This is a genomic window from Stenotrophomonas maltophilia group sp. P373, assembly GCF_053295075.1.
Window position 1 is genome coordinate 1,217,132 of record NZ_CM129994.1, and the last position, 56,656, is coordinate 1,273,787.

The window sequence follows — 56,656 nt, forward strand, 5'->3', positions numbered from 1 at the left end:
ACAGCCAGGGCTTCTCACCCTTGGACAGGTATTCCTGCCAAAGGCGCAGTTCGTCGTGGTTGCGTGCCGCGTTGCGCTTTTCCGGGCCGTCGAACACCGGCGGCGTCGGATGCGAGACCAGCGCGTGGACCACGCCGCCCGGGGTCTTCACCGGCACGTCCCAATGCGACTTCGAGGACAGGCGCAGCTGCGACCACACGTGGTCGTTGTAGAAGCTCTGGCCGGTACGCGGATCGACCGGGCGGATGGCGCCGGGCATCGCGCTCCACTTCAACAGCTGGAAGCTGCGCACCTTGGTTTCATCGATCGGGTAGCGCGACAGCACCAGCATGCCGTATTGGCCCGGGTGCAGGCCGTAGCCCCACGCGTCATTGCCACGGCTGCGGCCTTCGCCGCCGACCACGCCGTTGTTGTCCAGATCCAGGCCGCTGGGCACACCGGTGTTGACCGGCGCCAGGTAGCGGTAGGCAAAGTGCAGCGGCTTGCCGCCGCCGGGCTGGGCGACTTCCAGGTAGCGCTTCTGGAACAGGTCGGCGGCGCGATGGGCATCGTCGAAATCGAATTCGTTCAGCAGTACCAGGTCCGGGCGCACCTGCTGCAGCACGGCGGCGATCTTGCGTGCGTGCTCGCTGTCGCCCTCCAGTTCCTTGATCAGGCCACCGGCATCATCGGAGTACAGCGAAGTGTTGTAGGTGGCCAGGCGCAGCGCAGTGGACGGCTTCTCAGTCATCGCGGGGGACGTGGCAAAGGCGGGGGCGGTGGCGCCGCAGAGCAGGGCCAGGGCGAGGATCAGGGGTTTGGCGTTCATCCCCCTATTCTGCACCCGGCCCGGTGTCAGCGGTTTGTCAGCGCCCGTCCAGTTCGTTGTCGAAATCGTGCCAGCAGCGGCCGTCGTAGGCCTCAAGGGGATGGAAGCGGCGCTTGTAGTCCATCTTCTGGTGCCCGCGGATCCAGTAGCCCAGGTACACGTGCGGCAACCCCTCGCGGCGCGCCCACTCGATCTGTTGGAGGATCGCGAAGGTACCCAGCCCGCGCGCGGCGTGGTCCGGGTCGAAGAACGTGTAGACCGCCGACAGGCCATGCTCGGTGACGTCGGTCACCGCCACCCCCAGCAACTGGCTGGGCTGGCCGTCGTGGCCGGGCAGGCGCATCTCCATGAAGCGGGTGTGCGACCAGCTGCCGATCAGGAACTGCTCGAACTCGTGCGGGCCATGGTCGTCCATGCCGCCATTGGCGTGGCGGTGGGTGAGGTAGCGGTGATACAGCGCGAACAGGTCGTCACGGGCGGTGGCGGCGGTGATCCGCACCTCCAGGTCGTCATTGCGGGCGGCACAGCGGCGCTGGCTGCGGTCCGGGGCGAAGCGGGCCACCGGGATGCGCACCGCCACGCAGGCCTGGCAGTGCGCGCAGTGCGGCCGGTAGACCAGATCACCGCTGCGGCGGAAGCCCCAGCTCAGTGCCAGCGGGTACAGGCCACCCAGCCGGCGATCGTGCGGATCCAGCACCAGGTCGCGCGCCACCCGGTCGGACCAGTACCCGCAGGGGTGCTCGCCGGTCTGGAAAAGCCGCAGTTCGTCGTCTCTATCGCCGTGTAGTGCCATGGGCACAGCATAGCCCCAGCCCGTCGCAGTGGCGGCGACTGTCCGGCGGATGAATGGAACCGGCCACGGCGTCAACCGATGTCGCGCCCGGGCGTTGTTGTCACTCGAGGGTGAAGTGATCACCCCGACGCAATTCCCATTCCCAGGAGTGACCCCATGATCCGTACCCCCCTGCTGCTGGCCCTGCTGCTCGGCACTTCCGCCTCCGGCATCGCGCTGGCGGCCGACACCCCGGCCACGTCGGCGCAGCGCCCGGCCAAGCTGGACACCAATGGCGACGGCGTGATCGACCGCAGCGAGGCGGCTGCCAACCCGCGCCTGGCCGCGAAGTTCGACGAGCTGGACAGGAACAAGGACGGCAAGCTCTCGCGCGATGAGATGCCGCGCTGGCAGCATGGCCGCCGTGGCCACGGCGGTGAGCGCTGGGCCAGGCTGGACGTCAACAAGGACGGCCGCATCAGCCGCGACGAGGCCAAGGCCGACCCGCGCCTGGCCGCGCGCTTCGACCAGCTCGACCTCAACAAGGACGGTTACCTGGACAAGGCTGACCGCGAGCTGCGCATGAAGCAGCATCGTGATGCCTGGTTTGCTGCCGCCGACACCAACAAGGATGGCCAGCTGAGCAAGGCCGAGTTCGACGCGGCCAAGGGCCCGATGCACGGTGGCCCGCGCCAAGGCGGTCCGCGCGACGGCGGTGCACCGAAGTCGCAGCGCTGATTCATCGCGCGCTGACCGACCACGACGCCGGCGTACTGCCGGCGTCGTGCGTTGAGGCCCTAGCGGCCGCTGGAATGGGCCATGGCATACAGCACGACGCCCAGCACCACGATGTTCATGGCGATGATCCCGGTACGCCCATACAGCGATTCATACACCCAGTTGGTGCCGGTGCGCCCACGCCGCGACGAATCGCGCGCGATCAGCGGCGCCATGATCTGCTGCAGCGGTCCCAGGCACTGGTAGTTCACCAGACCCATGCCGAGCACCAGCACCAGCAGATGCACCCACGTCGGGGTCTGCAGCAGTACCACCGCCAGCACTGCCAGGCAGCAGGCCATGGCTGTCCAGGTGTTCATGCGCACAAAGCGCCAGACCCGCGCGCGTTCGGCATCGGTCTTGGCATAGGACAGCAGGAATCGACCGCCCAGGTAGCTGCCGATCACGCCGCCGGCAACGCCACCAGCGAACGCGCCCCAAGTGCTGGCCGGAATCATGTGCAGGTAGCCCAGGGTGGCGGTGACCGAGCCCATGGCTGTACCCCCGGCCACGCTGGCCCCGCCCAGGCCCAGCTTGCTGCTGCCCACGCCGACGCCGGCGCTCAGCAGGATCGCGGCACTGGCGGTGCCGGGTGCGGCCACCAGCACCATCGACACCACGGCGGTGGCGAAGGCGGCGCTCGGCGCGCTGCTGCGCGCGAACTCACCGAAGCGCTGCAGCAGGCCGTCCCGCACCAGCGCGCGGGCGCGCGACAGGCGCTTGCGCACGGCGGCGTCGCTGAGCCCGAGCAGGTCGGCCACCTGCTGCGAGCGCTGGCCTTCGCGGTAGTACAGCAACAGGACTTCGCGGCTGTCGGCGGGCAGGGTGGAGATGATGTCCTCGGCGGCGATTTCTTCCTCCACCCGTTGCAGGCGATCGGCTGCGCCCGGGGACGGATCGGCGGCCATCCCCATCGCCACCTCGGCCGCCTCGCCGGTCAGTGGACGGCCACGCTGGGCGCGCAGCCAGTCGCGGGCGAGGTTGCGGGTGATCTGCCGCAGCCACGGCAGGAAGCTGGTCGCGCTGCGCAGCTGGTGCAGCTGCTGCCAGCCCTTCACAAAGGCCTCCTGGGCGATGTCCTCGCTGGCCTGGCGGTCTCGGGTGATGGCCAGCGCGATGGCGGTGACCGTGTTCTGGCAGGCCAGCACGATGCGGCCGTAGGCGTGCTGGCAACCGCTGGCGGCGGCGGGCAGTTCGCGTTCCAGGGTCTGGTCGATCGATGCGGTGAACGTCGTCATGGCGGCGGCTCTCCTGCGGGGATTGTGTCCCATGACGGAGCCGCGCGCGAAGTGTGACCAGCATTCTGTGCGGTAGTGCCGGCCGCTGGCCGGCATCCTCATGACAAAAAGGGGACGGAGGGGATTAAGTCGTTTGTGGCACAAACGACTTAATCCCCTCCGTCCCCTTTTTCACCCGCGAATCATTTCGAGGGCTGGATGCGGACCCGGACTGCTTCCTCTTCCGGCGCGGCCTGCGGGGCCGGTTGCGCCTGCTGCGGCTGGGCCTGCGGGGCGGGCACCGGGGCGCCGCGATGGCGCAGGCCGATCACCAGCGCCACGCCAGCGATCACCACCAGCAGCGCGATGCGGATGCGCCAGGCCCAGCTGCGGCCGCCGCTGCCCGGTTCCGGCGCGTCGCGGAAGGCGAATTCGGCGGTGGGGTGGTCACGGCGGGTAGTGTCGAGCAGGCGCGCTTCGCGCAGGATTTCGCGCGCGCGCGGCTGGTCGTCGGCACGCACGATCCATACCGCCGGATAGGCGTTGGCGTTGCCCAGGTCGGTATAACTGAACTGGCCGCGGCGACGGGTCTTGTACGAGCGCCCGTTGGTCACCTTGACGTCGATCCCATGCCCGCGCAGGAGCTCGGCCACGCCTTCGACGGTTTCCACGCGCTGGCTGCTGAAGATCTGGCGCATGGGTTACTCCTTGGCCGGCACGGCGGCGGCCGCAGCCTGGTCGGGAACCACGCGGATCAGGCCTTCCTGCGCAGTGCTGGCCACCAGCACGCCGTTGCGGGTGAAGAACTGGCCGCGGGCCAGGCCGCGCGAATCCTGCGCGCTGGGGCTGTCCAGCGAGTACAGCAGCCAGTCGTCGGCGCGGAACGGGCGGTGGAACCAGATTGCGTGGTCGAGCGAGGCCATCTGCACGTGCGGGTGGTAGTAGCTGATGCCGTGCGGGAAGGTCGCCGTGCCCAGCAGGTGGAAGTCGGAGGCATAGGCCAGCAGCGCCTGGTGCAGCTCCGGGGCATCGCCGACCGGCTCGCTCAGGCGCAGCCACACCTGATGGTAGGGCGGGCGCTTGGGCGGGTTCAACTCGTCGCGCGGGTAGACGTGGCGGAACTCGAACGGGCCGCCACGCGACAGCCAGCGCTGCACCTTGATCGGCAGCCGCTCCAGCACTTCGGCCGGCAGCGGCCGGTTCGGTTCGATGTCTTCCGGCTGCGGCACTTCAGGCATCTTGTGCTGGTGCTCGGCGCCGGTCTCGGCCTGCTGGAACGAGGCCGCGCAGAAGAAGATCACCTTGCCGTGCTGGATCGCGGTGACCCGTCGCACCGAGAAGCTGCCGCCATCGCGGGTGCGGTCCACGTCGTAGACGATCGGGTGGTCGATGTTGCCGGCGCGCAGGAAGTAGGCGTGCAGCGAGTGCACGTGGCGGCCGTTGTCGACCGCGGCCTGCGCCGCAGCCAGGGCCTGGCCCAGCACCTGCCCACCGAACACGTACTTGGTGCCGATGTCGCGGCTCTGCCCGCGGAACAGGTTGTCCTCCAGCCGCTCCAGCGTGAGCAGGTCGATCAGCTCGGAGACGACGGGTTCGGGCGTGTCGTTCAAGGGGGCGGCCACAGCAATGAGAAGGCCCCGATTATACCGGTCAGGGGTCAGATCCCTTTCGCCCGGCGAAAGGGATCTGACCCCGGGCGGGGCAACCGCTACTTGCCCAGGCGCGCCGCCAGGGCCTGCAGGGCGTTCTGCGCGTCCGGGGCGAACCAGGCCTCGACGAAACGGTCCAGCTGGATCAGGTCCGGGTGCAGCGCTTCGTGCAGGTCGGCGCGAGCGATGGCGCGGGTCAGCAGCATCGGCTGCCGAGGCTGCTTGAGCAGGTTCTGCAGCCAGGCCACGGCGCGGGCCACCACCAGGTCACCCTCAGCCAGCTCGTCGACCAGGCCGATCTGCAGCGCCTGTTCGGCCGGCACCAGCGAGCCGGTGGTCAGCAGCACGCCGGCGCGGTGCACGCCCACCGCACGGCGCAGCAGGCGCTGGATGCCCTCCGGCGCGATCAGGCCCACCTGCACCTCGTTCAGGCCGATGGCATACGGCCGCGACGGATCGGCGCTGCGCGCCATTACCCGGTAGTCGCAGCACAGGGCCAGCACGCAGCCGCCGGCCGGCGCGTGGCCGGTAATCGCTGCGACCACCGGGATGCGGCTCTCGGCCAGTGTGCGCACGGCGCCAAAGAAAGCGTTCCAGGTGTCCAGCAGCTTGTGCTTGTCATCGCCATGCGAGAGCAGGTGCGGCACGTCCATTCCACCGGTGAAGATGCGCTCGCTGCCCGACAGCACGATGCCGTGCGCGTCTTCGGCCATGGCCAGTTCGATGGCATGGATCAACTGCCGGCACAGATCGGTGTCCAGTGCATTGACCGGCGGCCGCGCCAGGCGCAGTTCGCGGATGGGGCCGTGGTTGATCACCTCGATGAGCGTCGTCATGCTGCGGTCTCGTTGCGAAGAAGGAACCTGGGCGATGATAACCAAACCATTCGTTGGCGTACTGTGGGTGCTGTGTGCGGCCGCAGCATCGGCTTCGGCTGCGGAATCACGCTGCGTCACGGTGGAGCAGGGCTGGGCGCGGTTGCCACCGAATCCGGCGATGCCGATGACTGCCGGCTATGGCGTGATACACAACGGCTGCAGCAGGGCGGTGGTGATCACCGGTGCGACCAGCAGTAGTTTCGGCGACGTGTCGCTGCACGAGACCACGATCGTCGATGGCGTCAGCCGGATGCGCGCGATCGAGCGCCTGCCGCTGGCAGCCGGCGCGCGTGCCGAACTCAAGCCTGGTGGCCTGCACCTGATGCTGATGCAGGGGCGGGGCGCGCTGAAGGAAGGCCAGGCGCTGCCGCTGCAGTTGCAGCTGGAAGGTGGTGGTGAAGCGAGCGCGACGTTGACCGTCCGCAAGGCCGCGCCGTAGCGGGATGGTAGTGCCGGCCGCTGGCCGGCAAAAACAGGAAATGCCGGCCAGCGGCCGGCACTGCCGCAGGGTCTTACGACCAGTCGTACGAGAACAGCACCGTGCGGCTCACCGGCTCATACAGCATCACGATCGCGTCGGCGCCGGTGGCGCACCAGTTGTAGCCGGCGACTTCGGCGACGGCGAAGAACTTGTGGCCATCGCGGCGGATGATCGCCAGTTCGGCATCATCTGGAGCATGCCGGTCGTTGGCGGCCTCGGTGAATTCCAGGGTGAAGGCGGCAGGAATATCGGCCGTTTCGATCCAGTTGCCACAGGAAATCTGTCCCCCCAGCGTATCCAGATAAGCGCGCTCGCTGGCCTCACCCTTGCCGTAGCGCGAGTAGCAGGCGAGGCGGCCATGCATGGCGTGGTAGTCGCGGGCCTTGGCGTAGCTGTCGCGCATCTGCGCAATGTGTTCCTGCGCGTCCTTGTCCTGTACTGCATCGCCGATGAAATAGCCCTCGTTGCCGAGGAAGCGCATCTGGTTGCCGGCGGTCAGCTCGAAGGCGATCCAGTTGGTGGCGGTGAAATCGTTGTGGTGTTCTTCGGTGGTTTCGCCGATGCAGCCGTCGTACGGCTCGATCGGGCACAGCATCGTCGCCACCTGGCCGGCCAGTTCCGGGCGCAGCACACCGAGGTCGATCTTCAGCAGCGGCAGCAGGTGCTGGCCGAGCCAGGCCTGGTCGGCGGGGAAGACGTCGGTGGGGAAGGGGACCATGCCGGGCAGCAGGTCGCTCAGTTCAGTCTGGTGGATCATGTCAGTCCTTTGAATTGGATCGGTAGTGCCGGCCGCTGGCCGGCATGCGCGAAGCGTCTGGAGGTTGCCGGCCAGCGGCCGGCACTACCTTCAGGTGGAAGCGTTGCGGATCGCCTCAGGCAGCGGCGCGCTCTTGCCGGTCTGCGTATCCATCCACACCACCACCACGTTGCCATCCGAGTACAGCTTCGATGCGTCCTGCTGGTCGACGATGCGGTGGCCGATGGTCACGCTGCTGTTGCCCAGGCGCTCGACGAACAATTCGACCACGATGTCGTTGGGCCACACGATCGGCAGCCGGTAATTGACGTTGGTCGCGGCCACGACCGGGGCGATGCGGTCGGTCATCGACACGCCGTCCACGCCCAGCATCCAGCGCACGCGCGCTTCTTCCAGGTAGGAAATGTACTTGGCGTTGTTGACGTGGCCCATGCTGTCCATGTCACGCCAGCGCACGCTGATCGGGATGCGGGCCAGGATCTTGTGTTCGCTGCTCATCAGGCGTCCTTCTTCTTCGACGTGCTCTTGCTGGCCTTGCCGGTGCTCTTGGCGGCCACGGCCTTCTTCGCCACCTTGGCCGGCTTCTCGGGCTTCATCTTGCGCGGGGGGCGGGCGTCGGGCTTGTTGGCCACGGCGGCCGGCTGCTCGGGGCGCGCGCTGGTGGAGGGCAGCATGCGGGCCAGGAACTGGCCGGTGTACGACTGCGGGCAGGCCGCCACGTCTTCCGGCGTGCCGGTGACCAGGATGGTGCCGCCGCGGTGGCCACCCTCCGGACCCAGATCGACGATCCAGTCGGCGGTCTTGATCACGTCCAGGTTGTGCTCGATCACCACCACCGTGTTGCCTTCGTCGCGCAGCTTGTGCAGCACGCCCAGCAGCGCTTCGATGTCGTGGAAGTGCAGGCCGGTGGTCGGCTCGTCGAGGATGTACAGGGTGCGGCCGGTATCGCGGCGCGACAGCTCCTTGGACAGCTTCACGCGCTGCGCTTCACCACCGGACAGCGTGGTCGCGCTCTGGCCCAGCTTGATGTAGCTCAGGCCGACGTCGACCAGTGTTTCCAGCTTGCGTGCGATCGACGGCACCGGCTCGAACAGCTTCAGCGCATCCTCGACGGTCATTTCCAGCACGTCGTTGATGTTGAAACCCTTGTACAGGATCTCCAGCGTCTCGCGGTTGTAGCGCTTGCCATGGCAGACATCGCACGGCACGTACACGTCCGGCAGGAAGTGCATCTCGACCTTGATCAGGCCATCGCCCTGGCAGGCCTCGCAGCGGCCACCACGCACGTTGAAGCTGAAGCGGCCCGGCGAGTAGCCGCGTGCACGCGCTTCGGGCACCTGTGCGAACAGTTCGCGCAGGGGAGTGAACAGGCCGGTGTAGGTGGCCGGGTTCGAACGTGGGGTGCGGCCGATCGGCGACTGGTCGATGTCCACCACCTTGTCGAACAGGTCCAGACCATCGATCTCCCTGTACGGGGCGATCGGGTGCGAGGAACCGTTGATCTCGTTGGCGGCCAGCGAGAACAGGGTGTCGTTGATCAGGGTCGACTTGCCGGAGCCGGACACGCCGGTCACGCAGGTCAGCAGGCCCGACGGAATCGCCAGGTCCACGCCCTTGAGGTTGTTGCCGCTGGCCCCGCGCAGGTGCAGGGTCATCTTCGGGTTCGGCTTGTGCCGGCGCGCCGGGATCTCGATCGCGCGCTTGCCCGACAGGTACTGGCCGGTCAGCGAGCGCGGTGCCTCCAGGATGTCCTGCAGGGTGCCCTGGCCGACGATCTCGCCGCCATGCACGCCTGCGCCCGGGCCGATGTCCAGCACGTAGTCGGCCAGGCGGATCGCGTCCTCGTCATGCTCGACCACGATCACCGTGTTGCCGAGGTCGCGCAGGCGGGTGAGGGTGCCCAGCAGGCGTTCGTTGTCGCGCTGGTGCAGGCCGATCGACGGTTCGTCGAGCACGTACATCACGCCGACCAGGCCGGCACCGATCTGGCTGGCCAGGCGGATGCGCTGCGCCTCGCCACCGGACAGGGTGTCGGCCTTGCGCTCCAGGGTCAGGTAATCCAGGCCCACGTCGACCAGGAAGCCGAGGCGTTCGCCGATTTCCTTGACGATCTTCGCCGCGATCTCGCCACGCCAGCCCGGCAGGCTCAGCTCGCTGAAGAACTTCAGCGCCTCGTCGATCGGAAGCACCACCAGCTCCGGCAGCGGGCGGTCGGCCACGAACACATTGCGTGCAGCCTTGTTCAGGCGCGCGCCATGGCATTCCGGGCAGGGTTGTTCGCTGATGTACTTGGACAGCTCTTCGCGCACCGCCGGCGATTCGGTTTCCTTGTAGCGGCGCTCGAGGTTGGGAATGATGCCCTCGAAGCGATGCTTGCGCTGGGTGCGGCCACCGGCTTCGGTGAAGTAGGTGAAGGTGATCGCTTCATCGCCGCTGCCGTACAGCACGGCCTGCTGCACCTTGTCCGGCAGCGAGTTCCAGGCCGCGTCGACGTCGAACCGGTAGTGCTTGGCCAGCGAAGCGATCAGCTGGAAGTAGTAGGCGTTGCGGCGATCCCAGCCGCGCACCGCGCCGGCGGCCAGCGACAGCTCGGGGTGCACCACCACGCGCGAGGGATCGAAGAACTCGGCCATGCCCAGGCCATCGCAGCCGGGGCAGGCGCCCATCGGTGCGTTGAACGAGAACAGGCGCGGCTCCAGCTCCGGCAGCGAGTAATCGCAGACCGGGCAGGAGTATTTGGAGGAGAACAGGGTCGGCGCGGTTTCCGTGTTGTCCAGGCTCTGCACCGAGGCCATGCCGTCGCCCAGCTTCAGCGCGGTCTCGAAGCTCTCGGCCAGGCGCTGCTTGATGTCCTCGCGCGGGCGGAAGCGGTCGATCACCGCCTCGATGGTGTGCTTCTGGCGCAGCGCCAGCGGCGGCACCGCGTCGATCTCATGCAGCTCGCCGTCCACGCGCACGCGCACGAAGCCCTGTGCGCGCAGCTGGTCGAACACCTGGGCATGCTCGCCCTTGCGGTCGCGGATGACCGGCGCCAGCAGCATGTAGCGCTGTTCCGGGTCCAGGGTCAGCACCTGGTCGACCATCTGGCTGACCGTCTGCGCTTCCAGCGGGTAGCCGTGGTCTGGGCAGCGCGGGGTGCCTACGCGGGCGTACAGCAGGCGCAGGTAGTCGTAGATCTCGGTGATCGTGCCGACCGTCGAACGCGGGTTGTGCGAGGTCGACTTCTGCTCGATCGAGATCGCCGGGGACAGGCCCTCGATGTGGTCCAGGTCCGGTTTTTCCATCACGCTCAGGAACTGGCGCGCATAGGCCGACAACGACTCGACATAGCGGCGCTGGCCTTCTGCATAGATGGTGTCGAACGCCAGCGAGGACTTGCCCGAGCCGGACAGGCCGGTGATCACGATCAGCTTGTCGCGGGGCAGGTCGAGGTCGAGGTTCTTCAGGTTGTGCGTCCGCGCGCCGCGGATGCGGATGAAATCCATCGCCATGGGGGATCCGGTTGTGGGGGCGTTGGCTGGGTGCCGGGCCAGCAGGGAACGGCAATCGGTCAGCCTACCGAGGTGACCAGATGGGGGCAATGGGCGACAATGCCAGCCCGGTGTCTCACCTTGTGAGACAGGCCGACAGGCAGGGGTCAGATCCCTTTTCACGGGGTGAAAAGGGATCTGACCCCGTTCCGACGCCGCCCCCTGCGGCGTTCAGGGGTTGACTTGACCCGCGCCCGATGATCTGCGTACAATCCCGCTCCTGTCCGCCCTCGATGGCGGCAGCTCAGACCACAATAACTACAGAGGAAGGCCTGGTCATGTACGCAGTACTGGTCACCGGCGGTAAGCAATACCGCGTGGCGCAGGGCGAAAAGCTCCGCATTGAAAAGCTCGAAGTCGAAGTCGGCAGCGAGATCAAGTTTGACAACATCCTGATGCTGGGTGACAGCGACGGCGTGAAGCTGGGCGATGCGCTGAAGGGCGCTGCCGTCACCGCCAAGGTCCTGTCCCAGGGTCGTGCTGACAAGGTCCGGATCATCAAGTTCCGTCGCCGCAAGCACCACATGAAGCGTCAGGGTCACCGTCAGTACTACACCGAAATCGAGATCACCGGCATCGCCGGCTAAGCATCAGGAGAAGCAGTCATGGCACATAAAAAGGGCGTAGGCTCCTCGCGCAACGGTCGCGACTCCAACCCGAAGTACCTGGGCGTCAAGATCTTCGGCGGCCAGGCCATCGAAGCCGGCAACATCATCGTGCGTCAGCGCGGCACCCAGTTCCACCCGGGTTCGGGCGTTGGCCTGGGCCGTGACCACACCCTGTTCGCCCTCGTGGACGGCAAGGTGGAGTTCTCGGTCAAGGGCGCCAAGAAGCGTCGCACCGTCAGCATCGTCTCGGCCGACGCCTGATCCAGGCATCGCCGGCACCCGTGCCCCGGCATGGGAGTGCTGCATGAAGAGCCCCGCTTCGGCGGGGCTTTTCGTTAGAGTTGAAGCAAGACCGGCCAGGCCGGGCTGCCGGCCATCGGCAGGCATAACATTCAAGGCGGCGGCCTGCAGGCCACGCCCATCGCAGGCATCGAAACAATGAAACTGGTAGACGAAGCAGAAATCGAAGTGTTCGCCGGCAACGGCGGCAACGGCTGCATTGGCTTCCGTCGCGAGAAGTTCATTCCGCTCGGCGGCCCGGACGGCGGCGACGGCGGTGCGGGCGGCAGCGTGTACATCCGCGCCGACGAAAACCTGAACACCCTGGTCGACTTCCGCCATGACCGCATCTTCAAGGCGCAGCGCGGCGAGAACGGCATGGGCCGCCAGGCCTATGGCAAGGGTGGCGAAGACCTGACCATCACCGTGCCGGTCGGCACCGTGGTGATCAACGTGGCGACCGATGAAGTCATCGGCGACCTGACCCAGCACGGCGATCGCCTGCTGGTGGCCAAGGGCGGTCGTGGCGGCCTGGGCAACATGCACTTCAAGAGCTCGACCAACCGCTCGCCGCGCCAGGCGTTGCCGGGCGAGCCGGGCGAGGAGCGCACGCTGAAGCTGGAGCTGAAGCTGCTGGCCGATGTCGGCCTGCTGGGCTTCCCCAACGCCGGCAAGAGCACCCTGATCCGCGCCGTTTCGGCGGCGACGCCGAAGGTGGCTGATTACCCGTTCACCACGCTGTACCCGAACCTGGGCGTGGTGAAGGTGGAGAACCACCGCAGCTTCGTGATCGCCGACATTCCCGGCCTGATCGAAGGCGCGGCCGATGGCGCCGGCCTGGGCGCGCAGTTCCTGCGCCACCTGCAGCGCACCCGCCTGCTGCTGCACCTGGTGGACATCTCGCCGATGGAAGGTGGTGTGGACGGCATCTCGCCGGTGGAGCAGGTGCGTGCGATCGAGCGCGAGCTGGGGAAGCACGATCCGGAACTGCTGAAAAAGCCGCGCTGGCTGGTGCTGAACAAGGCTGACCTGATGTTCGAAGACGAGGCGCAGGCCGCGGCCGAGCAGATCGTTGCCGAGCTGGGCTGGAAGGAGCCGTGGTTCCTGGTCTCCGCACTGGGTCGCGAAGGCACCTTCCCGATCATGAGCCGGATCATGGCCTTCTTCGATCGCCAGAAAGAAGAAGAGCAGGAAGCCCGCGACGCGCAATGATGGCGTTGTGGTTCCATGCGGAAAACCCGGCTTCGGCCGGGTTTTTTGTTGCCGGGGTCAGATCCCTTTTCCGCTGGAAAAGGGATCTGACCCCGGACGTGTCAAAAGTCCCGGATCGCGGGCAACAAAAAACCCGGCCGGGGCCGGGCTTTTGTCTGCAGCCCAACCCCGAAGGGCAGGGCGGCAACGCCGGATCAGGCGGCCTTGAGGGCCTTGATGCGGTCGTTCAGGCGGCTCTTGTGGCGAGCAGCCTTGTTCTTGTGGATCAGGCCACGCGCGCTGAAGCGATCCAGGATCGGCTGGGCAACGGCGAAGGCGGCTTCGGCGCCGGCGGCATCGTTGGCGTCCAGCGCCTTGATCACTTTCTTGACAGCGGTGCGCAGCATCGAGCGCTGAGCCACGTTGCGCGCGTTGCGCACGACGGTCTGCTTGGCGCGCTTCTTGGCGGACTTGATATTGGCCACGGTGGTGGTTTCCTGAAAAAATCGGTGTTATGGGAACAGCAAGCTAGCTAGTATGATGGCGTAAGAAATGCACGTCAAGTCGATTGTCAAGAGGGACGCTGAGTGAGTTCACCCAAGTTGTTGCGGGGCCTGCTGTCGTTCAGCAGCATGACCATGGTCTCGCGCGTTCTCGGACTTGTCCGGGACTTCGTGGTGACCACCACGTTCGGCACCAACGCCATCACTGATGCTTTCTGGGTCGCCTTCAGGGTACCCAATTTCCTGCGCCGGTTGTTCGCCGAAGGGTCATTTGCCACCGCTTTCGTGCCGGTGTTCACGGAAGTGAAGGAAACCCGCAACCACGCCGAGCTGCGCGAACTGATGGCCCGCACCGCCGGCACCCTGGGCGGGGTGCTGATGCTGGTCACCGCACTGGCGCTGATCTTCGCGCCGCAGCTGGCCTCGGTCTTCTCCAGTGGCGTTGATACCGACCCGGTCAAGCAGGGCCTGCTGGTCGACCTGTTCCGCCTGACCTTCCCGTTCCTGCTGTTCGTCTCGCTGACCGCACTGGCCGGTGGTGCGCTGAACAGCTTCCAGCGCTTTGCCATGCCGGCGCTGACCCCGGTCATTCTCAACCTGTGCATGATCGCCGGCGCGCTGTGGCTGGCACCGCGGCTGGGCGGTACGCCGGAAAAGCAGATCCTGGCGCTGGGCTGGGCAGTGCTGGCCGCCGGCATCCTGCAGTTGCTGTTCCAGCTGCCCTCGCTGAAGGGCATCAACCTGCTGACCCTGCCGCGCTGGGGCTGGCGCCACCCGGGCGTGCGCAAGGTCATGACGCTGATGGTGCCGACCCTGTTTGGTTCCTCGGTGGCGCAGATCAACCTGCTGCTGGATACGGTGATCGCGGCCAAGCTGACCGACGGCTCGCAGTCGTGGCTGTCGCTGGCTGACCGCTTCCTGGAGCTGCCGCTGGGCGTGTTCGGCGTGGCGCTGGGCACGGTGATCCTGCCGGCGCTGGCCCGCCACCATGTCAGCACCGACCGCGAGGGCTTCTCGCGCTCGCTGGACTGGGGCCTGCGCATGACCCTGCTGATCTCGGTGCCGGCCATGCTGGGCCTGCTGCTGCTGGCCGAGCCGCTGATCGCGACCATCTTCCAGCACGGCCAGTTCAGCGCCTTCGACACCCGCATGACCGCGCTGTCGGTGTATGGCCTGAGCTTCGGCCTGCCGGCATTCGCCCTGCTGAAGGTGGTGCTGCCGGCCTTCTACGCCCGCCAGGACACCAAGACCCCGGTGCGCGCCGGCGTGGCGGCGCTGGTGGCCAACATGGTGTTCAACTTCGCCCTGCTGGCCGTGCTGTACCAGGTGATGGTGCCCGACGCGCTGAAGGCGCAGGGCGTGATGGCGGCCATCGGCAAGCAGCCGGGCCTGCACCTGGCACTGGGCATCGCCAGCGCGCTGTCCAGTTACCTGAACCTGGGCCTGCTCTGGTACTGGCTGGGCAAGACCGATGTCTACCAGCGCCGGCCGGGTTGGGGCGGCTATCTGCTGCGCCTGGTGCTGGCCTGTGCGGCCATGGTTGGCGTGCTGTTGGCCCTGCTGCACTGGCTGCCGGGTTTCTCCGCGATGCGTGTCTGGGAGCGGATCGGTGCCCTTGCGTTGCTGGTCGGCGGCGGCGGCGCGACCTATGCGGTGGCCATGCTGGCGATGGGCTTCCGTCCGCGCGACCTGCGCGGGCATTGATCGCGGCCCGTGGCGGCTATACTTCAGGGTTACACCATTGAAGCGGCGGTCCCGGTCGGGCCGGAACGAGAGTTGATGAGCAGGCTGTTCAGAAGCGTCGAGGGCGGGGAGCTGTTCCCCAACGGAAGCGTGGTCTGTATCGGTGCATTCGACGGCCTCCACCTGGGCCATCGTGCGCTGGTCCGCCACGCGGTCGCCCGCGCGCGCGCCTTGGGCGTGGCCGCAGTGGCCGTGGCATTCGAGCCGCTGCCGCGTGAATTCTTCGCCCAGGGCACGCCGCCACCGCGGCTGACCCTGGCGCGCAGCAAGGTCGAGATCCTGCGCGAGCTCGGTGTCGATGCGGTCGGCCTGCTGCGCTTCGACGCGGCGATGGCGGCGATGCCGGCCGAGACCTTCGTGCGCCGGTTGCTGGTGCACCGGCTGGGCGCCCGCGAAGTCTGGATCGGGCCGGAGTTCTGCTTCGGCAACCGCCGCCGCGGTGATCTGGCGCTGCTGCAGGAGATGGGCGCCGAACTGGGCTTCAGCGCCGGCGAGATTGAAGCGGTGGACCTGCATGGCGAGCGCATCTCCAGCACCCGCATCCGCCAGCTGCTGCAGGGGGGCGATTTCGCCCGCGCCAACGACCTGCTCGGTCGCCCGTATGCGATCAGCGGGCGCGTGGTGCGCGGTCGCCAGCTTGGCCGTACGCTGGGCTTCCCCACCGCCAACCTGCGCTTCCCGAAGACCCCGGCGCTGTCGGGCATCTACGCAACCTGGGTGCACGGCGTGTTCGACCAGCCGTGGCCGTCGGTGTCCAGCTTCGGCACTCGGCCGACGGTGGAGGGCGTGGAGCCGCTGCTGGAAGCCCACCTGTTCGATTTCCAGGGCGACCTGTACGGGCGCCACATCGACGTGGAGTTTGTCGCCAAGCTGCGCGACGAAGAGAAATTCAATGATCTGGCGGCACTGACCGACCAGATGCACCGCGACGCCGAACAGGCGCGCGCCCTCCTTTCCGAACATAGATTGCGAGCCACTGCGTGAGCCAGGACTACAAGACCACCCTGAACCTGCCAGCCACCGAATTCCCGATGCGCGGCGACCTGCCCAAGCGCGAGCCGGGCATTCTGGCGCAGTGGGAAGCGCAGGGGCTCTACCAGCAGCTGCGTGACAACGCCGCCGGCCGCCCGCTGTTCGTGCTGCACGACGGCCCGCCCTACGCCAACGGCCGCATCCACCTGGGCCATGCGGTCAACAAGATCCTGAAGGACATCATCGTCAAGTCGCGCTACCTGGCCGGCTTCGATGCGCCCTATGTGCCGGGCTGGGACTGCCATGGCCTGCCGATCGAGATCGCGGTCGAGAAGAAGTGGGGCAAGGTCGGCACCAAGCTCGATGCGGTTGAATTCCGGCAGAAGTGCCGCGAGTTCGCCGAAGAGCAGATCAACATCCAGCGCGTGGACTTCAAGCGCCTGGGCGTGACCGGCGATTGGGACAACCCGTACAAGACCCTGAGTTTCGACTTCGAAGCCAATGAGATCCGTGCGCTGGCCAAGGTCGTCGCCAACGGTCACCTGGTGCGTGGTGCCAAGCCGGTGTACTGGTGCTTCGACTGTGGCTCGGCACTGGCCGAGGCGGAGATCGAGTACCAGGAAAAGGAATCGCCGGCGATCGACGTGGCCTACGCCGCGCGCGATGCCCAGGCCATCGGCAAGGCGTTCGGTGTGAGCGTGCCGGCCGACGTCGAAGTGGCCGTGCCGATCTGGACCACCACCCCGTGGACGCTGCCGGCCTCGCTGGCGGTGTCGCTGGGCGCGGAAATCAAGTATGTGCTTGCCGAAGGCCCGGCCCACAACGGCAAGCGCCGTTGGCTGGTGCTGGCCGCCGCGCTGGCCGAGCGCTCGCTGCAGCGCTACGGCGTCGAGAGCGTCGTGCTGCACGGTGAAACCACCGGTGCGGCGCTGGAGAACCAGCTGCTGGCGCATCCGTTCTATCCGGAGCGCGACATCCCGCTGCTCAATGGCGACCACGTCTCCGACGAGGACGGTACCGGTGCGGTGCACACCGCCCCTGGCCACGGCCAGGAAGACTTCGTGGTCAGCCAGAAGTACGGCCTGCTGGACAAGTACAACGCCGGGCAGGTGACCCCGATCGACGGCCGTGGCGTGTACCTGGAATCGACCCCGCCGGCCGGTGAGGTGGTGCTGGCCGGCCAGCACCTGTGGAAGGCGCAGGAGGCCATCGTCGGCGTGCTGCGCGACAACGGTGCGCTGCTGGCCTTCCACCCGATCCGCCACAGCTATCCGCACTGCTGGCGCCACAAGACACCAGTGGTGTTCCGCGCGACTCCGCAGTGGTTCATCTCGATGGACAAGGCCAACCTGCGCAGCGATGCGCTGGCTGCGATCGACACTGTCGGCTGGTTCCCGACCTGGGGCAAGGCGCGCATCCAGAGCATGGTCGACGGTCGCCCGGACTGGACCATCTCGCGCCAGCGCACCTGGGGCGTACCGATCGCACTGTTCACCCATCGCCAGACCGGCGAGATCCACCCGCGCTCGGTGGAGCTGATGCAGCAGGTCGCCGACCGCGTCGAAGCCGAGGGCATCGATGTGTGGTACTCGCTGGACGCCGCCGAACTGCTCGGCGCCGAAGCGGCCGACTACGAGAAAGTCACCGACATCCTCGACGTCTGGTTCGATTCGGGCGTGACCCATGAAGGCGTGCTCGCCGCGCGTGGCTTCGGCAAGCCGGCCGACCTGTACCTGGAAGGCTCCGACCAGCACCGCGGCTGGTTCCAGTCCTCGCTGCTGACCGGCGTGGCGATCGACAAGCGCGCGCCGTACAAGCAGTGCCTCACCCACGGCTTCACCGTGGATGAGCACGGCCGCAAGATGTCCAAGTCGCTGGGCAACGGCATCGAGCCGCAGGACATCATGAACAAGCTGGGCGCGGACATCCTGCGCCTGTGGATCGCCTCGGCCGACTACAGCAACGAGATGTCGCTGTCGCAGGAAATCCTGAAGCGCAATGCTGACGCCTACCGTCGCCTGCGCAACACCGCACGCTTCCTGCTCGGCAACCTGGACGGTTTCGATCCGGCCCGGCACCTGCAACCGCTCGGGCAGATGGTCGCGCTGGACCGCTGGATCGTGCATCGCGCCTGGGAGCTGCAGGAGAAGATCAAGACGGCCTACGACGGCTACAACATGGCCGAGATCGTGCAGCTGCTGCTGAACTTCTGCAGCGTGGATCTGGGCTCGCTGTACCTGGACGTGACCAAGGACCGCCTGTACACCATGCCGACCGATTCGCATGGTCGCCGTTCGGCACAGAGCGCGATGTACCACATCGCCGAAGCGTTCACCCGCTGGGTGGCGCCGATCCTGACCTTCACCGCCGACGAGCTGTGGGGCTACCTGCCGGGCGAACGTGCCGGCCATGTGCTGTTCACCACCTGGTACGACGGCCTGGCGCCGCTGCCGGCCGGTGCCCAGCTCAACGCCGCCGATTTCGACCAGCTGCTGGCCGTGCGCGAGCAGGTGGCCAAGGTGCTCGAGCCGATGCGTGCCAACGGCGCGATCGGTGCCGCGCTGGAAGCGGAAATCACCATCGCCGCCAGCGAAGAGCAGGCCGCGAAGTGGCAGCCGCTGGCCGATGAACTGCGCTTCCTGTTCATCAGCGGCGACGTGCAGGTGCGGCCAGCGACCACCGACGAGGTGTTCGTCAGCGCCCAGCCGACCACCAAGACCAAGTGCGTGCGCTGCTGGCACCATCGCGCCGATGTCGGCAGCAACGCCGACCATCCGGAACTGTGCGGCCGCTGCGTGAGCAACATCACCGGTGCCGGTGAAGTGCGGAGCTGGTTCTGATGGCCGCGTCCCGTCCGCATCCGAACGCCCTGGTCTGGCTGCTGCTGTCGGCCGCCATCATCGGCCTGGACCAGTGGTCCAAGGCCTGGGTGCTGTCGAGCCTGCCGGAGTTCCAGCCGGTGGTGGTCATCGACGGCTTCTGGAACTGGTACCGCACCTACAACACCGGTGCGGCGTTCAGTTTCCTGAGCGACGCTGGTGGTTGGCAGAAGTACTTCTTCACCGCGCTGGCAATCGCCATCAGCGGCCTGATGGCCTGGTGGCTGCGCGGCACCGCCCGTGGCAACTGGAAGGCCGCGGTGCCGTATGCGCTGATCATCGGCGGTGCCATCGGCAACGTGATCGACCGCCAGGTCCACGGCCATGTGGTCGATTTCATCCAGTGGTACGTGGGCAGCTATACCTGGCCCTCGTTCAACATCGCCGATTCGGCCATCGTGGTGGGTGCCATCGGCATCGCCCTGTTTGGCCTGTTCGACGGCAAGTCCGCCAAAAAGGCGGATAATGCCAATCCGAAACCGTAAGCCGGCCGCTGCCGGGAGATTGAACTGATGGATGTGCTGCTCGCCAACCCGCGTGGTTTCTGTGCCGGTGTCGATCGTGCGATCGAGATCGTCAAGCGCGCGATCGAAACGCTGGGCGCGCCCATCTACGTCCGCCATGAAGTGGTGCACAACCGCTTCGTGGTCGACGACCTGAAGCAGCGCGGCGCGATCTTCGTCGAAGAGCTCGACGAGGTTCCGGACAACAACACGGTGATCTTCAGCGCGCATGGCGTCTCCCAGGCCGTGCGCCAGGAAGCCGAGCGCCGTGGCCTGAAGGTGTTCGACGCGACCTGCCCGCTGGTGACCAAGGTCCACTTCGAAGTCGCCCGCCATTGTCGTGCCGGCCGTGACGTGGTGCTGATCGGCCATGCCGGTCACCCGGAAGTGGAAGGCACCATGGGCCAGTGGAACCGCGAAGCCGGTACCGGCCAGATCTACCTGGTCGAGGATGTCGAGCAGGTTGCCACGCTGCACATCAACCAGCCGGACAACTTCGCCTACACCACCCAGACGACGCTGTCGGTGGACGATACGCGCGGCATCATCGATGCGCTGCGCGAGCGTTTCCCGGCGATGCAGGGCCCGAAGAACGACGACATCTGCTACGCCACGCAGAACCGCCAGGACGCCGTGCGCGACCTGGCCAAGCGCTGCGACCTGGTGCTGGTGGTCGGTTCGCCGAACAGCTCCAACTCGAACCGTCTGAGCGAACTGGCCCGCCGTGAAGGTGTGGAGTCGTACCTGATCGACGGTGCGCACGAGATCGACCCGGCGTGGGTGGTGGGCAAGCAGCACATCGGCGTGACCGCTGGCGCCTCGGCGCCGCAGGTACTGGTCGATGGCGTGCTGGCGCGCCTGGCCGAGCTGGGTGCAACCGGCGTGGGCGAGCTGGAAGGCGAACCGGAATCGATGGTGTTCGCGCTGCCGAAGGAACTGCGTCTGCGCCTGGTCGACTGACCGGGAAGCGCCTCATCCACGCATGGCGTGGATCTACTGAAACTGCTCTGGTGGGTGCGAACCTTGGTTCGCACGCTTTTTGTCATGCGCGGATGGCCGGCCCGCCCATGACCTTTGGCCATGGGGCAGGGCACTTTACAGGCCTAGCATCGGAGGATTCTCCGCTGTTGGATGCTGCCCGATGAAGACCCGAGCCCTGGTGATGTCCGTGCTGTTCGCGCTGGCTGCTTCGCCTGCACTGGCGCAGACCTCGCCGCCTGCCGACGCCGCGGCTCCCGGCCTGCTGCGCATCGATGTGGATGCGCGCGATCTCGCTCGCCGCATCTTCAAGGTGACCGCCACCGTACCGGTCAAACCCGGTCCGATGACCCTGCTGTACCCGCAGTGGATTCCCGGCAACCATTCGCCCACCGGGCCGATCGACAAGCTGGCCGGCCTGCGCGTGACCGCCAACGGCAAGCCGTTGGCCTGGCAGCGCGACCAGTACAACGTCTATGCGTTCAAGGTAGACGTGCCCGAGGGCGTCAGCGAGATCGTCGCCCACTTCGACTTCCTGTCCTCGCAGGGCGGCAGCCAAGGCCGGGTGGTGATGACCCCGGAGATGCTCAACCTGCAGTGGAATGCCAACTCGCTGTATCCGGCCGGCGTCGATACACGCGACCTGCAGGCGCAGGCCAGCGTGATCCTACCCAAGGGCTGGTCGTTTGCCACTGCGCTGGAAACCGCGCGCCGCGACGGCGATACCGTGGTGTTCAAGCCGATCTCCTATGACCACCTGGTCGATTCGCCGTTGTTTGCCGGCGAGCACTACCAGCGCATCGATCTCGATCCGGGCGCGAAGGTGCCGGTGCACCTCAATGTGTTTGCCGACGAGGCCAAGTCGCTGAAGCCGAGCGAGGCACAGATCACCCTGCACCGCGCACTGGTGCGGCAGGCCGACAAGCTCTACGGTGCGCGCCACTACAACCACTATGAATTCCTGCTGGCGTTGACCGACCGTCTTGGTGGCATCGGCCTGGAGCATCACCGTTCCAGCGAGAACAGTGCCGACCCGGGTTACTTCACCGAGTGGGACGACAACGCCTGGATGCGCGATCTGCTACCGCACGAGTACACCCATTCCTGGAACGGCAAGTACCGGCGTGGCGCTGACCTGACCACCGCCAACTTCAACACGCCGATGGGCGACAGCCTGCTGTGGGTCTACGAAGGCCAGACCCAGTTCTGGGGACAGGTGCTGGCGGCACGCTCGGGGCTGTGGTCGACGGCGCAGGCGCGCGACATGCTGGCCAATGTGGCCGCGACCTATGATCGCGGCCGCCCGGGCCTGGCCTGGCGCCCGTTGCAGGACACCACCAACGACCCGACCATCGCCCAGCGCCGGACGTTGCCGTACCGCAACTACCAGATGAGCGAAGACTATTACTCCGGTGGCCAGATGCTGTGGCTGGAAGTGGAGGGCAAGCTGCGCGAACTGAGCGGCAACCGCCGCAGCCTGGATGACTTCGCGCGCGCCTTCTTCGGGGTTGGCAACGGTGACTGGGACGTCAACCCCTACACCTTCGACGACGTGGTGGCGACCTTGAACGGCATCGTGCCGTACGACTGGACGACGTTCCTGCGCGGGCGCCTGGACGGCCACGGTTCGTTGACCGGGGGGCTGGAACTGGCGGGCTGGAAGCTGGTCTACCGCGATACCCCGAACGACGCCTACAAGGCGCAGGAAAAGCGTGCCAAGGCCGCACTGCTGGCCTATTCGCTGGGCGCGACCGTGCTCGACAGCGGCGTGGTCGGCGACGTGATCTGGGACAGCCCGGCGTTCAACGCCGGTCTTGCACCCGGCATGAAGGTGATTGCGGTTGGCGGGCGCGAGTACAGCAGCCAGCGCTTGAAGGATGCGGTGGCGACGGCGGCCAAGGACAAGGCGCCGATCGTCCTGCTGGTGAAGCAGTTCGACCGCATCGAGACGATGAACATCGACTACCACGGTGGCCTGCAGTATCCGGTGCTGGAGCGTATCGCCGGCAAGCCTGACCGCCTGGCGGACCTGTGGAAGGCGCGATGAAACCGCGCGCCCGCGATGGCGTGATCCTATTGATGGCGATCCTCGCCATCGTCGGCGCGTTCTTTCACGGTGACGGGCGCTGGCTGCATTGGCTGGCGAAGCCGGCGACCACGCTGCTGATCGCTGCCATCGCCTGGCGGGTGCGTGATCCTGCGCAGCCGTCCTACCGGCGCGCGGTGCTGGCCGGCATGCTGCTGTCGTGCCTGGGTGACATCGCGCTGATGTTGCCGATGGACGCGTTCGTACCGGGGCTGGTGGCGTTCCTGCTGGCGCACCTCTGCTACATCGTCGCCTTCCGTGAGGGCCTGCGTGCCGGGCGTGGCCTGCTCGCCGCCAGCATCCTGCTCGGTGCGTTCGCTGTACTCAATGTGCTTGGGCTGTGGCCGCACCTGCCTGCACCGATGCGTATGCCGGTGCTGGCGTACGTGGTGGTGCTGGCCTCGATGGCGATGTTGGCCTTGGCACGGCAATGGCGCAGCCCGCAGCCTGCCGTGGAAGCCCGAAGTGCGCCCTGGGCTGCCGTCGGTGCGCTGCTGTTCGTGGCCAGCGATTCGCTGCTGGCCTGGGACCGCTTCGCCGGCGGCCTGCCACTGGCCAGCCTGCTGGTGCTGTCCACCTATTACGGCGCGCAGTACGCCATCGCCCGTTCGGTGAAATAGAAAAAGGGGACGGAGGGGATTAAGTCGCAGACCGCACCAAGGCACATGCGACTTAATCCCCTCCGTCCCCTTTTTGCGTTGACTATCGTCGGTTCGCGTGGCCGGAACGCCCCTGTGCGTCGAACGAGAGTCGTGCGGACTGGCGATCGCCGGCGACCTCGTCCGGCAGCCACACCAGCCTGCCCCCCTTGCGCACGATCACATAGACGTGGCCGACGTCACCCGGCGTGGCCATCAGCGCGTTGCGCTGCGCCTGCAGCGCCTGGGCCACGCGTGGCACCGCCTCGAAATCGATGTTGGCCAGCGCCGTGCTGCTGCGGCGCAGGGTGATGGTGGGCGCGAAGCGCTGCGGATCGACCGGGTCACCCTTGCGCCACTGGCCGTGCTCGAAGTGGTAGCTGTCCACGTGCGTAGGTTGCTGCGGATCGACCAGATCCAGATTGATGCGGCCATCATCGTAGAAGTGGATGCTGTGGAACACCATCAACCGGTGCCCGGCCAGGGCTGGCATCTGTTCCAGTGCCTGGCGGGCGGCCAGCAGGTAGTCCGCATCGAACAAGCGGTTGCTGCGTTCGGGCATCGGCATCGACCGCGGTTCGGGAATCGGTGCGAGCGAAGCAGGTCGCTCGCGCGGTGGAGGCGTGGTGATCGGCGTGGTTGCGCGGTCATCCTGCACCGAATGGCCCATCGTTTCGGCAAGGGTCTGCAGTGCCCCGCCGGCAACGGCGACGCCGGCCAGCAACAGCAGCACCATCGAAAATACCAGTCGCGTCGAGGGGGGCTGCTTCATACACCCTCCAGGCGAACGTTGCCGCGATCTTCCGGGTCGTACAGCAGCGTGACCTGCTCGCGTGGAAGGTTGGCCAGCTCGATCAACGGGATGAAGCGGCGCACGTTCACCTGCTGTATGCCACCTTCGCGGTCGGTGTACTCCAGCTGGAACTCCACCTGCGGCTGCTCGTTGAGGTAGGTGCCGGTCTGGCGCAGCTTCAGCACCTTCGCATCCACGCCGATGCCGCGGTACTTCAGCGCGTCTCCGCGTGCATCGGCCTGCAGCAGGCGCCCCAGGACGCGCAGGCCCAGGGCGTAGCCGCACAACACCAGCGGGCACACCAGCAGTGGGTGGCCGAAGGACATGAACGTCCAGCCCAGGCCCTCACTCTGCAGCCGATAGGCGAGCACGTAGGCGCTGGCAACCACGACGATGCCGATGACCGCGCCGGCGCCGCGGCGCCAGAGGCTGGCGACATCAAGTTCGGGCTGGGCGCCCTCCAGCACCACATTGGGGAACGCACCCGGCGTCCGGCTCAGGCGAACCTCGATGCGCTGGCCGGCCACGAAACGCTGCAGCTGCGGTTTGCTGTCCACCACCAGCATCTGTTCATGGATCGGCGTGCCGGACAGGTTCTGGAAGCCAAGCTTCAGTCTCCACTGCGCGAAGCCGCGCACGTGCACGCCGGTCTGCTCGGCCTGTTCGATCAACGCATCACGCGGCTCACCGTCGGCCAGGATGGTGCGCACCCGATGCAGCGCGCGCGGCGGGCCCAGCAGCAGGTAGTGCAGGAAGGCGAGCAGCAACGCGAGCCACAGGGCCAGCGACAGGGCGAGCAGCAGCAGGGCCAGCCATGGCGCGCTGCGGTCGGCCAGTGGCACCGGCCACGACGTGCCGAAGTAGAGGATGCAGGGGAAGGGCAACGCGAAGAACAGCAGGAACGCGCCCCAGAACCAGAGATAGGCCTTCATGGGGTGGTGGGGGACCGATGGAACAGGGCGCGTAGGGTACTACGCTCAGCGGATCTGCAGGGTCAGCAGGAAGTAGCGGCCAAGTGGATCGTCCAGCCCCGGCATCTGGCCGCCATTGCCGACCAGGTAGTTCACCGGTTGCGTGTCGAGCACGTTGTGCACGTCCAGCGCGGCGACCAAGCGCGGCCCCAGCCGCCTTGCCAGGTGCAGGTTCCAGCGCAGCTGCCGCGGATTCATGCAATGGTTCTGCTCGCGCTGTTCCTCCGGGCATTCCGCACCGGGCAGCCAGGCACGCGTGCGCCCTACCTGGTTGCCGCGCAGGGCGATGTCCCAGTTGCTGTTCTGCCACTGCACATTGAGCACGGCGGCCATCGCTGGCGTGACATGGCCACGCAGGTCCACCGTCGCTTCATGGCCACGCTCGCGGCGCAGTTCCTGCTGCTTCAGCGCATCGAGCGAGAACAGCCACTGGCCGGTGCTGCCGGTGTCGATGTGGTACTCCCCGCGCAGAACAAGGTTGCGCGACGTGGTGCGGCCGATGTTGTCGAAGGATAGGCGCAGGTTGTGCAGGTTGCCGTCCTCGTCCAACTCCCACGTGCTTGAATTCCACACTGCGTCGGCCGGTTGCAGGGCCAGGATCTCGTTGCGCAGTTCGACGATGTTGTGGGTCAGCGACAGTGAAAACGCATCGGTCGGTGTCCAGGTCGCACCCAGGGAATGGCTGCGCGACCGCTCCGCTTTCAGCGCATCGTTCTCCACCACGTCCACGGTTACGCTGCAGCGTCCGTTGCCGTTGCTCTGCGCGCAGTTGGGCAGTGCGCTGGAGGCGGGTAGTTCGATCGCGCCGAAATAGCCCGGCGGCCGCCGTTGCTCGAACAGGCTGGGGGCCCGGTAGCCGCGCCCGGTGGCAAGCAGGAATGACCACTGCGGTGTCGGGCTCCAGCGTACGCCCACGCGGGGCGAGAAAGCCTGGTAATCGCCATCGCGGTCCCAGCGTGCTGCCAGGTCCATGCGCAGCGTGCGCGCCAATGGCAGGCCGAGTTCGGCGTAGGCACCGCCACTGCGGCGTGACAGGTGGCGTTGTTCCTGTGGCAGGCCCAGCGCCAGGTCGCCCTGGCTCAGCAGCGCGTCGGGATGCGACGTCCAGCGTTCCTGGCGCAGGTCGATGCCGGTGGCCACTTGTGCAGCACCGCCGGCCAATGGCATCAACTCGCGCTGCATGCCCCACCAGCCCTGCCACTGCTCGGTGCGCCCGCGGTTGCGGATCGACGGGAACAGCTGCGCGGCGGTCTCTGCCGGCAACGAGGTGAAGCCGGGCAGGAAATCCAGCGTCTCGGCAGCGCGCAGCAGTGGTTGGGCGCGCACGGTGCCGGACGTCGTCAGGGTGACATCGCTGCGCTGTGCGCTGATGCCGGCATCCCAGCTGCGGCGGCCCTGGTCGCGGCCCATGCCGAAGGTGACGTCGGCATCGGTGGCACGTACATGCGGACGCACGTTGCCGGCTTCGCGCAGCACGCTGTTGAAGGTGAACCCATAAAGCCCGATGGCTACGGCGGTCGGGCCGAGGTCGAAGCGTTGCCGGTTGTGGCTGGCCCGCGCCTCGGCGTAGGCGTAGCGACCTTCGCCGCGCTCATGCCGATAGCGCAGGTAGGCCGAGGCGGTGTCCGAGGCCGGTTGCAGCGAACGCGGGCGTGCGCTGTCAAACCAGCAGGCGCCATCGCGCCGTTTCAATGGCCCTTCGCAGCGCTTTGCCGGCCAGTAGCGTCCATCGCGGAACGCGCCGATCAGGTACTGCGAGGTTTCCGCATGCCATTCGCGGCGATCGCCGGCCACGTGGTCGATGCGATGCAGGTCGACGCCAGCGAACCAGCGGTCCCCTCCGTCGCGCACGCCACCGGTGGCCGCCTGCAGGCGATACTGGCCGGCGTCGCCGCGCCCGCTCAGGCCGGTCTGCAGCATGGCTTCAGGGCCATCGGCCTGGTCACGCAGGATGATGTTGACCACGCCGGACATCGCGTCGGCACCATAGATGGCCGACGCACCGCCACGCACCAGTTCGATGCGCTCGACGAAGCTGAGCGGGATGCCCCCCAGGTCGGTGAGCCCGCCCTGTTCCAGCGACACCATCGGATAGCGTGGCAGGCGCCGGCCATTGACCAGGAACAAGGTCGCACGCGGACCCATGCCGTCCAGGCTGGTGGTGGTGGCCGCACCCACCGGCAGGTACTGCGAATCGCCACTGCGCGAGGTGCTCATCGCCGGGTGGCCGTTCATGCCCGGCAAGTGCCGCAGCAGGTCGAACAGGCTGCCGTAACCGCTGCGCAGGATGTCATCGCGATCGATGATGGTCACCGGCAGCGTGGTCTGCACGGAGGTGCGCGGCAGCCGGCTGCCGGTGACATGGATCGGCGCCAGCTCCACCTGCGGTGGCGTCTCGGGCACCCCGCCCGGCGACGGTACCGCGGGCATCGCACGCGTCGCGACCGGCGGGGGCGATGGCGGTGCTGGCCGGGTGCGGCGGACGACGAATCCACCGGCAGGCGTGCGCAGGATGGTCACCGGCATGCCGGCGACCAGTTCCTTCAGGGCCGCGGCCGCATCGCGTTGGCCATGGGTGCCGGCCGTGCGCAGGCCATCCAGTTCACGCGCATCGAACAGCAGGGCGATGCCACTCTGGCGCGCCCATTGCTGCAGGGCCGGTGCGAGTGGGCCTGAACCCACATGGACCTCCAGGGTGCCGGCCTGTTCGGCTGCATCGGCAGAGGGCAGCGCGGCGATGCTCAGCGCGAAGCAGAACAGGGTGCAGAGCAGCCCCTCCCGCAGCGCGCCCGGTACTGCCTTCACTGCAGGCCTCCTCAGTACGTGCGGCGCAGTTCCAGCGCGCCATCCGGTCGCGTCTGGCCAGCTACCGACCAGCCCAGTTCCAGCGCCGACAGCAGTTCCTGCGCATCGCCGGCACGGAAGGTGCCACTCACGGCCAGGCTGGCGATCTCGGGATCGGCGATCACCAGCGGCGTGCGACCGTAGCGGTTCATGCGCTCGACCACGATCGACAGCGGCGTGGCATCGAACACCAGCTGTCCCTGCAGCCAGCCTTCGGCAGCGGCATTGGACGACAGCGCCGGGCCGGGCTGGAAGCGGCCCGATGGCAGCACCTGCAGCTGCTGGCCGGGTGCCAGGGTGTGCTGCGTCCCCCCATTGCTGACTTCCACCGCACCTTCCAGCAGTGCGACTTCGACCAGGCCGTCGTTCAGGCGCTCCACCTGGAAGGTGGTGCCGATGTCGCGGATGGTGCTGTCGCCGGCGCGCAGCTGCAGCGCCTTGCTCGACGGTGCGACCTGCAGCTGCACGCGGCCCCGTTCCAGCACCAGGTTGCGATGGCGCCAACCGAATCGGGCATGCAGCGTGGTGCCCGCATCCAGCGTGGCCACGCTGCCATCGGCCAGCGTCTGCTGCCGGGGCAGGTGGGAATCGTTGGCATAGCGCAGCGGCGTGGGGTTGCCGTCGATGGCGACCATCCAGCCGATTCCGATGGCCAGGCAGACGCCTGCGGCGGCGGCCACTGCCGGCAGCCAGCGACGCTGTGCCGGCCGTGCCGCACGTGCTGCGGCGGTGCGCAGCCACGGGTCAGCGGCCAGTTCTTCGCCCCGCTGGAACAGGGTCTCGGCCTGGATCCAGGCGCTGACATGGGCCGGGTCCTCGGCCAGCCAGTCCTCGAACCTCTCTCGCTCGCCCGGCGTGCAGTCCGGAGCCTCCAGCCGCGCCACCCAGGCGCTGGCGCGTTCAAACAGCAGGGTGTCTTCCCTGGGGCTGGCGTGACTCATCCGTTGTCCCTGTCGTTGTGCAGCGGATCCGATCCGAGTTCCTGGCGCAGGCCCTGCAGGGCGCGGGCGATATGTTTTTCCACGGTCTTGGCGGTGATTCCACAGTGCCGCGCGATCTGCGTATAGCTCATGCCGGTGATCCGGTTGAGCAGGTACACCTCGCGCGCGCGCTCGGGCAGCTTGAACAGGGCCTGCCGCAGCAGGGACAGCATCTGCCCGGACTCGGCCTGGCGCAATGGATCGGGCGACGTGCTGGAGGGCTCGTCGCCGCCATCGTGTTCGGCAAGGGACAGGTGTGGCCGCGACTGCGACGAGCGGCCACGGTCTGCCAGGCGGTTGCGGGCGATACGATACAGCAGCAACCGCAGCTCGTCGGCACTGTGCGCGCGATAGCGGATCAGCCGCTCCATGCAGTCCTGCGCGATGTCCTCGGCATCCTCCGGCCCAACGCCGCGCGTGCGCAGGAAAGCGCACAACGGCGCGCGTTCTTCCCGTACGAACGCAATGAACGCGTCCGTCGGCACGGACAGGTCCGGCGCGCGATGGATCAGAGGAGAGGGGGTGGACAGGGCTGGCCTCGGGCGTCGGTGGCGGGTGCGTCTTCGAGTTTTACGCGACGATGACCGGATGGGGAAGAGTGTGCATGGCCCCTGATTTCATTGTGAATGCATTCATGTTTCGGAGGCTGGTGCGCTGGGGGAGTTTGCGCCGCCCGGACGTTGAACTCCTGACCCGTGTGTTGCGGGTGGAGAGAGAACGCATGAAACATTCGAAGTTGAGCCTGGCCCTGGCCGGACTGATGGGCGTCACCGCCATGGCGGCGGTTGATGACGTCATGGCAATGAATTATCACGTGCGGGACGATCGCGTCTTCCTCAGCGGCGGCGTCACCGTTGCTGACGTGGTGGCGCTGCCCGCGCTGCTGGCCAAGGCACAGGCTGAAGGCCGTCCGATCCGCGAAGTCGTGCTGCGCACATCCAATGGTGGCGCGCTGATCGCCGGCGAGTGGCTGCAGGCGGTGATCCGCACCCAGGGCCTGGACACCATCGTGTCCGGCCACTGCATCTCGTCCTGCTCGATCATGCAGTCCGGTGGCGTCAACCGTTACCTCGGCGGCGATCTGCCACTGGTCGACTCGGTGCAGATCCACGCCGCCAGCAGTGGCGGCAAGATCACCTATGCGCCGTCAGCGCGCATGACCCAGATCTACACAGGCAACTACGGCGGCGGGATGGATGCGGGCCTGTTGCACAAGGCGATGTATGAAGTGGTTCAACCCAATGGCCTGCTAGTATTCCGCGACCCGGCGCGCACCACGGGTACGTCGGTCACCTTCGATCCGGATGGCAGCGGCAGCAAGCTGGAGTCGTTCCCGGGCCAGGACATCCGCGGCAACAACATCATCAACACGGCAGGCTATCGCGATCCGGGCGACACCCTCCGTGTCACCAGCAACGTCAGCGGCGACATCAACCCGGGCTACCTGCGCACCGCGCGCCAGCTGCAGGCCTTCGTCGACGACGATTTCGCGCGCTGGAACACCGACTGGGCCAGCACCTACATCAACGATGCGGTGAGCCTGTACAACGTCTCCACGCGGGGGGCGAACGGTATCGGCGCGCAGTCGTTGCAGCAGCTGCTCGCCGATCCCGACGTCCAGAATGAACTGCGCGGCCAGCTGCGGCTGGCCGATCTGGATGCCTCAACCCTGGCCAGTTCGGCGGGCGTGATCCGTGTCAGCAATGGCGCTACCTGGCGCACCGCCGAAACCACTGGCGCCGATTTCATTCTGGTGGACAACGGCACCATCGCACTGGAGGGTGGTGCGCTGCGCACCCCCGAGCTGCGCGTGATGCCGGGCAGCATCGTGGTCGGCCATGGTGATATCGCATCGGTCGGCACCGACAGCGATGCGCTGCTGGATGGCACCGGCCCGTCCTACCGCGAAGACGGCTTCAACCGCCTGCGCGTGTTCGGCACGTTGATGCCGCGTGGTGGCGATCTGGTGACCCACGGCTACGTCAACATCATGCCCGGCGGGCAGGTGCTGTTCGATGTTACCGAAACCGGTGGTACCGGCAGTGGCCGCCTGCGCGTCGGCAGCTTCTACGATGGCGGCTCCGAGGAGGGTGCGCTGGTGATCGCGCAGGGCGCACATCTGGCGCTGAACGTGGCCCAGGGCTTCTATGCCGGCACCTACCGTCGCGACCTGGTGGAAGGACCGATCTACCAGGGGGGCTTCCAGGATGCCGTGCGGCTGGGCGATGCCGGCTACAGCGCCAGCATCACGGCCGGTGAAGTGTTCCGCCCGCGCCACAATTCGCTGCTCAGCTTCAACGTCAACCAGACCGCCGACGGCCTGTGGCTGACCGCCAACCCGGGCTTCGATCAGCTGGGCCTGTTCGCCAACGGCACCTCCGGCGACGGCCTGGGGCGCGCGCTGGCCGCTGCAGCGGACCGCCAGGACAGCGGCCTGAAGTCGTTGCTCGGCGCGCTGCAGTTCAGCGACCGCGATGTGATCGCACAGCAGGCTGGCGCCCTGCGCGGTGATGCGCATGCCAGCCTGCGCCTGGCCGACAATGCACTGATCGGCAGCATCGGCAACGTGGTGCAGCAGCACCAGTCGGCGATGCGCAGTGGCGGCGATGCCGATGGCCTGGCCTCGCAGGCGGCGCAGTCGGTCTCAGCGCAGCCGGGCATGCGCCATGGCAGCCTGTTCAACCAGCTGGCCATGCATCTGGTCGAGCCGGCGGGCGAGGCTGCTGGCGACAGCCGGGTGGCGGGGCGCAGCCATGGCCTGTGGGCACGCGGTTTCGCCAGCCATGGCCGCATCGATGCCGACGGCGGCGTGGCCGGCCTGAGCCACACTGTCGGCGGCATCGTGATCGGTGCCGATACCCGCGTGGCCGATGACCGCGTGACCCTCGGCGTGAGCGTGGCCGCCGCCGACATGTCGACCAAGGCCAGCGACGGCTCCGGCTTCAGTGGCGACGTACGCGCGCTGGATGTGGGCGGCTACCTGGATGCGACCTATTCGCGGGGCTACCTGTCGGCGGCCGTGCGCTACACCGACCTGCGGCATGACACCCGCCGCAGTGTCGGCGGCATTGATGGGCTGCAGCAGCCTCTGCGCGCGAAGTACAGCAACGATGCCATCTCGGCACGGGTGGAGCATGCGTTCTCCTTCACCACTGGAAAGGGTCTGGTGATCCAGCCGCTGCTGCCGGTGGTGGACTACGCACGGACCTCGGCCACCCGTTTCAATGAAGGGCAGGGCGCCGGTGCGCTGGTGGGCCGCAGCGGCAGCCTGGAGAGCATTCGTGTGGGTGCCGGCCTGCAGCTGTTCAAGACCTTCGAAGGCAACAACGCTGAGCGCATCACCCCGCGTGCCCGCGTGGTCTGGCAGAAGGAACTGGGTGACACCCAGGCCCGCTACAGCACCGGCTTCGCCGCAGCTCCGGACCTGCTGTTCGGTGCCAGCAGCCAGGCCGTGGGCGAGCAGGTGCTGGCTTGGAACGTCGGCGTGACCAGCCGCGCCAGCGAGCGCCTGTCGATCATGGCCGACTACGTGGGTGAGCGCCGGGACGGGCAGATCCAGAACGGCGTGATGCTGGGCCTGGGCTATCGGTTCTAAGCGGTACTCGGCCCCGGCGATATCCGTATCGCCGGGGCCATCCCATCAGGGCAGGTGCTGCGGTATGGTCGGCAGGGAATTCCAGCCAGGCCCGTCCATGCAGATCGCCGTCTTCAGTGCCCGCCCCTACGACCGTCGCTTCCTGGACGAGGCCAATCAGCGCGATACGGCCGGGCAGGGCTTTGCGTTCGTGTACTTCGATGCCGCGCTGGACGTGCATACCGCCGCGCTTGCGCAGGACTGCGCCGCCGTCTGCGTGTTCGTCAACGACCGTCTCGACGCGCCGGTTCTGCACGCGCTGCATGCGTTGGGCGTGCGCGCCGTACTGCTGCGCTGCGCCGGCTTCAACAATGTGGACCTGGCAGCCGCGAAAGCGCTGGACCTGTTCGTCGCACGGGTGCCGGCCTATTCCCCCGAAGCCGTGGCCGAGCACGCGCTGGCGCTGGTGATGACGCTCAACCGGCAGACCCATCGCGCCTACAATCGCGTGCGCGAGGGCAACTTCATGCTCGATGGCCTGCTCGGCCGCACTCTGCATGGGCGCACGGTCGGCATCGTCGGCACCGGCAAGATCGGCCTGGCCACCGCGCGCATCTTCCACGGCATGGGCTGCACCGTGCTGGGGCATGACCCGTATCCATCGCCGGCCTTCGCCGGCGTGGGCGACATGGTTGGGCTGGATGAACTGCTGGCGCGCGCCGACATCGTGTCGCTGCATTGCCCGCTGACGCCCGATACCCAACACCTGATCAACGACGCCTCGCTGGCGCGGATGAAGACCGGCGCGATGCTGGTCAACACCTCGCGCGGCGCGCTGGTCGATACCCATGCGGTGATCCGCGCGCTGAAGTCGCGGCGGCTGGGTCATCTGGCCATCGACGTCTACGAGCAGGAAAGCGCGCTGTTCTTCCAGGACCTGTCCGGCGAGATCATCGATGATGAGGCCTTCCAGCGCCTGATGACCTTCCCCAACGTGCTGGTGACCGGCCACCAGGGGTTCTTCACCGTAGAGGCGCTGCAGGAGATCTCGGCAATCACGCTGGGGAACCTGCGGGATTTCGCCGAGGGGCGGGTGTGTGCGAACCGGGTGGAGACATCGCTGAGATGATTGGAAGTCATGAGGGGTGTGCGTTTTCATACCTATCATTGAGGGGCGCAGATGAAACGCTTAGTCACCTTGAAAGTTGGGCTGCTGTTTCCATTGCTGATGGCGGGCGGCTGTGCAGCGGAGGAGTCCCGAGGCGAGAAGGGGTGGGAAGGGCTAGAACGATGCGTGACAACAATCGAGACTTACGTTCAAGAGACGAGGGGATGGAAACGGGAGATGTATCGGATTGCGGAGGAGTCTTCCGGCACCGCAGATATTGGCTTCTCGGTCCAGCACGTCCATGACAGGGTTCTGCTGCCAGAAGGCGGACTGAAGTCATTTCATGTTGATCTCGACCAGCGATGTTCCAGGGTCACCCGTGAAAGCCACTATCAGTAGCTGGTAGCGGCTTGTTGGCCCATGAAGAGGGTAGATGCGCGGCCATTGACCGCATGTTGCTTGTAGTCCTACAATGCCCAGCTAGGCCGGAATAGCTCAGTTGGTAGAGCGGCGCATTCGTAATGCGTAGGTCGCAGGTTCGACTCCTGTTTCCGGCACCAGTTGTAATGAAAAGCCCCGGCCTTTGGTCGGGGCTTTTTGTTTGTGGTGGATCGGAACCTGTTGATCCGCCAAGGTTTCGCGCCGAGCTCAGTGCTGGCTGAGCTTTCATTCAACTGGATGCGGATCGTTCTTGTCCAGGCAACACGTCAGTACCCGTGTGATCGATCGGCTTCAATCCCGCTTACGTTGAAGCAGGGTAAACTCTGCCAAGTTCGCCCATCGGCGCACCGCATCGGTGGCTCTCTGAGCAAACACTGCTGGAAGTGTCTGTCGATACCCTATCATCGGCGCGTTGGTCAGATGATCTGGTCAACCTGAACAAGGAGAATGGAATGAAGTTCAATGTTCGAATCATTTCCACAGGGGAAGTCATCGAACTCGATGAGTCTCAATTGGAAATTGAGCAGGATGGCGGTGATGAGCGAGGAATGGGTGCGGAACTTACGTACTCTGCGACCTTCGAAGGTGAAGGCTTCAGGGTTCGCTGGGAGTTTACGGAGTATCCGGCCGGTTGTCTGGGAAGTACTATCGCGAGGCACGAAAACTGCACCACCGATCATGAGCCCGACTTTAGCGATGTGGTTGCCTTCAGTTCCGAGGACTCAGAGTAATAAATTCAGGGGAAGGGAGGGGTTTTGCCCCTTCCTTCCTTGAGCTTAGGGTCTAGCCGTCCCTGATCACGCTGATACAGGGCAAGCTGAGGAAGTCTCACTTCAAAGAAGTGCGAGCATCTGAACGATGTGGTGGCGAATCTGATACTCCTTGTTCTTCCCAAGTCCCGGAAAAGTGTCCTCAGCGACATGTTTACGGTACGCATCTAGCGCGGTATTGGTTACAAACTCTGTAGGTCTCTTTTTCGCGGCGCGTACAAGCTTCTTGGCTGCTTCGAGAAATTTGGAGGCGGCGTCGCCCACGTCGCGGTCGATCTCGTCCGACACGAAGTGCTCTATCCAGGCTTCATCTTTGCCGTTCGGACGGAAGGAGGCGTGAATCGCCACTGCGCCGGGTTTTCCGCCCCCGATCTCCAGCGCTTTGCCGGTAATGGTGTAATCCCCAATTCCTGCGAAGTCCTTGCCGACTAGTTGGTGCTGGTCACTGAAGAACTCAACGCCGTTGTAATCAGCATTCCGTGGAAGCTTTTTGAATCCATCGCGGATCGAAACAATCTTAGACTTCGGGATGAGTGCGAGTTGCTTCTTGCCTACGCTTGAGCTGAGTGAGAAGACAAAAACTGTTTCTGGGCTGTGTGCAATGGACTTTAGATCCGCATCACTAATGACAGGGCTATCAAGTAGGAAGGCGACCTGTCTGTCGGAATAAATCTTCTGGAAGGCGCTAGCCTGAGTAACATTTGTCTTCGCATCCCATATGAAGCCTGGAATTAGGTCCGTGTACTTAGCGAACGAATCGGCCAGATCCTTGCGTAAATTGCTTGCGACTCCGGTACCGCCTTTGTATTGATGCCGATGTGGATTCATGATGATAACGGCGCGAATTCCTTCCCTGCCGTAAGTATCGATGAATCGCAGAAGATCTCCTGTGTTTTCTAGTACCGGTTCAACTACAGGGACAAATTTTTCGAAGTCTACGTTCTCTGACTTCAGATTCCGAAGAGCAAGTAGCTCAGAGCGGCGACCGCAGAGATAAGGGCTATACATCGTCATCCAGTGAGTGATGTGGCCCCCGATGTTTAAGTTAATTTCGCGTGAGAGTCAAGTACCTCGCGAATCTTGCTTCGCTGCGTCGAACTTAGGTTCGCTGAATAGCCTAAGGCGCGTAGGTGGTTAGGGAGAGCCCTTAAGTAGCCCACAAATTCCTTGTTGGTCGTTCGCCCCCTCATGGCTTTCAAGTGGATAGCGTGAGCGTCCTCGACGGAGAGTTTGCAAAATTCTTTCTCGCAGTACTGCGAGACAAGTCCATTAGGTAAAGAGATCTTCTGCCCGAGGTGCTTCTCAATGGCGCCAACGTATTCGTCACGTCGAAGCATTCTAAACAGAGCCCGGGTGTCAATATTGTGGATATTGCTAGCGGCCTCGCGAACGGTGCGGAGGGATCCTCTTTCGTTGAGCTCCATGATCCCCACGCGCTGGTCGCAGAACGACACGTATCGGTGTGCATTGTTACGAGGCGCGACCACGTATACCTTGTCGAAAGCCTTGAGGTAGTCAGCGGTCTGTGAAGTAAGGCGGCGAGGTGAGTCAAGCTCGCTTTTTACCTCGTAAGCCGTCGACGTTCCGTTGAAGACCGCGATGTCGACAATAGATTTTCCGACGTGGAGCTCCATGCCAACGGCTGAAGTGGCGGGGCTGTGTCGCCCGAACACAATACGATCAATCACTGCACTCTTGTAGACGTACTCATTCCTATGGTGGTTGCTGAGGTGACTGAAGGCCAGCTCCAGTACGCCTGCGACACTGCGAACCTCGCGCTCGGCTAGTTTTTCTAGCAGCGGTGCGAGGATCTTAAGAGGGTCGGCTCCCTTCGCAAGTGCGGTGAATACCGGTCTACTGAGCGCCCTTGAGCAAATGTGGGAAAAGCTAGTGGAGTCACTCATTTGGAGTTGCCATTTTGAAGAGTGTCGACCGGGTAGGGAGTGTCACTCTCTGATCGCAGCAGGCCGTTCGTGGGTCGAAGTTTAGCTTAGGACGCCACCTCTGCAAATCGAACCATGCAGAAGGTCTTGACAGCCAGGCTGCCGGACGAGTAGCAGGGTTGGCTCCATGTATAGATCTGGGCGGATACGGATAGTCCTTATCCAATCACCGCCTCGCATCCCGTCCTAAGTTGGTCTTATCGCCACTTATGGACCCTCCGCCCGATGTCATCCGCCCTCACCAAGCGCGTCGTGCTCACAGCTGAACCCAAGGATCGCCCCTATGAGCTCAGGGATGCTCAGGTTCGTGGTCTGATTCTTCGCGTGCAGCCCTCTGGGCACAAGGCTTGGATCGTGACCTGGGCGCACGGTAAGCGTCGTACTTTAGGTTCGGTCGAACATCTGACACTTGATCAGGCCCGCGACCAAGCCCGGCAAGCGGTGGCTGAATACGTTCAGTCCGGATTGCCGACGCTTGCTAAGTCCAAGCCCACTAGCTGCACCCTCGAAGCGCTGCTCAACGATCACTTCGAGCCTTGGGCCGTGGCTGAGCTCAAGGGTGGTCGCCAGTACCCGGACCGCATCCGATCGGTGTTCCCGTGGCTGCTGCGTCGTCAGATCATCGAAATTGACGTGCCTACAATGGAGCGCTGGTGGCGCGGACGTGTCACTGGTCCTGATGCCGTTACCAAGGCTACCGCAGCGCGCGACTTTGCTTGCCTGCGGTCTGCCTTGTCGCGGGCCGTTGAGTGGAAGCTGATCGAGACTAACCCCCTCATGGGCATGCGTCAGCGATCAGCAGCTAGCCGCAAGGTGGTCCGGTTCCTTTCCCCTGATGAGGAGGCGATGCTCCGGGCCGGGCTGGCAGCGCGCGATCTAGCTGGGGTTGAGGGGAGGGCGAACGCGAATGCGGCCCGACGTAAGTACCGGCAAGCGGTTCTGCCTGATTTGCCGATGGACGGGTACGTCGATCACCTGACCCCGGTGGTTCTTACAGCCATTAATACCGGTATGAGACGTGGTGAGCTGTTGTCGATGAGCTGGGCTGACATCAACTGGGAAGCAAAGATGCTGACGATCCAGGCGGAGAACGCCAAGTCCGGTAGGCAGCGTCACATCCCGTTGAATGCCGAAGCCATGGAAGTCTTGCAGCGTTGGGCTGGGCAAGCGGGCGAGCGCCGTGCGGGCAAGGTCTTCGACGTGACCGACATCAAGAAAGGGTGGGGCAAACTCATAGCCGATGCCCGCATTGAAGAGTTCCGCTTCCATGATCTGCGCCATCATTTCGCATCACGCTTGGTGCGGGCAGGGGTGGACCTGAACACCGTGCGGGAGCTCTTGGGACACGCAGATATCACCATGACTCTTCGCTACGCCCACCTGGCCCCGGACACCCTGGCGGCGGCAGTTGCCAAGCTGGCGGCGTGAAAGAGCTATTCCCTCTGCTTTCCAGCCAAACGCTCGAGCTCTTCCCGCATCCTTTGGCGCTCCGCAGAGGGAAGCTTGGCGAAAGCCAAGATCGCCGCAGCTAGGTCATCGTCCTCAGCGAACAGGTAGGCGACCGGTACATCCAATGCCTTGGCCAACTCCGCAGCCTTGGTCATGTCGGCTTGGTTTCGTTCGCGCTCGTACCTGTTGATCAGCACGGCACCCCGGTTCTTGTCCTGGTCCTTATCCACCAGCGCCCCCAGCGCGCGCTGGGAGAGCCCGCGCAGTGCTCGAGCTTCGGAGAGCCGCTTGGAAAACGTTGCAGTAATGACAGTGGGCGAGGGCACGCGGAGGTAACGGTCTGTGAACCTGCAGCAGCATGGGCCATATACCTGATCAGTAGAAGTCATTACCATATCAGTATATGACGATGTGCGAGGTGTGACTGGCTGCAAGGGGTGGCCGGGCCCGTCAGCGCTCAGTCGGGGACGTTGGGATGAAGAACCGGATTACGCATGTTGCCGTCATGTCGTTGGTGCTGACGGCTGTTGTTCCCGGGGAGGTAGTGGCTCAACAACAGCGGTCATACGACCGTTTCAAGGATCGAACCTCCTACGAGGCCAAAGTGGAGCTATCGGAGCTGTCGAAGACCAGCAGGGGCATTTCTCTGAGCCTGCACAGCGTAGTAGACGGAGACCGCGCTGTAACGAAGTCGGACTCTTTCACCATCTCGGCCATCCTCACCTTCAACATGTCCTATGACGTCCGCTGCGCCGGTACAGGCTTTGACATGCTCGTGGACGGAAGGGCTGTTTCGCTTCCCAGCGACATGCCCGCCTTCAATCGATACGAGTACGCAATCCTTTCGTTCGGCAAGAAGATGACCTTGGCAGAAGCAGGGGCCTTCACCGGTGCCAACAGGATCGAGGCCCGGGTCTGCGATACCGAATACAGCCTGGACGATGAGCAACGCGCTGCATTGCGTGATCTGGTCGAGGACGCTCAGGTGGGTAGTCCAACGGGTGGCTGACGTCGGAAACCCCAGTGCATCCAATCATGGAGGAGAGAACATGCAAACCAGCGATCCAGCAACTAACCTTTATCAATGCCCGGCTTGCCGTGCTGCCATCCCCTCGGGTAGATCATCCGCGAAGTGTCCTAAGTGCTATGCGGACCTGCCCAAGGCAATTATTGAATCGAATCGTGCGAGCGCGAACGCCCGGGAAGAGCGTGGCTCGACAGCGGCGTGTGTGGCATTGGGGCTAGTTGCACTCGCCATTGGGCTTTACTTCCTGATCAACCCCTCAGCAGGCGGTTACGGCAACATTGCCAACATGCATGCGCTAGCAGTAGGGCAAGCACTGACCATCGCTGGGGCTGTGCTGCTGGGCTTGGGCATTCGCCCTCGCTGAGCAACTAGATCTGCCGCAACCAGGCCCGCTGATGGCAACGTCAATGGGCCTTTTTATGCTAGCTGAGGTGTCACCTGGCTAATGTCTCAGCCACCGGGCTAGCTACGCAGAACAGACGCTCTAGGATCGCTCTGTCGGCCGATCTGGGGCTGCCCGAGCGCTGTCGATGCAGGGGTGTAGCGACCCTGTCAGGATGGCGTTGTGCTGCGATTGGTGCGCATTGGCGAACGACGGGTTCTAATTGTGTGCGTGGATGATTCGCCTCCAAAGCACGAAGTCCTAGATGGTTCGCGAAGGTCGCGTTACCTAGCTGCCGTAGTGGGGTACCGGAATCGATCACTCCATACAGCCGTGATCATTCGAGCTCAGCCCTCCTTCGGGACTCAGCAACTCTGGACTGTTGATGGTTCTTTGCAACTGCATTCTTGGTTGACTGCTTTGAGAGGGTGCGCATGTAGGCCGCTCGATGCTCCTCTTTGCGCTCGTGTTCACGCGTCAAGTTCAGCTTATCAACGGCCTTTAGTAGTCCGACTCTGCTGCTGGGCGAAAGCACCTCGCTGAGCCCCTTAAAGGTATCCGCCCAGGCAGTCTTGCCTCCGGCCAAACTAGATTGCCCGCGTGGCTTGATCCCAAGTCCCTTAGTCCGGGCATCAATACGTACTTCAGACACCATTTCTTTGCGTATCAGACGCCCAACAAGTACAGACATCGATGCAGGCGTGGTGCCAATCAATCGAGCGAGGCTCGCGCGCGTCATCGGATAGGCGTTGGCAACTTCTGCCCGCTCGATAGCCTCTAGCGCCAGGAATCCAGAGAGGGATAGGTCGTATTCCTTGAGGTGGACTTCAAGATCACTAGTCAGCCGGCTGGCAAGTATCAATAGTGCCTTGAACTCAGGATGGGGTAGTTGGCTCATGCCACATCCTAAGGTGGTGGACTGGTTGAATTCAATGGGTCCGCCACTTACTTGCTTGGCAACCTTGTTTCCAGCGACGGCAATTTCGCGGTCGCTAGCAACTAGGACAACTACCATGCGCAAGCACAACAATATCGATCGTTCCACCCGCCTCTTCGCTGCGCAGCGTGAGGGCAGGGAAGCGCTGCACACCGCGCAGAGCGCAATTTCTGAAGCGATCATGGGCGGTGAGCAGCTGGTCGCGGATAAGGCTTGCGAAATCCATCGCGCCTCCACCTACAGCGAGATGACTGCATTCGAGGCCACAACTGAGTTTGCGAACATGCTGCAGCTCTACATCGGGGCTACTGACCGTCGCTTCGACCTGCGCGTATGCGACGCCTCGATGTTCCGTGCGATATGGAAGGCTCGCCAGATGGTTGACATGACCGGTATCAACTACCGCGACTACGTTCAGCGTGCTGTGACCTACCTGCGCCACTGCGGCAAGAAGCGCATCACTCCCGCAATGCTTGTCTCTGCTGAAGTACAGCTGCACGTGATGGAGCTCGACGCCGTCAGTCGCTGAGGTCCGAGCCGGTAGCGGCCCTTGGCGACCATGTTGGGTGCGGAGGGGCCCCTCTGCGCCTAACGGCACTAAGGAGCGTGATGGCTAGGGATGGCCTGGGACCAGGTGAAGTTCAGGCTGTCACATTTAGCGATAGCGCCATACAACCGCTTGGGGGCCGTTCCTTCATATGACTCGCGTCATCCATTGCGCGCCCGCAGTGGAAGCGTCCGGGCGCACCGCGCGCTAGTGAACATAAGAAGACCGGCGATTTCATCGGCCCGGTCGGTATAACACTGTCTTTATCGAGGAGGGCAGGAGAATGGCTAGGAACAAGAAGTCAGGCGCGACGGGCGGGAAGGCAAAGGCAAAACGGCCTAACCCGGCCCGAAAGAAGGCGTCTGCGAAGAACATGGTGGAGGCGCAGAGCAGGGATGCCTCGTATCAACGCGCGCTGAAGTCGGCTGATCCCGTGAAGCGACAGGTGGGAGAGCTGGTCTTCCAGCGCACGTACATCGATAAATGCTTGCTTGCCAAAGAGGCATTGTTGCTGCGCACCCGTTGGATCGGGAACCGCTACATGTCCCCGGTGCAGGCAACGCAGGCGTTCACGGAGGCATACATCGCTGCGTACCGTGCTGCTTGGGCGCGTCACTTTGACCATTCCGAAGCGCCGCGCAAGCAGCCCTGTATGCCAAGTCTCGCATTGAACGACAGGTCGGTTATTACCAGCTTGTGGCGGGCCCGTCAGAAGGCTGACGAACTGGGAATGCCGTACGATCTGTTCTGCGAGATCATCATGGAACGATGGATCGTGGGCCGAAAGGCGAAGCGTCCACCATTGCCAAACCAGCTGATTTCCGGGAAGTTGTTCGACGCATGGATGCGAGGACACCCCACCTGGGCTGAGACTGGTGAACGGTTGTTCTTGCCCGCTTGGGATCGGCGCTTCTTTATGGAGCCGTCTGGAGAAGATCCCGTGCATGCTGCGGCAATGCGGGCATTGAGTGCCGATGTGCTGCATGCAAGGGACCGCCCCGCCCGATTGGCGCGGTATCTTGGGGCTGGTGGACCGCTGACAGAGGCGCGTGCCAAGGCGATGTTTGAAGAAGACATGGTCCGGGATGCGCTGGCGATGGTCGCCGAGCCTGCTGAGGTCAACGAAGCGCCTGAAGGATACGCTCCGGCGTGCATCGGCAATCGTAGCGACGTGCGGGATATGCCGTGTTACAACTGCCCATTCGCTGTGCAGTGCTCGAGCGTAAAGCGGAAGGTGACACGCGCGCTGAACGCGGCAGGCGTCTCAGGCGATCCCCGTGCGGACAGGAGGCGTGAGCAGAACCGGAACAGCCAGCGCAAGCATCGCGAGGAGCAACGGCGAAAACTGGCTGCATAGCGAGCGCCAATAGGATCTTACGCGCGCGAACGAGCTTGCTTGTCAGCAGCCCCATAAGAGCTATAAATCAAGAGCAACTACCTTCTCTTTGAGAAGGTAGATATTTATTGGGATGCCAACGTTGATGTCCCGTGACTGGTCCCATCGGTACTCGGGCCTTCGGCCCTCGCACCTCGGGTCCAGATGCGCGCCCCTTCGGGGACGCGCAGAAAGCTATAGCCGGGGTTCAGTAGAGAGCGTGCGCCGGAGATATCGAGGGGACCTGTAAGCCCCAGTCTTGAATCCCACCGGTGTTTGCGTAGGGGTGTCGCTGGCCGGTCCTGCGGCGCGCTCAGTGAGCTTCTGGTGAAGCCTGGTGTGCATCCTGCAGGCCGCTTATGAGCGCAATGTCCCGGCGATCACTGTGATGTACAGATTGCTCGCCCACGTATGCAGTGTTTATGGCGATCCACATGACACATGGTCGATTCGATGGCTACTCGGATGGTCATGTCGATTGTCGTAAACCGCAGTCCTCATTGATCGACGCCGCAATTGACCTCGAGGTTGCATGGGGGGGGGGCTTGGCCGTGTAAGCGCGCTTCGAAGATCCTGGAGGCTGGGGTATAGCTCATACAAAGCGCTATCAAAGTCCATGTGCCCTGAACTTGACAAGCAACATGCGGGCGGCGGTGCATGAGCTTGCGCCTGCCACCGCAATGCATGGTGGCCATGTATGAAGCGTACGGTGGTGTTCGGCCTTGTACGGGCGGTAAAGAATGTGCGCCGTTCAAGTCTCATCCCCTGCGACCGATTTGCTCAAGGATGCATAAAACAATCACCGGGACGGCTACATGGATCGTTGGACGTGGATGATGGTAAGGATGTATGCGCCCGCACTTGGGGCTTTGGCACTGGGGTTGCTGCTGATGCTGCCGTTGGGAATGCTCCGGGAGAGTCCGGTGCTTGCAGGGGTCTATGCGATGGCGCGATGGCTCCCGGCGTTGGCTATCGCGGTGTCGGTCACCCTTGCACTTGTCGCTACTCTAAAGCTTTGGCGCTGGGACCAAGGGCGCAGCGCCTTGGTTTGCGAATGCGGTGGCTTGCTGGGACGGGAGCGCGACGGGAGATATGGGTTGTATCGGAAGTGTCTTGCCTGTCGCCGTAACGTCAATGAGAGGTACTACACGTAGATTCGGTTCCGGGGCACGTACACCACAGGCCGCTGTCCGCCTTGAAAGCAGGCGTGAGCCCTACCTGGCTTTCCCTGGGGCTTCATGGGCCCGAATCAGCTCAAAGTGACGGCTCCCCGGCTTACAAGGCACTTATCGGCACCGTGGCTGCTAGTTGGGTTTGGCTAAGTCATTGTTCCCAAATGAATTCTGTCCACCTGCGGTGCCATGAGTAACTGCATCAGTACTGCGAGACTCAGCTAGAACACTGCCTAATGGTCACTGGCAAACGCGTTAATTGACCTCGACCTGCTCGACAGAATCGATTGTCACTTCGAGCGCACCTGCGATCTCGTCAGCGTCTAAAGCGAGAAGGATGGGCATTGGAACCGAGATCCTTGCGGTTCCTGACACCGAGAGGAAGAACTCGTCCTCAGCTTGGAAATAATGGTCGCTGTGGTCTGTTACGCTGATATCAAAGTCCATCGCGTAGTAGTCCGGTTTGTATATATAGAAGTATGCGGAAACCCACAAAGAAAGGCTGAATGGGAGGCCGATTTCCCCGTTGCCAAAGTAGCTCGCATCATCGAAGTGAAGCTCAATATCCTCCGCGTCGTTGTAACCACTTACTGTAGCTTCGTTGTTGTCATCGGGTATCTGGCTAGAGTGGATCGTGATGTTGACCAAACTATCCCCGATCTTTCCTTCGATCGCTGATGAGATATCATTGGTTTCCGCTTGGTGCTGTTCAATTATTGAAATAATCTGAGGAAGCTTGTCCGTCACGTCTAAGTCGACGATCAGTGCTTGTGTCGATTCTTTCTCAATAAATGCGGCCAGACTAGTGAACGTGCTCGCGTGTTCGATTAGGGACATAGCGTCGGCGAGCTTGCCATCCTCACTGATCACGACGAGAGGTGAAGTGGCAGGTATGGCTTTAACTGCCTGATATATGAATGAGTCCGGTATGTCGTTGCGCTTCTTAGGTTCTGTCAAGGGGGCGCTGCCTTGGAAATATGCTTCCAGAGCACTTTTTGACTGCTCAAATGTTAGTTCTTGTCGTATGGCGCCAATCTCATTCGCCCACATCAGTAGGGACTGCTCTGCGTCATCAAGTACCGACTGCCCGTACTCCTTGATGTCGCTGAGCGTAGCTTCTACTAGAGCTTTGCTTGTCGGTGACAGTTCCTTTTTCAATAGGGAGCTTAGTGCGGATTCTGCGCTGCTGATGTCTTTCTGGCACAGGGATCGACGATAGGTTTGAAATTCGCGCTCGACTAGGTAGGGTAGATAGACCTTCACTAGGCCGGCTTTAGCTAGTCGCGCCAAAGCCTGGAATGGTAGGTCGGAACGAAATGGATTCTTTCTGTAGACGTTGGTGTCGAGGACGATGTTGATCATTTGATTAATTCCCGCTGGCCGCTTTTGAATTGGTTCACGCTTTGAGCTTGAATTTTATCAATCGTCCGGAGAGATTGGCCTTGTCTACGACTCGTACCTCGAGCTCTACCTCAATCTTTTCCTCGTTCGCCATGTGCTTGAAGAGCTTAGTGATCTTGGTGTCTGAGAGCTGAGGCTTCATGAACTTCGCGCTCAGCGAGATGTTCTTGCCCTGCAGTCCGACCATGTAATGCGCGCCGTTCTTTCGAACATATTTTACGGTGCAGGTCTCATGAATCGTCTGTTTGTCACCAATTCTTCTTGATCTCTTGTTTGCCAAGAGCTCCAAGTCCTCTTGGCTAAGAATAAGGCCGTCAATGGTTAGACTTTCGGCATCGACTGAGGAGGCAGCAAATCTCCAAAATGCACTTCGGGCGTCGGGGACTACCTGAGAGAATTGTGGATACCGAGAGGTCAGTTTCCTCACTGCTCGGTCTAAGAGTTCAAGCTTCTCTTTGTCCCCTTGCTGTGGTCTGATAGAGGCAAGTAGCAGCTTCTTATCCTCTATCTCAAGCTGCTTAGCTCTGTTCTCATAGTGTTTTAGAATTACGGGCCTTGAAACGAGCGTTAGCCCCAATACAAGGGCTGCGATTAAAGAAAGCTCTGGATTCGAGCCGACGGCACTTGAAAACGCTTTGACCAGGGGGGTAAAGTCGGTTTCTAGAATTGAAGAGCCCTTTTTCACTTTTGTAGTGAACTGAAGCTGTTCGTCCTCCTCCGCCTTCAGGCGGCGCATGTCATATGCACCGTGAGCCACGACTGAGTACGCGCGCCCGAATACGTCTTTGAGATCAACCAGTGCGGACATTTGGCCGGAATTGAGCGAGGACTCGTAGTCCTCGCCACTGAGCTTTATGTCTAGTACCGGCCATACCCTGAATTTGGGAGGGCTGGCGGGTGCCCCTGACATTAGCCTCTCCAAGAGCCGCCAAGCTGCTTCGTCCGAGTCAATGACCACGTCGCCTCCATTGCTAATCGCCCTTGGGAAGGTAACTGTACCATTCAGGTGCCAGTCAGTGTTATCGGCCTCTCTTTCACCATGAATAGGAATTCGGTCGTGGTTGTTCCGGGGGCTTACACCGCGCTTAGAGTTCGCTGGCCCAGCACGCGCCGGGTGCGCTTTGATCGTGGCGGTAGCGTCTTGGCGTCCAATCTAGGCAGTGCTAGGCTGGGTTCGTAATGCGTAGGTCGCAGGTTCGACTCCTGTTTCCGGCACCAGTTGTAATGAAAAGCCCCGGCCTTGGTTGGGGCTTTTTGTTTGGGCCCGTCGGTGATCCTTGGATGGCCACCTCACTGAAGGTTGCAAGCCTTCATCAACGTCTCGTCATCCCCGCACCCCGTGCCAGCCACCACGCCAGCTGCCGGAGATAACCACCCGCGGCTCCAGCCGATGCACCGATCATCAGGCGTGCAAGCACTCTGATCCCGCGCGCGGCCCGCTCCCGCACCCAAGGCAGGACCGCCACCACCTGCGCACCCAGCAACAGCATCAGCACGTCCAGCCCCAGCGCATCCACCACCGGCAACAACGGCAGCAGATCCGGATTGCAGGCCAGCATGATCACCAGTGCAGCACCCAGCACGGCCATCAGGCGGCCTCCGGCGGGCAGGGTGGTCCAGCGCATCAGGCGGTTGTTCAGGCGCACGGCATTCCTCGTGTCATCTGCGGGAATCCTCATCAGGCCCGATCGGCCGCACCGGCTGCCGCAGCACGGTTTTCAACCGCGCTGCGTCGGTCCTGCGCGGGTCGCTCAGGTAGATCTCATGATGGGGGCCGGCAAAGGTGTATCCCAGTGCGGGCATCACTTCGTCATGCAGCTGCGCCAGGACGGGTCCCTCGTCGTCGTAGGCGCCCACGTGCAAGGTCTGCAGGCTGGGGCCCTCGGCAAGGAGTTCATGGCGAAGGCTGGGCGGCGCCTCTCCCAGCTTCGCGCGCGCCTTGCTGATCGCGGCCTGCCACTGTGCAGGGCCGATGCCCTCGGGCGTGCGGATCATTACGGTCCAGGCCCACTCATCCTTGCGCCGCGCGAGGAAGCTGGCCGGGTCCTCGGCACTCCACAGCGCCTCCAGCGGTGGCACCACGTAGTCGCGCCCTTCGGCCTTCAGCGCGAACTTCAGTGCATAGCTCACCGAATACAGCCACTGCACGGCCTGCAGGTAGACGGGGGCCGTGTTCGGGTCGCCGCGACCATCGACCATCACGTAGGGAATGGGCGGTACATCCACGCGTACGAACCTGCCGGCGGGCGGTTGATAGAGCGCCCGGTCGCGCTTCTTGAAGTCGATCTTGTCCACGGGCCTTCCTCCTGCGCCGAGCATCCCACGCCAGGCACCCGCCAGCACGCCTGAACAGGTTCAGGTGACTTTGCCGAACGAGGGCGGACTGCCGGCCAGCACCTGATGCCAGGATGCCGCCCGCGGGCGTCCTGCCCGCCGCGCGTGCGCGGTGCGACAACGTGTCGCAGCCAGAATCGGGCCTTTCCTGCGCTCGATCATTGTCAATGCCTTTCTTAAATGGTGGGTGACGGCCTAAAATTGAAAGGCTGACTCGACCCCACCTCCCTGCCTGTCTTCCGGACCGGTGGGACCGGCTTTGGCCGGAACAGGCAGGGACGGGGAACGGCATTCCCTCGCAATTGGATCGACCGATGATTCCGTTGAAAACCCTTGGGCGCTGGTTGCGCCCGGGCCTGCTGCTGTCGTTGCTGGTGATGCTCACCGGCTGCGATGCCGTGGCCATCCTCAGTCCGAAGGGCCAGATCGGCCAGGATGAGAAGACCCTGCTGATCACGGCCACCGTGCTCATGCTGCTGGTCGTCATCCCGGTCATCATCATGACCCTGACGTTCGCGTGGAAGTATCGCGCCTCCAACACCAAGGCCCGTTACGAGCCGAAGTGGTCCCACTCGACGGCGATCGAGGTGGTGGTGTGGTCCATTCCCTGCATGATCGTGCTGGTGCTGGCGGTCCTGACCTGGCGTTCGTCGCACGCACTGGACCCGTACCGTCCGCTGGATTCGGACGTCAAGCCGGTCACCATCGAGGCGATCTCGCTGGACTGGAAGTGGCTGTTCATCTATCCGGAAGAGAAGGTGGCGGTCGTCAACGAAATCAAGTTCCCGGTCAACACGCCGCTGAACTTCAAGATCACGTCCGATTCGGTGATGAATGCCTTCTTCATCCCGCACCTGGGCAGCATGATCTACTCGATGGCTGCGATGGAGACCAAGCTCCACCTGATCGCCAACGAGACCGGTGAATTCCCGGGCATGTCCTCGCACTACAGCGGCGCGGGCTTCGCCAAGATGCACTTCACCGCCTACTCGGTCACCGATGCCGAGTACCGCCAGTGGCTGGACCAGGTCCGCGCCGGCGAGCAGACCCTGGACAAGGCCTCGTTCAAGGCCCTGGGTGAAGCGCGCAACGCCGAGTGGTATCCGGTCACTTACTTCGGCAAGACCGAAGAAGGCCTGTTCGACTGGGTCATCGCCAAGCACATGGGCGACAACAAGCATTACGGCATGAAGCACTCGCATGCTGGTGCCGCCGCTGCCGATGCCGCCACCCATGAAGCGCACGAAGGCCATGCCCCGAGTGACGCGCATGATTCCAAGGAATCGGGTGAAAACCTGGATGCCACCGAACACGAACACGCAGGCCATGCCGGCCACGCGGGTTCGGGAGAATGAACATGTTGGGAAAACTCTCTCTTGAGTCGATCCCCCACGATCCGATCGTGCTGACCACCCTGGTCGGCGCGGTTCTTGGTGGCCTGGGCGTCGTCGCCCTGATCACCAAGTTCAAGCTGTGGGGCTATCTGTGGAAGGAGTGGTTCACTTCGGTGGATCACAAGAAGATCGGCGTGATGTACCTCATCGTCGCCTTCGTCATGCTGCTGCGCGGTTTCTCCGACGCCATCATGATGCGTACCCAGCAGGCCATCGCCGTCGGTGGTTCCGAGGGTTACCTGCCGCCGCACCACTACGACCAGATCTTCACCGCCCACGGCGTGATCATGATCTTCTTCGTGGCGATGCCGCTGATCACCGGCCTGATGAACCTGGCCGTGCCGCTGCAGATCGGTGCGCGCGACGTCGCGTTCCCGTTCGTCAACTCGCTCAGCTTCTGGCTGTTCGTGTCCGGTGCGGTGCTGATCATGCTGTCGCTGTGGATCGGTGAGTTCGCTGCCACCGGCTGGCTGGCGTTCCCGCCGTTGTCGGGCATCGAATACAGTCCAAGCGTCGGCATGGACTATTACATCTGGGGTCTACAGGTGGCGGGTTTGGGTACCACGCTCAGTGGTATCAACTTCTTCATCACCATCCTCAAGATGCGCACCCCCAGCATGAAGCTGATGCAGATGCCGGTGTTCACCTGGACCGCCCTGGTGACCAACGTGCTGATCGTCGCGGCCTTCCCGGTGCTGACCATCACCCTGGTGCTGCTGACCCTGGACCGTTACCTGGGTACGCACTTCTTCACCAATGACGGTGGCGGCAACGCCATGCTGTACATCAACCTGATCTGGATCTGGGGTCACCCGGAGGTGTACATCCTGGTCCTGCCGGCGTTCGGTGTGTTCTCCGAAGTCATCGCGACCTTCTCGCGCAAGGCGCTGTTCGGCTACAAGGGCATGGTCTACGCCACCGCCTGCATCGGCGTGCTGTCGTTCATCGTGTGGCTGCACCACTTCTTCACCATGGGTTCGGGTGCCAACGTCAATGCCTTCTTCGGCATCACGACGATGATCATCTCGATCCCGACCGGCGTGAAGATCTTCAACTGGCTGTTCACCATGTTCCGCGGCCGCGTGCACTTCACCACCCCGGTGCTGTGGACCATCGGCTTCATGGTCACCTTCGTCATCGGCGGCATGACCGGCGTGATGCTGGCGATTCCGGCCATCGACTTCGTGCTGCACAACAGCCTGTTCCTGATCGCCCACTTCCACAACGTCATCATCGGCGGCGTGGTGTTCGGCATGTTCGCCGGCATCACCTACTGGTGGCCGAAGATGTTCGGCTTCCGCCTCAATGAGTTCTGGGGCAAGTGCGCGTTCTGGTGCTGGTTCATCGGCTTCTACGTGACCTTCATGCCGATGTACGTGCTGGGTTTCATGGGCATGACCCGTCGCCTGCAGAGCACCGTGAACCCGGCCTACGAGCCGCTGCTGCTGGTTGCTGCCTGCGGCGCGTTCATCGTCGGCGCCGGCATCCTGTGCCAGATCATCCAGGTGGCCGTGTCGATCCGCGACCGCAAGAAGACCGTCGACCTGACCGGCGACCCGTGGGATGCCCGTACGCTGGAGTGGGAAACCTCCTCGCCGCCGGCCTTCTACAACTTCGCGACGCTGCCCGAAGTCACCGAGCTGGACGATTTCTGGGAGCGCAAGCAGCGGGGTGAAGCCTGGCCGAAGCCGGCCAAGTACACCGACATCCACATGCCGCGCAACACCGGCACGGGCGTTGTCATCGGTGCCTTCAGCCTGGTGTTCGGCTTCGCGATGATCTGGCACATCTGGTGGCTGGCCATCGTCGGCTTTGTCGGCATGATCGCCACGTTCATCTACCGCACCTTCGACCAGGACGTGGACTACTGGGTCCCGGCCGCCGAGGTGGAACGCATCGAGAACGAACACCGCAAGCACCTGGAAGCCCAGGGCCTGGTGAAGTCGGAGCTGAAGGCATGAGCACCAATACCTCGACCCTGAGCCACGGGCACGCCGCGCACGCGGCGGCCCATGGCCATGACGACCACGAGCACCACGATACCGGCGGCAACACCGTCTTCGGTTTCTGGGTGTACCTGATGAGCGACTGCCTCATCTTCGCCTCGCTGTTCGCCACCTACGTGGTGCTGGCGGGCGGTACCGATGGTGGTCCCACCGCGAAGGACCTGTTCGAGCTGCCGTTCGTGGCGTGGGAAACCGCGCTGCTGCTGACCTCGTCGCTGACCTTCGGCCTGGGCATGATTGCCATGCACCGCAAGCAGATGGGCCAGATGTACCTGTGGCTGGGCATCACCTGGCTGCTGGGCTTCGGCTTCATGTGCATGGAAGTGTGGGAGTTCCAGCACCTGATCCATCAGGGCTACGGTCCGGACCGCAGTGCCTTCCTGTCGGCGTTCTTCGCCCTGGTCGGTACCCACGGCCTGCACGTCAGCGCCGGCCTGCTGTGGCTGCTGGTGATGTTCGTGCAGCTGAAGAAGTACGGCCTGACCCCGACCAACAAGACCCGCATGGCGTGCCTGAGCCTGTTCTGGCACTTCCTGGACCTGATCTGGATCGGCGTGTTCTCCGTCGTCTACCTCAATGGAGCGCTGTAATGGCACATGACAACCATGCACACGACCACGGCACGGGCGGCGAAAGCCACGGCAGCGTGAAGTCGTACCTGATCGGCTTCGTGCTGGCGGTGGTGCTGACCGTCATCCCGTTCTGGATGGTGATGTCGGGCGATTTCTCGCGCACCGTCAACGGTGTGGTGATCGCAGTCACCGCGGTGCTGCAGATGCTGGTCCACCTGGTGTTCTTCCTGCACCTGGATCGCTCTTCGGAAAGTCGCTGGAACGTCAACGCTGCGGCCTTCACCGTCGTGGTGATCGGCATCATCGTGATCGGCACCCTGTGGGTCATGCACAACATGAACGTGCACATGATGCACTGACGTCCTCGCGACGTTGCCACGCAGAAAGGCCGCCCTCGGGCGGCCTTTCTGTTGGCGGATGGATGGGGTCGGATCCCTGTCCGCAGGGCAGGGCTCTGACCCCGGGGCCCGGGTAGATCCACGCCATGCGTGGATGGAGTTGCGTGGATGGGGTCAGAGCCCATGCCTGCGGCAAGGGCTCTGACCCCGAAACCGGGGCCTCACCCCACCCGGCGCAGGAACTCTTCGGCCTCCATCGGCCGGCCCAGATGGTAGCCCTGCAGCTGGTCGCAGCCGAGCTCGCTCAGGTACTCGCGCTGCGCCTGGGTCTCCACGCCCTCGGCCACCACCTGCAGCTGCAGGGTGCGGCCCAGCGCGATGATCGACGAGACAATGGCGGCGTCCTCGTCATTGCGTTCCAGGTCGTGCACGAACGCACGGTCGATCTTCAGTTCGGTGGCTGGCATCCGCTTGAGGTAGAGCAGGCTGGAATAGCCGGTACCGAAATCATCGATGGCGATGTGCACGCCCATTGCGGTCAGGTCGCTGAGGATCGCCAAGCTGGCATCGACGTCCTTCATCGCCGTGGTTTCGGTGATCTCCAGGGTCAGCCGTGCCGGTTCGATCCGGTGCCGCTCCAGCACCTCGCGCACGCTGTCCAGCAGTGCCGGCGAGGCGAACTGCAACGGCGAGAGATTCACTGCCATGGTCCATTCCGCATGCCCGGCATCGTGCCATGCCCGCAGTTGCGCGCAGGCCCGGTCCAGTACCCAGTCACCGATCGGCAGGATAAGGCCGCTGCGTTCGGCGATCGGAATGAAGACATCCGGTGCCAGCAGCCCCAACTCCGGGTGCTGCCAGCGCAGCAGCGCCTCGGCGCCGGTGGCCGGTGCGCCCGCGGCCGGAAATTTGGGCTGGTAATGCAGGATCAGTTCGTTGCGGGCGATGGCCTTGCGCAGGTCCTGCAGCAGGCGCAGCTGGCGATTGGCACTGAGCTGCATCGAGGGGGTGAAGAAGGTGTAGCCGTTCCGCCCGGTCTCCTTGGTGTGGTACATCGCCGCATCGGCGTGCGCCATCAGCTCGCGCTCGTTGCTGGCGTCATCCGGGTACAGGGCGATGCCCAGGCTGGCGCTGACCTGCAGTTCGGCCGCATCCAGCGTGAATGGCTCACCGGCGGCGGCAATGATGCGCTCGGCCACCACGACCGCATCGTCGGGAGTATCGATGGCCAGCACGATCACGAACTCGTCGCCGCCGAGACGGGCGAACGTGTCCTGCGGGCGCAGCAGGCCGCCGATGCGCTGCGCCATCGCCACCAGCAGGCGGTCGCCAAGCTGGTGACCATAGGCATCATTGACCGCCTTGAAGCCATCCAGGTCGCAGAACATCACCGCCACCGCATGATTGCGGCGCCGCGCCTTCTCGATGGCCTGCTCGATGCGGTCCTGCAGCAGCATGCGGTTGGGCAGCTGGGTCAACGGGTCGTGCAGGGCCGCCTGGATCAGCTTGTCGTTGGCGTGCGCCAGCGAATCGGCCAGCAGCCCGGTGCGCACGCGCATCTGCCGGTCGAACAGCGAGGCCACCAGGGCGATGCCCAGCGTGGCCACGGTGGTGACGATCACCAGCACCGCCAGCCAGCGCGTGTCGATGCCGCCACTGCCGACGGCGCCACAGATGCTGCCTTCCGGGAAGCGCGCCGCCGCCATGCCGGTGTAATGCATGCCGACGATGGCCAGGCCCATCACCAGCGATGCGAGCACGCGCAGGAGCAGGGTGTGGCGCTGCTCGGCGCGCAGGCGGAAGGCGATCCACAGGGCGGCGCCAGCGGCACCGATGGCCACCGCGATGGAGGCGGCAAACCAGCCCGGGTGGTAGTCGATGCCGGGCTGCATGCGCATCGCAGCCATGCCCAGGTAGTGCATGGCTGCGATGCCCAGGCCCATCAGCACGGCCCCGGCCAACAGCCGGCGCCACGGCAGGGTGGGGCGCGACACCAGCCACAGCGCATAGGCGGAGGCGCCGATCGAGACCGCCAGCGAGTACAGGGTGATGCCGAGGTCGTAGCCCAGCGCAATCGGCAGGTCGAAGGCAAGCATGCCGATGAAGTGCATCGACCAGATGCCCAGGCCCATCGCCGCCGCCCCCCCCGCCAGCCACCAGCGGGCCACGCGGCCCTCGGCGGTGGCCAGGCGCCCGGCCATGTCCAGCGCCGTGTACGAAGCAAGAATGGCCACCAGCAGGGAGATGATGACCAGGCTCTGACTGTAACTGCCAGTCATGTTGAATCCAGTGGGGGAGGAAGGGGGCGCCCGCAAGGCGCACGCCCGCGACCCCTATCGGCGCGGGTGGGCAGGACTTGAGCGGTCGCAGCAGCTGCGACCGGGCTCGGCTATCCTGCCACGCCTGTTCCCGTTGCTGGAAATCATCCGATGGCCAAAGCCCGCACCGCCTACGTCTGCAATGAATGCGGCGCCGAATTCAGCAAATGGCAGGGCCAGTGCACGGAGTGCAACGCCTGGAACTCGCTGTGTGAAATCGTGCTGGAGAGCGCGGCGGCGGCCAAGGCACCGGCATCGCGGCGGGCGGGCTGGGCCGGCAAGATCGATCCGCCGAAGATCACCGCGCTGAAGGACGTGGAGCAGACCGAGCATCGCCGGGTCTCCACTGGCATCGGCGAGTTCGACCGCGTGCTGGGTGGTGGCCTGGTCGAAGGTGCGGTGGTGCTGGTGGGCGGCGACCCGGGTATCGGCAAGTCGACGCTGCTGCTGCAGGCGGTGGCGAAGATGGCGGCCGAACTGCCGGTGCTGTACGTCACCGGTGAAGAGTCGCTGGCCCAGGTGGCCGGCCGCGCGCACCGCCTGGAGCTGCCACTGGACGGGGTCAACGCGCTGGCCGAGACCGGGGTCGAGTCGATCCTGCAGCATGCCTCCAGGGCTGGGCCGCGGCTGATCGTGGCCGATTCGGTGCAGACCCTGTGGACCGAGAGCCTGACCGCTGCGCCGGGTTCGGTCAGCCAGGTGCGCGAGAGTGCGGCGCGGCTGGTGCGGTTCGCCAAGGAGACCGGCACTGCCGTGTTCCTGGTCGGCCACGTGACCAAGGAGGGTGGCATCGCCGGCCCGCGCGTGCTGGAACACATGGTGGACGCGGTGCTGTACTTCGAGGGCGAGAGCGGCAGCCGCTTCCGCCTGTTGCGCGCGTTCAAGAACCGCTTCGGTGCGGTCAACGAGCTGGGTGTGTTCGCGATGGGCGACAAGGGCCTGAAGGAGGTCTCCAACCCTTCGGCGATCTTCCTCTCCGGCGGCAGCACCCACCAGCCGGGCAGCTGCGTGATGGTCACCCGCGAGGGCACACGGCCGCTGCTGGTGGAGGTACAGGCGCTGGTCGATGCATCGCCGCTGTCGAACCCGCGCCGTGTCGCGGTCGGCCTGGAGCAGAACCGCCTGGCGATGCTGCTGGCGGTGCTGCATCGCCATGGCGGCGTACTGGTCGGCGACCAGGACGTGTTCGTCAATGTGGTCGGTGGCATCCGCGTGCAGGAGACTGCCGCCGATCTGCCGGTGCTGCTGGCGGTGTTGTCGTCGCTGCAGGATCGGCCGCTGGCGGAGAAGACCATCGCCTTCGGTGAAGTGGGCCTGTCCGGCGAGATCCGCCCGGTGCCCAATGGCGAAGACCGCCTGCGCGAGGCCGCCACCCATGGTTTCAAGCGCGCCATCGTGCCCAAGGCCAATGCGCCCAAGGGCGGTTCGGTGAAAGGCATGGAGGTGATCGCGGTGGAACGCCTGTCCGAGGCCATCGACGCGGCGTGAGGCCGGCTCTACAAACGTCAATCACGGCAACGGTCAGCTTCCTTGTGCTAGTTTTTCCCGCTCGACGAAGACGCCCTCTGGCGTCTTTCCGTGCCCAGGAGTAAACGATTACATGCAGGACACCGCACTCACCGCCCCCAACGCCGAGATCCGTCGAGCCGGGGTCGATCTCAATGGATTGATGACGGTGCTGGGCAAGCACCTGTATTCCACCCCGGTGGTGGCGCTGCGTGAGCTGGTGCAGAACGCGCATGACTCGATCATCCGCCGCCGCATCGAGCAGCCCGGTGTTGACGTGCCTTCGCGCATTTCGGTGCAGGTTGATGCCGGTGCCGGCGTGCTGCGCATCACCGATACTGGGGCCGGCCTGACCCGCCAGGAGATCCACGATTACCTGGCCACCGTCGGCGTCGGCTACACCCGTGGCCTGCGCCAGGGCGGTGAGGACGATGAAGGGCTGATCGGCATGTTCGGCCTCGGCTTCCTGTCGGCCTTTGTGCTGGCGCGCCGGGTCAGTGTGCGAACCACCTCGTACCAGACGCCGGATCTGGGCCATCTGTACGTGTCCAGCAACGCCGAGCAATACACCGTCAGCGAAGTGCCTGCACGCGCGGTCGGCACCGAGGTGGAGCTGGAGCTGCATCCGGACTTCCTGCCGCTGGCCAACGAGGCGCGCCTGCATGAGGTGCTGGGCCGCTACTGCGCGTTGCTGTCCGAACCGATCTTCATCGGTGCTGCGGGCGAGGCGCTCAATCCCGAGCCGCCGCCGTGGCGCGGCCAGGGGGATGTCGCCGTGCATCCAGTGCAGGCGCGTCGGCAGGCGCTGCAGTTCGCCGCGCGGTTCGAGCATGATTTCGAACCGATCGTCACCGTGCCGCTGCGCGCCGATGGCAACAGCGATGCCACTGGCCTGCTGTGGGTGCAGGATGGCGCCACCTATGGCACCAGCGACAACCGCAACCTGTCGGTGTTCGTGCGTGGGATGCTGCTGGATGACGACGCGCGCGACCTGTTGCCGCCGTGGGCCGGATTCATCGGCGGAGTGATCGAATCCTCGCGGTTGACGCCCACCGCCAGCCGCGAAGACCTGCAGCGCGATGACCAGTACCGCGCGGTGCAGCATGCACTGCTGGAGGCGCTGATCGACGGCCTGGCCGACGTTGCGAAGCAGCAACCGGAAGCCTGGCGGCGCGTGCTGACCCGCCACAACGAGGCCCTGCTGGGTGCGGCACTGTGCGATGAG

The 56,656-nt window shown here is 64.3% G+C and carries 51 protein-coding genes and 1 tRNA gene (2 of these 52 cut by a window edge); 28 read left to right on the forward strand and 24 right to left on the reverse strand.

All coding sequences use genetic code 11. From position 1 onward, the window contains the following. On the reverse strand, positions 1 to 808 hold the 5' portion of the coding sequence (locus ACSYHF_RS05650; protein ID WP_005415694.1) for an endonuclease/exonuclease/phosphatase family protein. Its footprint begins 398 nt before the window's first position; 808 of the gene's 1,206 nt are visible here — the first part of the coding sequence; the start codon lies at positions 806 to 808; its stop codon lies off the left edge, out of view. Positions 809 to 845: 37 nt separating this feature from the next. Beyond that, a complete protein-coding gene (locus tag ACSYHF_RS05655; protein WP_065178112.1) occupies positions 846 to 1,601 on the reverse strand; it encodes an arginyltransferase in 756 nt (251 codons plus the stop codon). Between the two features lie 156 nt (positions 1,602 to 1,757). Here ACSYHF_RS05655 and ACSYHF_RS05660 point away from each other — a divergent pair, with 156 nt between their 5' ends. Then, on the forward strand, positions 1,758 to 2,318 hold the full coding sequence (locus tag ACSYHF_RS05660; RefSeq protein WP_111127889.1) for an EF-hand domain-containing protein: 561 nt from the start codon (positions 1,758 to 1,760) through the stop codon (positions 2,316 to 2,318). Positions 2,319 to 2,377: 59 nt separating this feature from the next. Here ACSYHF_RS05660 and ACSYHF_RS05665 read toward each other — a convergent pair whose 3' ends face one another. The 4 genes from ACSYHF_RS05665 to ACSYHF_RS05680 form a co-directional block, all read right to left on the reverse strand. Then, positions 2,378 to 3,595, reverse strand: a complete 1,218-nt coding sequence (locus ACSYHF_RS05665) for an RNA polymerase sigma factor (RefSeq protein ID WP_188238796.1) — start codon at positions 3,593 to 3,595, stop codon at positions 2,378 to 2,380. 182 nt (positions 3,596 to 3,777) lie between these two features. Next, positions 3,778 to 4,272, reverse strand: coding sequence for a pathogenicity-like protein (locus tag ACSYHF_RS05670; protein ID WP_095377765.1), 495 nt, complete (start codon positions 4,270 to 4,272; stop codon positions 3,778 to 3,780). Positions 4,273 to 4,275: 3 nt separating this feature from the next. Further along, positions 4,276 to 5,196, reverse strand: a complete 921-nt coding sequence (gene tesB / locus ACSYHF_RS05675) for an acyl-CoA thioesterase II (protein WP_447576158.1) — start codon at positions 5,194 to 5,196, stop codon at positions 4,276 to 4,278. An 86-nt stretch (positions 5,197 to 5,282) separates the two neighbouring features. After that, on the reverse strand, positions 5,283 to 6,059 hold the full coding sequence (locus tag ACSYHF_RS05680) for an enoyl-CoA hydratase/isomerase family protein (protein ID WP_005415699.1): 777 nt from the start codon (positions 6,057 to 6,059) through the stop codon (positions 5,283 to 5,285). Between the two features lie 34 nt (positions 6,060 to 6,093). Here ACSYHF_RS05680 and ACSYHF_RS05685 point away from each other — a divergent pair, with 34 nt between their 5' ends. Then, positions 6,094 to 6,540: a copper chaperone PCu(A)C gene (locus ACSYHF_RS05685; RefSeq protein ID WP_005415700.1), complete on the forward strand. Its 447-nt coding sequence runs from the start codon at positions 6,094 to 6,096 to the stop codon at positions 6,538 to 6,540. A 73-nt stretch (positions 6,541 to 6,613) separates the two neighbouring features. Here ACSYHF_RS05685 and ACSYHF_RS05690 read toward each other — a convergent pair whose 3' ends face one another. From ACSYHF_RS05690 to uvrA, 3 genes are all read right to left on the reverse strand, one after another. After that, positions 6,614 to 7,339 carry an enolase gene (locus tag ACSYHF_RS05690; RefSeq protein ID WP_447576159.1) on the reverse strand — a complete coding sequence of 242 codons (726 nt, stop codon included), beginning with the start codon at positions 7,337 to 7,339 and terminating at the stop codon, positions 6,614 to 6,616. A 90-nt stretch (positions 7,340 to 7,429) separates the two neighbouring features. Further along, complete coding sequence (locus tag ACSYHF_RS05695; protein ID WP_065178106.1) at positions 7,430 to 7,837, reverse strand: acyl-CoA thioesterase; 408 nt, start codon at positions 7,835 to 7,837, stop codon at positions 7,430 to 7,432. Continuing rightward, a complete protein-coding gene (uvrA, locus tag ACSYHF_RS05700) occupies positions 7,837 to 10,830 on the reverse strand; it encodes an excinuclease ABC subunit UvrA (protein WP_065185989.1) in 2,994 nt (997 codons plus the stop codon). Before uvrA ends, ACSYHF_RS05695 begins: the two co-directional genes overlap by 1 nt. A 317-nt stretch (positions 10,831 to 11,147) precedes the next feature. Here uvrA and rplU point away from each other — a divergent pair, with 317 nt between their 5' ends. The 3 genes from rplU (at position 11,148) to cgtA (ending at position 12,968) form a co-directional block, all read left to right on the forward strand. Beyond that, positions 11,148 to 11,456 carry a 50S ribosomal protein L21 gene (rplU, locus tag ACSYHF_RS05705; RefSeq protein WP_005408557.1) on the forward strand — a complete coding sequence of 103 codons (309 nt, stop codon included), beginning with the start codon at positions 11,148 to 11,150 and terminating at the stop codon, positions 11,454 to 11,456. 18 nt (positions 11,457 to 11,474) lie between these two features. Next, complete coding sequence (gene rpmA / locus ACSYHF_RS05710) at positions 11,475 to 11,738, forward strand: 50S ribosomal protein L27 (protein ID WP_005415704.1); 264 nt, start codon at positions 11,475 to 11,477, stop codon at positions 11,736 to 11,738. Positions 11,739 to 11,915: 177 nt separating this feature from the next. After that, complete coding sequence (cgtA, locus tag ACSYHF_RS05715) at positions 11,916 to 12,968, forward strand: Obg family GTPase CgtA (RefSeq protein WP_069139083.1); 1,053 nt, start codon at positions 11,916 to 11,918, stop codon at positions 12,966 to 12,968. Positions 12,969 to 13,162: 194 nt separating this feature from the next. Here cgtA and rpsT read toward each other — a convergent pair whose 3' ends face one another. Continuing rightward, complete coding sequence (gene rpsT, locus ACSYHF_RS05720) at positions 13,163 to 13,432, reverse strand: 30S ribosomal protein S20 (protein WP_005408560.1); 270 nt, start codon at positions 13,430 to 13,432, stop codon at positions 13,163 to 13,165. 117 nt (positions 13,433 to 13,549) lie between these two features. Between rpsT and murJ the strand changes: the two genes are divergently transcribed. The 7 genes from murJ to ACSYHF_RS05755 all read left to right on the forward strand — a co-directional run bounded on the left by murJ (position 13,550) and on the right by ACSYHF_RS05755 (position 23,231). Further along, positions 13,550 to 15,154: a murein biosynthesis integral membrane protein MurJ gene (gene murJ / locus ACSYHF_RS05725; RefSeq protein WP_155760284.1), complete on the forward strand. Its 1,605-nt coding sequence runs from the start codon at positions 13,550 to 13,552 to the stop codon at positions 15,152 to 15,154. Between the two features lie 75 nt (positions 15,155 to 15,229). After that, entirely contained in the window at positions 15,230 to 16,177 is a 948-nt protein-coding gene (locus ACSYHF_RS05730; protein ID WP_005415707.1) for a bifunctional riboflavin kinase/FAD synthetase, read from the forward strand. Continuing rightward, positions 16,174 to 19,005: an isoleucine--tRNA ligase gene (gene ileS / locus ACSYHF_RS05735; protein ID WP_095377770.1), complete on the forward strand. Its 2,832-nt coding sequence runs from the start codon at positions 16,174 to 16,176 to the stop codon at positions 19,003 to 19,005. The genes ACSYHF_RS05730 and ileS overlap by 4 nt, the downstream gene beginning before the upstream one ends. After that, positions 19,005 to 19,529 (forward strand): signal peptidase II, encoded by a 525-nt coding sequence (gene lspA / locus ACSYHF_RS05740; protein WP_005415709.1) that lies wholly within the window; start codon positions 19,005 to 19,007, stop codon positions 19,527 to 19,529. Before ileS ends, lspA begins: the two co-directional genes overlap by 1 nt. Before the next feature lie 27 nt (positions 19,530 to 19,556). Beyond that, complete coding sequence (ispH, locus tag ACSYHF_RS05745; protein ID WP_005415710.1) at positions 19,557 to 20,507, forward strand: 4-hydroxy-3-methylbut-2-enyl diphosphate reductase; 951 nt, start codon at positions 19,557 to 19,559, stop codon at positions 20,505 to 20,507. Between the two features lie 181 nt (positions 20,508 to 20,688). Then, entirely contained in the window at positions 20,689 to 22,572 is a 1,884-nt protein-coding gene (locus ACSYHF_RS05750; RefSeq protein WP_065185985.1) for a M61 family metallopeptidase, read from the forward strand. After that, positions 22,569 to 23,231: a lysoplasmalogenase gene (locus tag ACSYHF_RS05755; RefSeq protein ID WP_005415712.1), complete on the forward strand. Its 663-nt coding sequence runs from the start codon at positions 22,569 to 22,571 to the stop codon at positions 23,229 to 23,231. Before ACSYHF_RS05750 ends, ACSYHF_RS05755 begins: the two co-directional genes overlap by 4 nt. Before the next feature lie 82 nt (positions 23,232 to 23,313). Here the strand turns inward: ACSYHF_RS05755 and ACSYHF_RS05760 are convergent, their stop codons facing one another. Genes ACSYHF_RS05760 through ACSYHF_RS05780 form a run of 5 tightly spaced genes read right to left on the reverse strand, consistent with a single transcriptional unit; the run spans position 23,314 to position 29,322 of the window. Then, complete coding sequence (locus tag ACSYHF_RS05760) at positions 23,314 to 24,021, reverse strand: hypothetical protein (RefSeq protein WP_005415713.1); 708 nt, start codon at positions 24,019 to 24,021, stop codon at positions 23,314 to 23,316. Next, entirely contained in the window at positions 24,018 to 24,974 is a 957-nt protein-coding gene (locus tag ACSYHF_RS05765; RefSeq protein WP_095377772.1) for a hypothetical protein, read from the reverse strand. Before ACSYHF_RS05765 ends, ACSYHF_RS05760 begins: the two co-directional genes overlap by 4 nt. A gap of 45 nt (positions 24,975 to 25,019) precedes the next feature. After that, complete coding sequence (locus ACSYHF_RS05770) at positions 25,020 to 27,818, reverse strand: TonB-dependent receptor plug domain-containing protein (protein ID WP_111129584.1); 2,799 nt, start codon at positions 27,816 to 27,818, stop codon at positions 25,020 to 25,022. Between the two features lie 11 nt (positions 27,819 to 27,829). Next, positions 27,830 to 28,798, reverse strand: a complete 969-nt coding sequence (locus tag ACSYHF_RS05775; protein WP_065185981.1) for a FecR family protein — start codon at positions 28,796 to 28,798, stop codon at positions 27,830 to 27,832. Beyond that, positions 28,795 to 29,322: an RNA polymerase sigma factor gene (locus tag ACSYHF_RS05780; RefSeq protein ID WP_080352916.1), complete on the reverse strand. Its 528-nt coding sequence runs from the start codon at positions 29,320 to 29,322 to the stop codon at positions 28,795 to 28,797. Before ACSYHF_RS05780 ends, ACSYHF_RS05775 begins: the two co-directional genes overlap by 4 nt. A gap of 236 nt (positions 29,323 to 29,558) precedes the next feature. Here ACSYHF_RS05780 and ACSYHF_RS05785 point away from each other — a divergent pair, with 236 nt between their 5' ends. From ACSYHF_RS05785 to ACSYHF_RS05805, 5 genes are all read left to right on the forward strand, one after another. Continuing rightward, positions 29,559 to 32,432, forward strand: coding sequence for an autotransporter domain-containing protein (locus ACSYHF_RS05785; protein WP_197598478.1), 2,874 nt, complete (start codon positions 29,559 to 29,561; stop codon positions 32,430 to 32,432). A 97-nt stretch (positions 32,433 to 32,529) separates the two neighbouring features. Then, entirely contained in the window at positions 32,530 to 33,540 is a 1,011-nt protein-coding gene (locus ACSYHF_RS05790; RefSeq protein WP_111129589.1) for a 2-hydroxyacid dehydrogenase, read from the forward strand. A gap of 51 nt (positions 33,541 to 33,591) precedes the next feature. After that, positions 33,592 to 33,918, forward strand: a complete 327-nt coding sequence (locus tag ACSYHF_RS05795; protein ID WP_329915485.1) for a hypothetical protein — start codon at positions 33,592 to 33,594, stop codon at positions 33,916 to 33,918. Between the two features lie 85 nt (positions 33,919 to 34,003). Beyond that, a tRNA-Thr gene (locus tag ACSYHF_RS05800) sits at positions 34,004 to 34,079 on the forward strand. Between the two features lie 333 nt (positions 34,080 to 34,412). Next, positions 34,413 to 34,691, forward strand: coding sequence for a hypothetical protein (locus ACSYHF_RS05805; protein ID WP_447576160.1), 279 nt, complete (start codon positions 34,413 to 34,415; stop codon positions 34,689 to 34,691). A 102-nt stretch (positions 34,692 to 34,793) separates the two neighbouring features. On the opposite strand, the gene ACSYHF_RS05810 is transcribed toward ACSYHF_RS05805, so the two are convergent. Both ACSYHF_RS05810 and ACSYHF_RS05815 read right to left on the reverse strand, forming a co-directional pair. Then, the gene (locus tag ACSYHF_RS05810; RefSeq protein WP_447576161.1) at positions 34,794 to 35,738 is read right to left on the reverse strand and encodes a sce7725 family protein; all 945 of its coding nucleotides are present in this window, start codon (positions 35,736 to 35,738) and stop codon (positions 34,794 to 34,796) included. A 32-nt stretch (positions 35,739 to 35,770) separates the two neighbouring features. Continuing rightward, the gene (locus ACSYHF_RS05815) at positions 35,771 to 36,634 is read right to left on the reverse strand and encodes a sce7726 family protein (protein WP_149500815.1); all 864 of its coding nucleotides are present in this window, start codon (positions 36,632 to 36,634) and stop codon (positions 35,771 to 35,773) included. Between the two features lie 264 nt (positions 36,635 to 36,898). Here ACSYHF_RS05815 and ACSYHF_RS05820 point away from each other — a divergent pair, with 264 nt between their 5' ends. Beyond that, positions 36,899 to 38,101 (forward strand): tyrosine-type recombinase/integrase, encoded by a 1,203-nt coding sequence (locus ACSYHF_RS05820; RefSeq protein WP_447576162.1) that lies wholly within the window; start codon positions 36,899 to 36,901, stop codon positions 38,099 to 38,101. 5 nt (positions 38,102 to 38,106) lie between these two features. Here the strand turns inward: ACSYHF_RS05820 and ACSYHF_RS05825 are convergent, their stop codons facing one another. Next, positions 38,107 to 38,448, reverse strand: a complete 342-nt coding sequence (locus ACSYHF_RS05825; protein WP_149500817.1) for a helix-turn-helix domain-containing protein — start codon at positions 38,446 to 38,448, stop codon at positions 38,107 to 38,109. A 149-nt stretch (positions 38,449 to 38,597) separates the two neighbouring features. Between ACSYHF_RS05825 and ACSYHF_RS05830 the strand changes: the two genes are divergently transcribed. Next, on the forward strand, positions 38,598 to 39,131 hold the full coding sequence (locus ACSYHF_RS05830) for a hypothetical protein (RefSeq protein WP_447576163.1): 534 nt from the start codon (positions 38,598 to 38,600) through the stop codon (positions 39,129 to 39,131). A gap of 40 nt (positions 39,132 to 39,171) precedes the next feature. Further along, the gene (locus ACSYHF_RS05835; protein ID WP_139042353.1) at positions 39,172 to 39,513 is read left to right on the forward strand and encodes a hypothetical protein; all 342 of its coding nucleotides are present in this window, start codon (positions 39,172 to 39,174) and stop codon (positions 39,511 to 39,513) included. Between the two features lie 355 nt (positions 39,514 to 39,868). On the opposite strand, the gene ACSYHF_RS05840 is transcribed toward ACSYHF_RS05835, so the two are convergent. Then, positions 39,869 to 40,429: a MarR family winged helix-turn-helix transcriptional regulator gene (locus tag ACSYHF_RS05840; RefSeq protein ID WP_285319287.1), complete on the reverse strand. Its 561-nt coding sequence runs from the start codon at positions 40,427 to 40,429 to the stop codon at positions 39,869 to 39,871. 115 nt (positions 40,430 to 40,544) lie between these two features. Here ACSYHF_RS05840 and ACSYHF_RS05845 point away from each other — a divergent pair, with 115 nt between their 5' ends. Next, positions 40,545 to 40,997 carry a hypothetical protein gene (locus ACSYHF_RS05845; RefSeq protein WP_237827117.1) on the forward strand — a complete coding sequence of 151 codons (453 nt, stop codon included), beginning with the start codon at positions 40,545 to 40,547 and terminating at the stop codon, positions 40,995 to 40,997. Between the two features lie 301 nt (positions 40,998 to 41,298). Then, on the forward strand, positions 41,299 to 42,372 hold the full coding sequence (locus ACSYHF_RS05850; RefSeq protein WP_447576164.1) for a hypothetical protein: 1,074 nt from the start codon (positions 41,299 to 41,301) through the stop codon (positions 42,370 to 42,372). Positions 42,373 to 43,817: 1,445 nt separating this feature from the next. Here the strand turns inward: ACSYHF_RS05850 and ACSYHF_RS05855 are convergent. From ACSYHF_RS05855 to ACSYHF_RS05870, 4 genes are all read right to left on the reverse strand, one after another. Continuing rightward, positions 43,818 to 44,924, reverse strand: a complete 1,107-nt coding sequence (locus ACSYHF_RS05855) for a PIN domain-containing protein (protein WP_149500823.1) — start codon at positions 44,922 to 44,924, stop codon at positions 43,818 to 43,820. Positions 44,925 to 44,958: 34 nt separating this feature from the next. Then, positions 44,959 to 45,921 carry a hypothetical protein gene (locus tag ACSYHF_RS05860; protein WP_447576165.1) on the reverse strand — a complete coding sequence of 321 codons (963 nt, stop codon included), beginning with the start codon at positions 45,919 to 45,921 and terminating at the stop codon, positions 44,959 to 44,961. A gap of 355 nt (positions 45,922 to 46,276) precedes the next feature. Continuing rightward, positions 46,277 to 46,609, reverse strand: a complete 333-nt coding sequence (locus tag ACSYHF_RS05865; RefSeq protein WP_329888091.1) for a hypothetical protein — start codon at positions 46,607 to 46,609, stop codon at positions 46,277 to 46,279. A 13-nt stretch (positions 46,610 to 46,622) separates the two neighbouring features. Further along, entirely contained in the window at positions 46,623 to 47,258 is a 636-nt protein-coding gene (locus tag ACSYHF_RS05870) for a GyrI-like domain-containing protein (RefSeq protein WP_134955503.1), read from the reverse strand. A 353-nt stretch (positions 47,259 to 47,611) separates the two neighbouring features. Between ACSYHF_RS05870 and cyoA the strand changes: the two genes are divergently transcribed. From cyoA to cyoD, 4 genes are read left to right on the forward strand one after another with little or no spacing between them, the layout of a single operon-like run. Then, a complete protein-coding gene (cyoA, locus tag ACSYHF_RS05875; protein ID WP_005415723.1) occupies positions 47,612 to 48,652 on the forward strand; it encodes a ubiquinol oxidase subunit II in 1,041 nt (346 codons plus the stop codon). Between the two features lie 2 nt (positions 48,653 to 48,654). Beyond that, positions 48,655 to 50,652: a cytochrome o ubiquinol oxidase subunit I gene (cyoB, locus tag ACSYHF_RS05880; RefSeq protein ID WP_061479143.1), complete on the forward strand. Its 1,998-nt coding sequence runs from the start codon at positions 48,655 to 48,657 to the stop codon at positions 50,650 to 50,652. Beyond that, the gene (gene cyoC / locus ACSYHF_RS05885) at positions 50,649 to 51,287 is read left to right on the forward strand and encodes a cytochrome o ubiquinol oxidase subunit III (protein WP_005408583.1); all 639 of its coding nucleotides are present in this window, start codon (positions 50,649 to 50,651) and stop codon (positions 51,285 to 51,287) included. The genes cyoB and cyoC overlap by 4 nt, the downstream gene beginning before the upstream one ends. Continuing rightward, positions 51,287 to 51,628: a cytochrome o ubiquinol oxidase subunit IV gene (cyoD, locus tag ACSYHF_RS05890; RefSeq protein ID WP_005415725.1), complete on the forward strand. Its 342-nt coding sequence runs from the start codon at positions 51,287 to 51,289 to the stop codon at positions 51,626 to 51,628. The genes cyoC and cyoD overlap by 1 nt, the downstream gene beginning before the upstream one ends. Before the next feature lie 200 nt (positions 51,629 to 51,828). On the opposite strand, the gene ACSYHF_RS05895 is transcribed toward cyoD, so the two are convergent. Further along, complete coding sequence (locus tag ACSYHF_RS05895; protein ID WP_447576166.1) at positions 51,829 to 53,886, reverse strand: putative bifunctional diguanylate cyclase/phosphodiesterase; 2,058 nt, start codon at positions 53,884 to 53,886, stop codon at positions 51,829 to 51,831. Between the two features lie 150 nt (positions 53,887 to 54,036). Between ACSYHF_RS05895 and radA the strand changes: the two genes are divergently transcribed. Continuing rightward, complete coding sequence (gene radA, locus ACSYHF_RS05900; RefSeq protein WP_375367540.1) at positions 54,037 to 55,413, forward strand: DNA repair protein RadA; 1,377 nt, start codon at positions 54,037 to 54,039, stop codon at positions 55,411 to 55,413. 112 nt (positions 55,414 to 55,525) lie between these two features. After that, positions 55,526 to 56,656: the 5' portion of an ATP-binding protein gene (locus tag ACSYHF_RS05905; protein ID WP_235649527.1), read on the forward strand. The gene runs 726 nt beyond the window's last position; only the first 1,131 of its 1,857 coding nucleotides appear in the window; the start codon lies at positions 55,526 to 55,528; its stop codon lies off the right edge, out of view.

Excerpts from the sequence above, each read along its gene's own strand:
- ACSYHF_RS05655 (WP_065178112.1), bottom strand. The coding sequence starts at position 1,601 with ATGGCACTACACGGCGATAGAGACGACGAACTGCGGCTTTTCCAGACC.
- ACSYHF_RS05660 (WP_111127889.1), top strand. The coding sequence starts at position 1,758 with ATGATCCGTACCCCCCTGCTGCTGGCCCTGCTGCTCGGCACTTCCGCC.
- ACSYHF_RS05665 (WP_188238796.1), bottom strand. The coding sequence starts at position 3,595 with ATGACGACGTTCACCGCATCGATCGACCAGACCCTGGAACGCGAACTG.
- ACSYHF_RS05670 (WP_095377765.1), bottom strand. The coding sequence starts at position 4,272 with ATGCGCCAGATCTTCAGCAGCCAGCGCGTGGAAACCGTCGAAGGCGTG.
- ACSYHF_RS05680 (WP_005415699.1), bottom strand. The coding sequence starts at position 6,059 with ATGACGACGCTCATCGAGGTGATCAACCACGGCCCCATCCGCGAACTG.
- ACSYHF_RS05685 (WP_005415700.1), top strand. The coding sequence starts at position 6,094 with ATGATAACCAAACCATTCGTTGGCGTACTGTGGGTGCTGTGTGCGGCC.
- ACSYHF_RS05690 (WP_447576159.1), bottom strand. The coding sequence starts at position 7,339 with ATGATCCACCAGACTGAACTGAGCGACCTGCTGCCCGGCATGGTCCCC.
- ACSYHF_RS05695 (WP_065178106.1), bottom strand. The coding sequence starts at position 7,837 with ATGAGCAGCGAACACAAGATCCTGGCCCGCATCCCGATCAGCGTGCGC.
- uvrA (WP_065185989.1), bottom strand. The coding sequence starts at position 10,830 with ATGGCGATGGATTTCATCCGCATCCGCGGCGCGCGGACGCACAACCTG.
- rplU (WP_005408557.1), top strand. The coding sequence starts at position 11,148 with ATGTACGCAGTACTGGTCACCGGCGGTAAGCAATACCGCGTGGCGCAG.
- rpmA (WP_005415704.1), top strand. The coding sequence starts at position 11,475 with ATGGCACATAAAAAGGGCGTAGGCTCCTCGCGCAACGGTCGCGACTCC.
- cgtA (WP_069139083.1), top strand. The coding sequence starts at position 11,916 with ATGAAACTGGTAGACGAAGCAGAAATCGAAGTGTTCGCCGGCAACGGC.
- ACSYHF_RS05730 (WP_005415707.1), top strand. The coding sequence starts at position 15,230 with ATGAGCAGGCTGTTCAGAAGCGTCGAGGGCGGGGAGCTGTTCCCCAAC.
- lspA (WP_005415709.1), top strand. The coding sequence starts at position 19,005 with ATGGCCGCGTCCCGTCCGCATCCGAACGCCCTGGTCTGGCTGCTGCTG.
- ispH (WP_005415710.1), top strand. The coding sequence starts at position 19,557 with ATGGATGTGCTGCTCGCCAACCCGCGTGGTTTCTGTGCCGGTGTCGAT.
- ACSYHF_RS05750 (WP_065185985.1), top strand. The coding sequence starts at position 20,689 with ATGAAGACCCGAGCCCTGGTGATGTCCGTGCTGTTCGCGCTGGCTGCT.
- ACSYHF_RS05755 (WP_005415712.1), top strand. The coding sequence starts at position 22,569 with ATGAAACCGCGCGCCCGCGATGGCGTGATCCTATTGATGGCGATCCTC.
- ACSYHF_RS05760 (WP_005415713.1), bottom strand. The coding sequence starts at position 24,021 with ATGAAGCAGCCCCCCTCGACGCGACTGGTATTTTCGATGGTGCTGCTG.
- ACSYHF_RS05765 (WP_095377772.1), bottom strand. The coding sequence starts at position 24,974 with ATGAAGGCCTATCTCTGGTTCTGGGGCGCGTTCCTGCTGTTCTTCGCG.
- ACSYHF_RS05775 (WP_065185981.1), bottom strand. The coding sequence starts at position 28,798 with ATGAGTCACGCCAGCCCCAGGGAAGACACCCTGCTGTTTGAACGCGCC.
- ACSYHF_RS05785 (WP_197598478.1), top strand. The coding sequence starts at position 29,559 with ATGAAACATTCGAAGTTGAGCCTGGCCCTGGCCGGACTGATGGGCGTC.
- ACSYHF_RS05790 (WP_111129589.1), top strand. The coding sequence starts at position 32,530 with ATGCAGATCGCCGTCTTCAGTGCCCGCCCCTACGACCGTCGCTTCCTG.
- ACSYHF_RS05795 (WP_329915485.1), top strand. The coding sequence starts at position 33,592 with ATGAAACGCTTAGTCACCTTGAAAGTTGGGCTGCTGTTTCCATTGCTG.
- ACSYHF_RS05805 (WP_447576160.1), top strand. The coding sequence starts at position 34,413 with ATGAAGTTCAATGTTCGAATCATTTCCACAGGGGAAGTCATCGAACTC.
- ACSYHF_RS05810 (WP_447576161.1), bottom strand. The coding sequence starts at position 35,738 with ATGTATAGCCCTTATCTCTGCGGTCGCCGCTCTGAGCTACTTGCTCTT.
- ACSYHF_RS05815 (WP_149500815.1), bottom strand. The coding sequence starts at position 36,634 with ATGAGTGACTCCACTAGCTTTTCCCACATTTGCTCAAGGGCGCTCAGT.
- ACSYHF_RS05820 (WP_447576162.1), top strand. The coding sequence starts at position 36,899 with ATGTCATCCGCCCTCACCAAGCGCGTCGTGCTCACAGCTGAACCCAAG.
- ACSYHF_RS05830 (WP_447576163.1), top strand. The coding sequence starts at position 38,598 with ATGAAGAACCGGATTACGCATGTTGCCGTCATGTCGTTGGTGCTGACG.
- ACSYHF_RS05835 (WP_139042353.1), top strand. The coding sequence starts at position 39,172 with ATGCAAACCAGCGATCCAGCAACTAACCTTTATCAATGCCCGGCTTGC.
- ACSYHF_RS05840 (WP_285319287.1), bottom strand. The coding sequence starts at position 40,429 with ATGAGCCAACTACCCCATCCTGAGTTCAAGGCACTATTGATACTTGCC.
- ACSYHF_RS05845 (WP_237827117.1), top strand. The coding sequence starts at position 40,545 with ATGCGCAAGCACAACAATATCGATCGTTCCACCCGCCTCTTCGCTGCG.
- ACSYHF_RS05850 (WP_447576164.1), top strand. The coding sequence starts at position 41,299 with ATGGCTAGGAACAAGAAGTCAGGCGCGACGGGCGGGAAGGCAAAGGCA.
- ACSYHF_RS05855 (WP_149500823.1), bottom strand. The coding sequence starts at position 44,924 with ATGATCAACATCGTCCTCGACACCAACGTCTACAGAAAGAATCCATTT.
- cyoA (WP_005415723.1), top strand. The coding sequence starts at position 47,612 with ATGATTCCGTTGAAAACCCTTGGGCGCTGGTTGCGCCCGGGCCTGCTG.
- cyoB (WP_061479143.1), top strand. The coding sequence starts at position 48,655 with ATGTTGGGAAAACTCTCTCTTGAGTCGATCCCCCACGATCCGATCGTG.
- cyoC (WP_005408583.1), top strand. The coding sequence starts at position 50,649 with ATGAGCACCAATACCTCGACCCTGAGCCACGGGCACGCCGCGCACGCG.
- cyoD (WP_005415725.1), top strand. The coding sequence starts at position 51,287 with ATGGCACATGACAACCATGCACACGACCACGGCACGGGCGGCGAAAGC.
- ACSYHF_RS05895 (WP_447576166.1), bottom strand. The coding sequence starts at position 53,886 with ATGACTGGCAGTTACAGTCAGAGCCTGGTCATCATCTCCCTGCTGGTG.
- radA (WP_375367540.1), top strand. The coding sequence starts at position 54,037 with ATGGCCAAAGCCCGCACCGCCTACGTCTGCAATGAATGCGGCGCCGAA.